The 56,461-nt window shown below is 57.4% G+C and carries 52 protein-coding genes, 1 other RNA gene, 1 pseudogene and 1 other annotated feature (2 of these 55 only partly in view); of the genes and pseudogenes, 23 read left to right on the top strand and 31 right to left on the bottom strand.

Translation table 11 applies throughout. The features are described from left to right. Nucleotides 1-491 carry the 5' portion of an iron efflux ABC transporter ATP-binding subunit FetA gene (gene fetA / locus USG84_RS15500; RefSeq protein ID WP_151413930.1) on the bottom strand. Its footprint begins 181 nt before the window's first position, so 491 of the gene's 672 nt are visible here — the first part of the coding sequence; the start codon lies at nt 489-491; its stop codon lies off the left edge, out of view. Between the two features lie 246 nt (nt 492-737). Here fetA and USG84_RS15495 point away from each other — a divergent pair, with 246 nt between their 5' ends. The 3 genes from USG84_RS15495 to USG84_RS15485 all read left to right on the top strand — a co-directional run bounded on the left by USG84_RS15495 (nt 738) and on the right by USG84_RS15485 (nt 3,069). Continuing rightward, nucleotides 738-1,595, top strand: a complete 858-nt coding sequence (locus USG84_RS15495) for a hypothetical protein (protein WP_061098999.1) — start codon at nt 738-740, stop codon at nt 1,593-1,595. Nucleotides 1,596-1,705: 110 nt separating this feature from the next. Then, nucleotides 1,706-2,620, top strand: coding sequence for an SPFH domain-containing protein (locus USG84_RS15490; RefSeq protein WP_061099000.1), 915 nt, complete (start codon nt 1,706-1,708; stop codon nt 2,618-2,620). Next, nucleotides 2,617-3,069: an NfeD family protein gene (locus USG84_RS15485; RefSeq protein WP_061099001.1), complete on the top strand. Its 453-nt coding sequence runs from the start codon at nt 2,617-2,619 to the stop codon at nt 3,067-3,069. Before USG84_RS15490 ends, USG84_RS15485 begins: the two co-directional genes overlap by 4 nt. On the opposite strand, the gene cueR is transcribed toward USG84_RS15485, so the two are convergent. Next, the gene (cueR, locus tag USG84_RS15480; protein WP_028012206.1) at nt 3,066-3,476 is read right to left on the bottom strand and encodes a Cu(I)-responsive transcriptional regulator; all 411 of its coding nucleotides are present in this window, start codon (nt 3,474-3,476) and stop codon (nt 3,066-3,068) included. The two genes, USG84_RS15485 and cueR, sit on opposite strands and share 4 nt — an antisense overlap. Nucleotides 3,477-3,584: 108 nt before the next feature. On the opposite strand from cueR, the gene copA reads away from it, so the two are divergent. The 3 genes from copA to ybaK all read left to right on the top strand — a co-directional run bounded on the left by copA (nt 3,585) and on the right by ybaK (nt 7,606). Then, on the top strand, nt 3,585-6,083 hold the full coding sequence (gene copA / locus USG84_RS15475; RefSeq protein ID WP_253540960.1) for a copper-exporting P-type ATPase CopA: 2,499 nt from the start codon (nt 3,585-3,587) through the stop codon (nt 6,081-6,083). A 50-nt stretch (nt 6,084-6,133) separates the two neighbouring features. Next, nucleotides 6,134-6,928: a TraB/GumN family protein gene (locus USG84_RS15470; RefSeq protein WP_253540959.1), complete on the top strand. Its 795-nt coding sequence runs from the start codon at nt 6,134-6,136 to the stop codon at nt 6,926-6,928. Nucleotides 6,929-7,126: 198 nt separating this feature from the next. Then, entirely contained in the window at nt 7,127-7,606 is a 480-nt protein-coding gene (ybaK, locus tag USG84_RS15465; RefSeq protein WP_021241623.1) for a Cys-tRNA(Pro)/Cys-tRNA(Cys) deacylase YbaK, read from the top strand. 121 nt (nt 7,607-7,727) lie between these two features. On the opposite strand, the gene ushA is transcribed toward ybaK, so the two are convergent. After that, nucleotides 7,728-9,380, bottom strand: a complete 1,653-nt coding sequence (ushA, locus tag USG84_RS15460) for a bifunctional UDP-sugar hydrolase/5'-nucleotidase UshA (RefSeq protein ID WP_253540958.1) — start codon at nt 9,378-9,380, stop codon at nt 7,728-7,730. Nucleotides 9,381-9,549: 169 nt separating this feature from the next. On the opposite strand from ushA, the gene USG84_RS15455 reads away from it, so the two are divergent. Beyond that, the gene (locus USG84_RS15455; protein ID WP_253540957.1) at nt 9,550-10,770 is read left to right on the top strand and encodes an MFS transporter; all 1,221 of its coding nucleotides are present in this window, start codon (nt 9,550-9,552) and stop codon (nt 10,768-10,770) included. Between the two features lie 231 nt (nt 10,771-11,001). Then, complete coding sequence (ybaL, locus tag USG84_RS15450) at nt 11,002-12,678, top strand: YbaL family putative K(+) efflux transporter (RefSeq protein WP_151413932.1); 1,677 nt, start codon at nt 11,002-11,004, stop codon at nt 12,676-12,678. A 106-nt stretch (nt 12,679-12,784) separates the two neighbouring features. Here the strand turns inward: ybaL and USG84_RS15445 are convergent, their stop codons facing one another. From USG84_RS15445 to USG84_RS15405, 9 genes are all read right to left on the bottom strand, one after another. Beyond that, complete coding sequence (locus USG84_RS15445) at nt 12,785-14,089, bottom strand: inosine/guanosine kinase (protein ID WP_061099007.1); 1,305 nt, start codon at nt 14,087-14,089, stop codon at nt 12,785-12,787. A 62-nt stretch (nt 14,090-14,151) separates the two neighbouring features. Then, the gene (hemH, locus tag USG84_RS15440; protein WP_061099008.1) at nt 14,152-15,114 is read right to left on the bottom strand and encodes a ferrochelatase; all 963 of its coding nucleotides are present in this window, start codon (nt 15,112-15,114) and stop codon (nt 14,152-14,154) included. A gap of 124 nt (nt 15,115-15,238) precedes the next feature. Next, nucleotides 15,239-15,883, bottom strand: coding sequence for an adenylate kinase (gene adk, locus USG84_RS15435; RefSeq protein ID WP_006809841.1), 645 nt, complete (start codon nt 15,881-15,883; stop codon nt 15,239-15,241). 195 nt (nt 15,884-16,078) lie between these two features. Beyond that, complete coding sequence (gene htpG, locus USG84_RS15430) at nt 16,079-17,953, bottom strand: molecular chaperone HtpG (RefSeq protein ID WP_151413933.1); 1,875 nt, start codon at nt 17,951-17,953, stop codon at nt 16,079-16,081. 110 nt (nt 17,954-18,063) lie between these two features. Then, complete coding sequence (recR, locus tag USG84_RS15425) at nt 18,064-18,669, bottom strand: recombination mediator RecR (RefSeq protein ID WP_006809843.1); 606 nt, start codon at nt 18,667-18,669, stop codon at nt 18,064-18,066. Next, nucleotides 18,669-19,001, bottom strand: coding sequence for a YbaB/EbfC family nucleoid-associated protein (locus USG84_RS15420; protein ID WP_003858972.1), 333 nt, complete (start codon nt 18,999-19,001; stop codon nt 18,669-18,671). Before USG84_RS15420 ends, recR begins: the two co-directional genes overlap by 1 nt. A 53-nt stretch (nt 19,002-19,054) precedes the next feature. Next, entirely contained in the window at nt 19,055-20,983 is a 1,929-nt protein-coding gene (dnaX, locus tag USG84_RS15415; protein WP_320738360.1) for a DNA polymerase III subunit gamma/tau, read from the bottom strand. Next, nucleotides 19,661-19,725: a sequence feature (DnaX frameshifting element), on the bottom strand. It overlaps the preceding gene by 65 nt. Nucleotides 20,984-21,071: 88 nt before the next feature. Next, nucleotides 21,072-21,623 carry an adenine phosphoribosyltransferase gene (gene apt, locus USG84_RS15410; protein WP_000127359.1) on the bottom strand — a complete coding sequence of 184 codons (552 nt, stop codon included), beginning with the start codon at nt 21,621-21,623 and terminating at the stop codon, nt 21,072-21,074. A 151-nt stretch (nt 21,624-21,774) separates the two neighbouring features. Next, entirely contained in the window at nt 21,775-22,152 is a 378-nt protein-coding gene (locus USG84_RS15405; RefSeq protein ID WP_061099011.1) for a DUF454 family protein, read from the bottom strand. A gap of 50 nt (nt 22,153-22,202) precedes the next feature. Here USG84_RS15405 and priC point away from each other — a divergent pair, with 50 nt between their 5' ends. Together priC and rsmS are read left to right on the top strand one after the other, a co-directional pair. Then, entirely contained in the window at nt 22,203-22,730 is a 528-nt protein-coding gene (gene priC, locus USG84_RS15400) for a primosomal replication protein N'' (RefSeq protein WP_151413934.1), read from the top strand. A gap of 14 nt (nt 22,731-22,744) precedes the next feature. Continuing rightward, nucleotides 22,745-22,915, top strand: coding sequence for a pleiotropic regulatory protein RsmS (rsmS, locus tag USG84_RS15395; RefSeq protein ID WP_253540951.1), 171 nt, complete (start codon nt 22,745-22,747; stop codon nt 22,913-22,915). Between the two features lie 51 nt (nt 22,916-22,966). Here the strand turns inward: rsmS and mscK are convergent, their stop codons facing one another. Both mscK and acrR read right to left on the bottom strand, forming a co-directional pair. After that, nucleotides 22,967-26,344, bottom strand: coding sequence for a mechanosensitive channel MscK (mscK, locus tag USG84_RS15390; protein ID WP_253540949.1), 3,378 nt, complete (start codon nt 26,342-26,344; stop codon nt 22,967-22,969). A gap of 113 nt (nt 26,345-26,457) precedes the next feature. Continuing rightward, complete coding sequence (gene acrR / locus USG84_RS15385; protein ID WP_151413935.1) at nt 26,458-27,111, bottom strand: multidrug efflux transporter transcriptional repressor AcrR; 654 nt, start codon at nt 27,109-27,111, stop codon at nt 26,458-26,460. A gap of 140 nt (nt 27,112-27,251) precedes the next feature. Here acrR and acrA point away from each other — a divergent pair, with 140 nt between their 5' ends. The 6 genes from acrA (at nt 27,252) to USG84_RS15355 (ending at nt 34,091) form a co-directional block, all read left to right on the top strand. After that, nucleotides 27,252-28,445 carry a multidrug efflux RND transporter periplasmic adaptor subunit AcrA gene (acrA, locus tag USG84_RS15380; protein ID WP_320738359.1) on the top strand — a complete coding sequence of 398 codons (1,194 nt, stop codon included), beginning with the start codon at nt 27,252-27,254 and terminating at the stop codon, nt 28,443-28,445. Nucleotides 28,446-28,467: 22 nt separating this feature from the next. After that, nucleotides 28,468-31,614 (top strand): multidrug efflux RND transporter permease subunit AcrB, encoded by a 3,147-nt coding sequence (acrB, locus tag USG84_RS15375; RefSeq protein ID WP_061099017.1) that lies wholly within the window; start codon nt 28,468-28,470, stop codon nt 31,612-31,614. Nucleotides 31,615-32,124: 510 nt separating this feature from the next. Continuing rightward, a complete protein-coding gene (tomB, locus tag USG84_RS15370; RefSeq protein ID WP_008499288.1) occupies nt 32,125-32,499 on the top strand; it encodes an Hha toxicity modulator TomB in 375 nt (124 codons plus the stop codon). 27 nt (nt 32,500-32,526) lie between these two features. Further along, complete coding sequence (locus USG84_RS15365) at nt 32,527-32,745, top strand: HHA domain-containing protein (protein ID WP_008499287.1); 219 nt, start codon at nt 32,527-32,529, stop codon at nt 32,743-32,745. Between the two features lie 209 nt (nt 32,746-32,954). After that, the gene (gene maa / locus USG84_RS15360) at nt 32,955-33,506 is read left to right on the top strand and encodes a maltose O-acetyltransferase (RefSeq protein ID WP_151413936.1); all 552 of its coding nucleotides are present in this window, start codon (nt 32,955-32,957) and stop codon (nt 33,504-33,506) included. 117 nt (nt 33,507-33,623) lie between these two features. Then, entirely contained in the window at nt 33,624-34,091 is a 468-nt protein-coding gene (locus USG84_RS15355) for a YlaC family protein (RefSeq protein WP_061099019.1), read from the top strand. On the opposite strand, the gene USG84_RS15350 is transcribed toward USG84_RS15355, so the two are convergent. Next, complete coding sequence (locus tag USG84_RS15350) at nt 34,063-35,523, bottom strand: PLP-dependent aminotransferase family protein (RefSeq protein ID WP_151413937.1); 1,461 nt, start codon at nt 35,521-35,523, stop codon at nt 34,063-34,065. The two genes, USG84_RS15355 and USG84_RS15350, sit on opposite strands and share 29 nt — an antisense overlap. Before the next feature lie 101 nt (nt 35,524-35,624). Here USG84_RS15350 and USG84_RS15345 point away from each other — a divergent pair, with 101 nt between their 5' ends. Further along, nucleotides 35,625-36,335 (top strand): GNAT family N-acetyltransferase, encoded by a 711-nt coding sequence (locus USG84_RS15345; RefSeq protein ID WP_253540944.1) that lies wholly within the window; start codon nt 35,625-35,627, stop codon nt 36,333-36,335. On the opposite strand, the gene ykgO is transcribed toward USG84_RS15345, so the two are convergent. Both ykgO and USG84_RS15335 read right to left on the bottom strand, forming a co-directional pair. Continuing rightward, nucleotides 36,332-36,472, bottom strand: coding sequence for a type B 50S ribosomal protein L36 (gene ykgO / locus USG84_RS15340; RefSeq protein ID WP_003859006.1), 141 nt, complete (start codon nt 36,470-36,472; stop codon nt 36,332-36,334). The genes USG84_RS15345 and ykgO overlap by 4 nt on opposite strands. Nucleotides 36,473-36,474: 2 nt before the next feature. Further along, on the bottom strand, nt 36,475-36,735 hold the full coding sequence (locus USG84_RS15335; protein ID WP_006176933.1) for a type B 50S ribosomal protein L31: 261 nt from the start codon (nt 36,733-36,735) through the stop codon (nt 36,475-36,477). 219 nt (nt 36,736-36,954) lie between these two features. Between USG84_RS15335 and USG84_RS15330 the strand changes: the two genes are divergently transcribed. After that, complete coding sequence (locus USG84_RS15330; protein ID WP_061099022.1) at nt 36,955-38,520, top strand: EAL domain-containing protein; 1,566 nt, start codon at nt 36,955-36,957, stop codon at nt 38,518-38,520. On the opposite strand, the gene USG84_RS15325 is transcribed toward USG84_RS15330, so the two are convergent. Beyond that, nucleotides 38,513-38,785 carry a metal-sensing transcriptional repressor gene (locus USG84_RS15325; protein ID WP_116341576.1) on the bottom strand — a complete coding sequence of 91 codons (273 nt, stop codon included), beginning with the start codon at nt 38,783-38,785 and terminating at the stop codon, nt 38,513-38,515. The genes USG84_RS15330 and USG84_RS15325 overlap by 8 nt on opposite strands. A gap of 133 nt (nt 38,786-38,918) precedes the next feature. On the opposite strand from USG84_RS15325, the gene USG84_RS15320 reads away from it, so the two are divergent. Continuing rightward, entirely contained in the window at nt 38,919-39,746 is an 828-nt protein-coding gene (locus USG84_RS15320) for a nickel/cobalt efflux protein RcnA (protein ID WP_151413938.1), read from the top strand. 33 nt (nt 39,747-39,779) lie between these two features. On the opposite strand, the gene USG84_RS15315 is transcribed toward USG84_RS15320, so the two are convergent. The 3 genes from USG84_RS15315 to USG84_RS15305 all read right to left on the bottom strand — a co-directional run bounded on the left by USG84_RS15315 (nt 39,780) and on the right by USG84_RS15305 (nt 44,733). Beyond that, nucleotides 39,780-42,872: a beta-galactosidase gene (locus USG84_RS15315; protein ID WP_320738358.1), complete on the bottom strand. Its 3,093-nt coding sequence runs from the start codon at nt 42,870-42,872 to the stop codon at nt 39,780-39,782. A 102-nt stretch (nt 42,873-42,974) separates the two neighbouring features. Beyond that, a complete protein-coding gene (locus tag USG84_RS15310; protein ID WP_253540937.1) occupies nt 42,975-44,045 on the bottom strand; it encodes a LacI family DNA-binding transcriptional regulator in 1,071 nt (356 codons plus the stop codon). Nucleotides 44,046-44,121: 76 nt separating this feature from the next. Next, entirely contained in the window at nt 44,122-44,733 is a 612-nt protein-coding gene (locus USG84_RS15305) for a YczE/YyaS/YitT family protein (protein WP_151413939.1), read from the bottom strand. 86 nt (nt 44,734-44,819) lie between these two features. Between USG84_RS15305 and USG84_RS15300 the strand changes: the two genes are divergently transcribed. Continuing rightward, on the top strand, nt 44,820-46,241 hold the full coding sequence (locus USG84_RS15300; protein WP_253540934.1) for a PLP-dependent aminotransferase family protein: 1,422 nt from the start codon (nt 44,820-44,822) through the stop codon (nt 46,239-46,241). A gap of 80 nt (nt 46,242-46,321) precedes the next feature. On the opposite strand, the gene USG84_RS15295 is transcribed toward USG84_RS15300, so the two are convergent. From USG84_RS15295 to ffs, 3 genes are all read right to left on the bottom strand, one after another. Further along, complete coding sequence (locus tag USG84_RS15295; RefSeq protein ID WP_028012176.1) at nt 46,322-46,537, bottom strand: hypothetical protein; 216 nt, start codon at nt 46,535-46,537, stop codon at nt 46,322-46,324. Then, entirely contained in the window at nt 46,534-46,785 is a 252-nt protein-coding gene (locus USG84_RS15290) for a hypothetical protein (protein WP_006176926.1), read from the bottom strand. The genes USG84_RS15295 and USG84_RS15290 overlap by 4 nt, the downstream gene beginning before the upstream one ends. Before the next feature lie 258 nt (nt 46,786-47,043). Beyond that, nucleotides 47,044-47,140: signal recognition particle sRNA small type (gene ffs / locus USG84_RS15285), an RNA gene on the bottom strand. 84 nt (nt 47,141-47,224) lie between these two features. On the opposite strand from ffs, the pseudogene USG84_RS15280 reads away from it, so the two are divergent. Next, a pseudogene (locus tag USG84_RS15280) lies at nt 47,225-47,621 on the top strand (MGMT family protein). Nucleotides 47,622-47,654: 33 nt separating this feature from the next. On the opposite strand, the gene USG84_RS15275 reads toward USG84_RS15280, so the two are convergent. Beyond that, the gene (locus USG84_RS15275) at nt 47,655-48,182 is read right to left on the bottom strand and encodes a YbaY family lipoprotein (protein ID WP_028012173.1); all 528 of its coding nucleotides are present in this window, start codon (nt 48,180-48,182) and stop codon (nt 47,655-47,657) included. 203 nt (nt 48,183-48,385) lie between these two features. Between USG84_RS15275 and tesB the strand changes: the two genes are divergently transcribed. Continuing rightward, entirely contained in the window at nt 48,386-49,246 is an 861-nt protein-coding gene (gene tesB, locus USG84_RS15270; protein ID WP_116341587.1) for an acyl-CoA thioesterase II, read from the top strand. An 84-nt stretch (nt 49,247-49,330) separates the two neighbouring features. On the opposite strand, the gene amtB is transcribed toward tesB, so the two are convergent. The 5 genes from amtB to USG84_RS15245 form a co-directional block, all read right to left on the bottom strand. Then, on the bottom strand, nt 49,331-50,617 hold the full coding sequence (amtB, locus tag USG84_RS15265) for an ammonium transporter AmtB (protein WP_221552311.1): 1,287 nt from the start codon (nt 50,615-50,617) through the stop codon (nt 49,331-49,333). Nucleotides 50,618-50,652: 35 nt separating this feature from the next. Continuing rightward, nucleotides 50,653-50,991 (bottom strand): P-II family nitrogen regulator, encoded by a 339-nt coding sequence (gene glnK, locus USG84_RS15260; protein ID WP_008503304.1) that lies wholly within the window; start codon nt 50,989-50,991, stop codon nt 50,653-50,655. A 220-nt stretch (nt 50,992-51,211) separates the two neighbouring features. Beyond that, entirely contained in the window at nt 51,212-52,993 is a 1,782-nt protein-coding gene (locus USG84_RS15255) for a SmdB family multidrug efflux ABC transporter permease/ATP-binding protein (protein ID WP_320738357.1), read from the bottom strand. Beyond that, a complete protein-coding gene (locus USG84_RS15250; RefSeq protein WP_151413940.1) occupies nt 52,986-54,758 on the bottom strand; it encodes a SmdA family multidrug ABC transporter permease/ATP-binding protein in 1,773 nt (590 codons plus the stop codon). Before USG84_RS15250 ends, USG84_RS15255 begins: the two co-directional genes overlap by 8 nt. 30 nt (nt 54,759-54,788) lie before the next feature. Continuing rightward, nucleotides 54,789-55,247, bottom strand: coding sequence for an Lrp/AsnC family transcriptional regulator (locus USG84_RS15245; protein ID WP_008503307.1), 459 nt, complete (start codon nt 55,245-55,247; stop codon nt 54,789-54,791). 115 nt (nt 55,248-55,362) lie between these two features. Between USG84_RS15245 and USG84_RS15240 the strand changes: the two genes are divergently transcribed. After that, the gene (locus tag USG84_RS15240; RefSeq protein WP_061099033.1) at nt 55,363-56,409 is read left to right on the top strand and encodes a PLP-dependent cysteine synthase family protein; all 1,047 of its coding nucleotides are present in this window, start codon (nt 55,363-55,365) and stop codon (nt 56,407-56,409) included. Between the two features lie 41 nt (nt 56,410-56,450). On the opposite strand, the gene cof is transcribed toward USG84_RS15240, so the two are convergent. Next, nucleotides 56,451-56,461: the 3' end of an HMP-PP phosphatase gene (gene cof / locus USG84_RS15235; protein WP_061099034.1), read on the bottom strand. 808 nt of this gene lie beyond the right edge of the window; the window shows 11 of its 819 coding nt (coding positions 809-819); its start codon lies beyond the right edge, outside the window — the gene reads right to left on this strand; its stop codon occupies nt 56,451-56,453.

Below are 56,461 nucleotides of genomic sequence, written 5' to 3'. Positions count from 1 at the left end.
ATCTCATCCAGCAGCAATACCTTCGGTAAGAACTGCAGATTACGGATCAGCGAGACGCGCTGCTTTTCTCCGCCCGAGAGCTCATGGATGGATTTGGTCAGCGTCTCCTTCGCCAGGCCAAAACGGAGCAGATCGTCGATGAATTTTTCCGGCTCCGGCGTTTTATTGCGGATTTGCCACGGAAAAATCAGGTTATCAAAAACCGTGTCGCCAAAAAGTACTGGCGTTTGTACGCAATAAGAGACCTGCTGGCGATAGCTTTCCGGGGAAAGGGCCGCAATATCCTGCCCTTCAAACAGAATGGTACCTTCCGTTGGGCTCAGCAGTGAGGCCACAATCTTCAGTAAGGTGCTTTTACCGCAGCCTGACGGCCCCGTTATCAGCTTGAACTCACCGGGAGAAAGGTTAAACCCGACGTGCTGAAGGATGGTGTTATTCGCAACACGAAAGCCAACGTCCTTTATCTGCAAAACTGCATTTTCGTTGTTCATATTTTTTCCAGTAACCCCTGAGCGCTATTAGCATAATCCGTGCCGCACGTTCGTCACAACGCGTTTTAGCGCCCCCCTTCGCCATAAAGACTTCCGATTGTGTTTACCGTGCATTCATTAGACATGCTTTACACTTTCGCTTTACAGTTTACGCCGTGACCTTAGCGACACTTCCGCATCCCTGGTTTAGAACATTCGTTAAAGTGGTGTTAAGCTCTGCCCGCAACACAATAAGGAAGTACAAGAATGTCTAATATTCACACTTTTTATGAGTTTTCTGAACTTGAACCCGGCGTGAAAACCATCGATCAGCTTCTTGCCGCCATCGCTTCAGAATCCGTTACGGCTTATGTGTTCGGGGGAGAACTTGTCCGCTTCGTTAAGGGCCTGCTGAAGATGAAGCCGGTCATTCAGCTGAAGAATTGCCGCTTTGCGTTTGACAACGGCACTCGCTTCGTTGAAATCGACGGCAGAGGGAATGTCAAAGAGTTCGAGCCGGGCAAGGTTCCGGCCTGGTTCCAGTCTCCCGGTGAGTTTGCCCGCGGCCAGTGGCTGGTCAACCATGATTTTGCTGACCTGATGACGCCGGAATTTATCCGCGCGTTTATCGAACGCTTCCCGGACGTAGGCAAACGACGCGAACACGCGAACCTGCTGTTCGATCTGCAGCTCAATAAGCTGGCGCCCGCGCAGCCCGCGGCTAAAAAGACAGGCAACGTTCAGGGCAAAACCACCAAACCCAAAGTCACCGATCTGCAGTCTTTCGAACTCTTCAGCCAGTTTTATGCGCGCATGAAAACGGCAGTCTGTGCGGACCAGTTCCCGACGCTGCAAATTCTGACGGGACACGACGCCGTCAACGACGCGCCTACCTCTCTGAAGGGCGCGGTACGCACCTGGTTCAAAGGGATCACCGGTCAGCTTCCGCCGAACAACAAGCGCGTGGGCGCGGGCAATGCGGAACTGTTCTGCGCGCCGATCCGCGAGCAGCTGCACCAGGTCGAAGAGATTGGGCTGGAGACCTTCTATCACGGCCTGTCGAAAGCCATCGCCGATGCGGGTGACGATGCGCTGATCGCTGACTTTACCTACAGCTACCACTAACGCTCTGCCCCGCCCGTCGGACGGGGCGAATTTTAGCCCATTAGCCGATATACTTACGACTAGCAAACACGCGCTTTTTCTCATCAAAGCATGCAAAACAGGAGGTTTTTATGCTCATCGTTGTTCCCGTCCTTATATTCGTCGCGCTGGTTATCGTGGGCGCAGGCGTCAAAATTGTCCCGCAGGGCTATCAGTGGACCGTAGAGCGCTTCGGCCGCTATACCAACACGCTGCAGCCCGGCTTAAGCCTGATTATCCCGTTCATGGACAGAATTGGTCGCAAGATCAACATGATGGAACAAGTGCTGGATATCCCCTCTCAGGAGGTGATCTCCAAAGATAACGCCAACGTTACCATTGATGCCGTCTGCTTTATTCAGGTGATTGATGCGCCGAAAGCGGCCTATGAGGTGAGCAACCTGGAGCTGGCGATCGTCAACCTGACGATGACCAACATCCGTACCGTACTCGGCTCGATGGAGCTGGACGAGATGCTCTCCCAGCGCGACAGCATCAATACCCGCCTGCTGCACATTGTTGACGAGGCAACGAACCCGTGGGGGATCAAAGTCACCCGTATCGAGATCCGCGACGTGCGCCCGCCGGCAGAGCTGATCGCCTCCATGAACGCGCAGATGAAGGCCGAGCGTACCAAGCGTGCCTATATTCTGGAAGCCGAAGGGGTCCGCCAGGCGGAGATCCTCAAAGCGGAAGGGGAAAAACAGTCGCAGATCCTGAAAGCCGAAGGCGACCGTCAGTCCGCGTTCTTACAGGCGGAAGCGCGTGAACGCTCTGCAGAAGCGGAAGCCCGCGCGACGCAGATGGTCTCCGAGGCGATTGCCGCCGGTGATATCCAGGCCGTGAACTACTTCGTGGCGCAAAAATATACCGATGCGCTGAAAGAGATCGGCTCCGCGAACAACAGCAAAGTGGTGATGATGCCGCTGGACGCCAGCAGCCTGATGGGCTCTATCGCAGGGATCGCCGAACTGATCAAAGACAGCGGAAACGAGCGTAAAAAATGATTGAGCTGATCGTTGCACATCCTCATGCCTTCTGGCTAAGCCTCGGTGGCTTGTTGCTGGCGGCGGAGATGCTTGGCGGCAACGGCTACCTGCTCTGGAGCGGTGTTGCCGCTGTCATTACGGGCCTGCTGGTCTGGATCCTTCCTCTGGACTGGGCGTGGCAGGGCGCGCTGTTTGCCGTGCTGACGCTGGTTGCCGCCTGGCTGTGGTGGCGCTGGCTTAACCGCCAGGTCAAAGAGCAGAAACCGCTGGACGCGCATCTCAACCAGCGCGGACAGCAGATTGTCGGCAAGCGCTTTACGCTCGACGCCGCGCTGGTGAACGGGCGCGGGCACATGCGCGTGGGCGACAGCTCGTGGCCGGTGGTGGCCGACGAAGACCTCAATGCCGGCACGCAGGTTGAGGTCATTGCGGTGGAAGGGATTACGCTGCGGGTAAAAGCCTGCTAGACGTGGGTTTTACGATGGCAGCAGCCGGCAAGATTATCAATAATCGGGCAGTCGGCGCTGTCATCACCCGGGCAGGATTCTGCCAGCTGCAGCAGCTGTTCGCGCATCGCCTGTAGCTCAATGATGTGGCGCTCGATCTCCGCCACTTTTTCCAGCGTGCGTTTTTTCACGTCGGCGCTGTGGCGCTTCGGATCGTTAAACAGGTTAACCAGCTCGCCGCACTCTTCCAGGTTAAACCCCACCTGTCTTGCCTGGCGCAGCAGCGTCAGCTCGTCGAGATGCAGCTGCGTGTAGCTGCGGTAGCCGTTTTCACTGCGCAGCGGCGGCGTCACCAGCCCCTTCTCTTCATAAAAGCGGATTGCCTTGCTGGTTAAGCCGGTTTTTTTGGCCACGTCACTGATATTCACATTACCCCCTTGACCTTCCCCTTGATGGAAGGTTTAACCTTCATAACAGTTAGCGAAAAGCGTTACTCCGGTCAACAACTGACCAATATATTATACGGGAGTTTTGTTATGTCTCACACTATCGACCTGACGCTGGACGGCCTCTCCTGCGGCCACTGCGTCAAACGCGTTAAAGAAAGCCTGGAACAGCGTCCTGATGTTGAAAGCGCTGAAGTGACTATCGACCATGCCGCCGTGACCGGCAGCGCCAGCGCGGACGCGCTGATTGATACCATTAAACAGGCCGGTTATGGGGCGGAGTTAAGCCACCCAAAGGCTAACCCGCTGGCAGAGTCATCATCCCCGTCGGAAGCGCTGACAGCGGCCACCCCTGAGCTTCCGGCAGCGGATGATATTGATGACAGCCAACAGCTGCTGATCAACGGCATGAGCTGCGCCAGCTGCGTCTCCCGCGTGCAGAACGCCCTGCAGGCGGTACCGGGCGTCGCACAGGCACGGGTCAACCTTGCGGAGCGTACTGCGCTGGTGATGGGCAGTGCCTCCGCCGCAGATTTAGTGCAGGCCGTGGAAAAAGCGGGCTACGGGGCGGAGGCCATCGAAGATGACGCCGAACGCCGCGAGCGCCAGCAGGAAACGGCTATTGCCACAATGAAGCGCTTCCGCTGGCAGGCGATTGTCGCCCTGCTGGTCGGTATTCCGGTGATGGTGTGGGGCATGATGGGTGACAACATGATGGTCACCGCAGACAACCGCACGCTGTGGCTGGTGATTGGTCTGATTACCCTTGCGGTCATGGTCTTTGCAGGCGGGCATTTTTATACCAGCGCCTGGAAGAGCCTGAAAAACCGCACGGCGACGATGGATACGCTGGTTGCGCTCGGTACCGGCGCGGCGTGGCTGTACTCCATGAGCGTGAACGTCTGGCCCCAGTGGTTCCCGATGGAAGCCCGCCATCTCTATTATGAAGCCAGCGCGATGATTATCGGCCTGATTAACCTGGGCCACATGCTGGAAGCGCGCGCCCGTCAGCGCTCCTCGAAAGCGCTGGAACGCTTGCTCGATTTAACCCCGCCGACGGCCCGCGTGGTCACGGACGACGGGGAGAAAAGCGTCCCGCTGGCGGAGGTGCAGCCGGGCATGACGCTGCGCCTGACCACCGGCGACCGGGTGCCCGTCGACGGTGAAATCACCCAGGGCGACGCCTGGCTGGATGAAGCGATGCTGACCGGGGAGCCGATCCCCCAGCAGAAATCCCAGGGCGACGCGGTGCATGCCGGTACGGTAGTGCAGGACGGCAGCGTGCTGTTTACTGCCAGCGCCGTCGGCAGCCATACCACGCTGTCGCGCATTATCCGCATGGTGCGCCAGGCCCAAAGCAGCAAGCCGGAGATTGGCCAGCTTGCTGACAAAATCTCGGCCATTTTTGTGCCGGTGGTGGTCGGCATTGCCCTGCTGAGCGCGGCGATCTGGTATTTCTTCGGCCCGGCACCGCAGATTGTCTACACACTGGTGATCGCCACCACGGTGCTGATCATCGCCTGTCCGTGCGCGCTTGGCCTGGCAACGCCGATGTCGATTATCTCCGGCGTGGGCCGCGCCGCCGAGTTTGGCGTGCTGGTCCGTGATGCGGATGCCCTGCAGCGAGCGAGCACGCTGGATACGATTGTCTTTGATAAAACCGGTACGCTGACCGAGGGCAAACCGCAGGTTGTGGCCGTGAGCACCGCTGGCATTGCGGAAGAGGACGCGCTGCGCCTTGCCGCCGCGCTGGAGCAGGGTTCCAGCCACCCGCTGGCCCGGGCCATTCTCGATAAAGCGGGCGATGCAGTCCTGCCGCAGGTCAGCAATTTCCGCACCCTGCGCGGGCTCGGCGTCAGCGGTGAAGCCGACGGCCACGCGCTGCTGCTGGGTAACCAGGCGCTGCTGAATGAAAACGGTGTTGATACGTCCGCGCTGGAAGATGAGCTGAAAGCACAGGCGTCTCAGGGCGCCACCCCGGTTCTGCTGGCGGTGGATGGCAAAGCCGCCGCGCTGCTGGCCGTGCGCGATCCGCTTCGCCAGGACAGCGTGGATGCCTTACAGCGCCTGCACCGCGCGGGCTATCGCCTGGTGATGCTGACCGGGGATAACCCGACCACCGCCAACGCCATCGCGAAAGAGGCCGGTATTGATGAGGTGATTGCGGGCGTGCTGCCGGACGGCAAAGCGGACGCCATCAGGAACCTGCAAAATGAAGGTCGCCAGGTGGCGATGGTAGGCGACGGCATCAACGACGCCCCGGCGCTGGCCCAGGCGGACGTGGGGATCGCCATGGGCGGCGGGAGCGATGTCGCCATTGAAACCGCCGCCATTACGCTGATGCGCCACAGCCTGATGGGCGTTGCCGACGCGCTGGCCATTTCTAAAGCCACGTTGCGCAACATGAAGCAGAACCTGCTGGGGGCGTTCGTCTATAACTCGCTCGGTATTCCGGTTGCTGCCGGCATTTTGTGGCCGCTGACCGGCACCCTGCTGAACCCGGTGGTTGCGGGTGCGGCGATGGCGCTCTCCTCCATTACCGTGGTGAGCAACGCCAACCGTCTGCTGCGGTTTAAACCGAAGGATTGAACCTTGTTCTCGTACGCGCTAGCATGACCCTTTCCGGTCATGGAGCGCGTATGAGTCTGTTTAATCGTATAAAAGCATCGTTTCGCGCCCTCTTCCCCCGCCGCTATGACTGGCCCGGCCTGGATATCTCCCTTCCCGGCGGGCAACATCTTCATCTGGTCGGCAGCATCCATATGGGCACACAGGGAATGTCTCCCCTGCCACCCGGCCTGATAAAACGCCTGAAGCGCGCCGACGCGCTGGTCGTCGAGGCGGACATTTCCGGCCACGAGTCGCCGTTTGCCGGGCTTGAAAGCGCTCTCCCTCTGGCGGAGCGCCTGAACGACGACCAGCTCGAGGAACTGACGCGCGTGGCGGCAGAAACCGGCGTGTCGCTCTCCATGATTGACACCCTGCCGCTGTGGCAAATTGCGATGGTGCTGCAGGCCACGCAGGCGCAGCGTCTGGGTTTGCGCGGTGACTACGGCATTGATTACCAGTTGCTGAACGTGGCGCGGGCGCGCCGTATGCCCATCATCGAGCTGGAAGGGACGGACAGCCAGATTGCGCTCCTGCGCCAGCTTCCTGACGACGGTCTGATGCTGCTGGATGATACCCTGACCCACTGGCACACCAACGCGCGTCTGCTGCAAACCATGATTGGCTGGTGGCTGGATGCGCCGCCCGCGGACGGTAAGCTGGCGCTACCGTCGACGTTCAGTGAATCGCTTTATGATGTGCTGATGAATGCGCGCAACAAAGCCTGGCGAGAGACGCTGCATGCTTTACCTGCGGGGGAGTATGTGGTCGCGGTCGGGGCGCTGCATTTGTACGGCGAAGGGAATTTGCCGTCGCTGTTGAAATAAAAAAATGGCCAATATCTCTATTGGCCCGTCAAAGAGGAATTTCATCGTTTTTATTATACCGAAGTGACCTTCGGCTGAGCCGATTGTCGCTCAAAGTGACCATCACTGCCAACACTATTGCGCAAAATGGTGCTATTTTTTAGACAAACGTCAGGCGTATGCTGGCTGCATGAATTGTCTGTCGTAAGAAGGATAGCTATGACTCCCGCCGTTAAATTACTCGAAAAAAACAACATTTCTTTCCGGATCCATACCTACGATCACGATCCGAACGAAACCAACTTTGGTGATGAAGTGGTGCGCAAGCTGGGGCTGAATGCCGACCAGGTCTATAAAACGCTGCTGGTCGCGGTGAATGGCGATATGAAGCATCTCGCCGTGGCGGTAACGCCCGTTGCCGGACAGCTCGATCTCAAAAAAGTCGCGAAAGCGCTGGGGGCGAAAAAGGTGGATATGGCGGACCCGATGGTTGCGCAACGAACCACGGGCTATCTGGTGGGCGGAATCAGCCCGCTCGGACAGAAAAAACGCCTGCCGACGCTGATCGATGCGCCTTCGCAGGAATTTGAGACGATCTATATTTCGGGCGGTAAACGCGGACTGGATATTGAACTGGCCGCGGGCGATCTGGCGAAAATGCTTGACGCGAAATTCGCGGATATTGCGCGCCGGGATTGAATAAAAAGCCGGGTGGCGGCTGCGAGGTAAAAGCAAAACGGTAACAGGCGTTACCGTTTTTTGTGTTCGCGCCCTCTCCCGGTGGGAGAGGGTTGGGGTGAGGGCATCAGGCCGCACAATACTACTGCCAGCTCACCTCGCCCTTCGGCTCATAGGCATTCACGTCGATCGGCGAGTTCTGCTCGATGTACTGCTTCAGCACTTCCGCATCGATAAAGCCGGTGTTTACGTAGCCCGGTTTATTATCGATGTGCGGATAGCCGTCGCCGCCGGTGGCGTTAAAGCTCAACGTCGCCAGACGGTAGGTTTTCGCCGGATCGACCGGTTCGCCTTTGATTTTCAGATCGTTCAGCTTGCCGTCCTTCGCCACAAAGCTGACGTTGGCAAACTGCGGATAGGCACCCGAGTCCGGCTTCATCTGCGCCACGGCGGTCAGGTAGTCAACGACCTCTTTCCCGCTCATATCCGCATACACCACCACGTTGCCGAACGGCTGCACCTTCAGCACGTCTTTGTAGGTGATGTTTCCGCCTTCGATGGAGTCACGAATGCCGCCGCCGCTCATCACGCCGAAGTCCGCATTCGTGCGCGCCATCTGCGCCGCCAGCGCCAGATGTCCCATGTTGGTCTGCACGAAGCGGACTTTACTGCGGTCCCCTTCCAGACGACCGTTCAGCGTGCCGATTTTCACGTCCAGCTGCGCCTTGCCTTTATTCTGGAACGGCGTCAGCAGGGAGAGCATCTGCTGGTTTTCAGCGATCTCTGGCGTGTAAAGTACGCGCTCGCTTTTCCCGTCCGGGTAGGTCACTTTCTTCTTCAGGTTGACCGGGATGAGCTGATAGTGCACCAGCTTCATCTCGCCGTTACGGAACTCGAAATCCGCGCGGCCCACGTATTTACCCCACTCGTGGGCCTGCACAATCCAGATCCCGTTCTGACGGTCTGGCGCGCACGGCGTGCCCGGCACGTAGTCCACCTGCTTTTTGTTTTCGGACGCCATACACACCGGGTCCTGTGAGTGACCGCCCACAATCATTGCCAGCGAACCTGCCGGCAGGCTGCGCGCCATCTCCACGTCGCCGGGCGCATTGGAGCCGTGCTCGCCGTTGTCGTAGTGCCCCATATGGGTAGTGGCGATAATCACGTCCGGCTTTTCGTTCTGCTGCAGCTCCTGAATTACCAGCTTCGCTTCGTCTGCCGGTTTGCGGAATTCGATATCGGTGAAGAACTCAGGGTTACCGATTTTTGCCGTATCGTCGGTGGTTAAACCAATGACCGCGATTTTGAGATCCTGACGCTTAAACAGCGCCCACGGTTTAAACAGACGTTCGCCGGTGCTTTTCTGGTAAATATTGGCGGAGAGGAACGGGAATTTGGACCATTTCTCCTGCTGGCGCAGCACGCTCAGCGGGTTATCAAACTCGTGGTTTCCAACGGCCATCGCGTCGTAACCGATTAAATTCATGCCGCGGAAATCGGGTTCAGCGTCCTGTAGATCGGATTCCGGCACGCCGGTATTAATATCTCCGCCGGACAGCAGCAGCACGCTGCCGCCCTGGGCCGCCACCTCTTTGCGAATGCCGTCCACCAGCGTTTTTTGCGCCGACAGGCCATATTCGCCGTATTCGCTGCGCCAGAAATGACCGTGGTGATCGTTGGTATGCAGGATGGTGATTTTATAGGTTTTATCTTTTTCATACGCCTGCGCGGGCAGGCTTGCCAGGCCCCATGCGGCAATAAGCGCCAGCGCGACGCCCCGCTTCATTAACTTCATCTTCTCTCTCCCTGACCAATAGACAAAGGCAAAAATTACAGTGACTAACAAGAATAGACAAATAAGTTTTCAGAATTGCGACTTTCTTCAAATGTCGCAGGCGGGTATGTTAGTCGGATAATAATTACACCCTGCATCTCTAATAACTAAAGACGTGGTAATTCTCTCTATGGCAATCAGTGAATCAACCCAGCCCGCTCCGGGCGCGCCGGCGTCGTCGCCGGCATCGCGCACCTCTTTTAAAGTTTTAGGCGCAATCAGCCTCTCGCACCTGCTCAACGACATGATCCAGTCGTTGATTCTGGCAATCTACCCGCTGCTGCAGTCCGAGTTTTCCTTAACCTTCGTACAGATCGGGATGATCACCCTGACCTTCCAGCTGGCCTCGTCGCTGCTGCAGCCGGTGGTGGGCTACTGGACGGATAAATACCCGATGCCGTGGTCGCTGCCGATAGGCATGTGCTTTACCTTAAGCGGGCTGGTGCTGCTGGCCATGGCAGGCAGTTTTGAAGCGGTTCTGCTCGCCGCCGCGCTGGTAGGGACCGGCTCGTCCGTCTTCCATCCGGAGTCCTCACGCGTGGCGCGTATGGCCTCCGGCGGCCGTCACGGGCTGGCGCAGTCGCTCTTCCAGGTAGGGGGCAACTTCGGTAGCTCCCTCGGCCCGCTGCTGGCGGCGGTGATCATCGCTCCGTACGGCAAAGGCAACGTGGCCTGGTTTGTGCTGGCCGCCCTGCTCGCCATTGTCGTGCTGGCACAGATCAGCCGCTGGTACGCCGCCCAGCATCGCGTGAACAAAGGAAAACCTAAAGCAAATGTTATCAATCCCCTGCCCCGTAATAAGGTCATTCTTGCGGTCTCCGTGCTGCTGGTGCTGATTTTCTCGAAATACTTCTACATGGCGAGCATCAGCAGCTATTACACCTTTTATCTGATGCAAAAATTCGGATTATCGGTACAAAACGCGCAGTTCCATCTGTTTGCCTTCCTGTTCGCGGTCGCTGCCGGAACGGTCATTGGCGGGCCGGTGGGGGATAAGATTGGCCGTAAATATGTTATTTGGGGCTCAATCCTCGGCGTGGCGCCGTTTACCCTTATTTTGCCGTACGCAAGCCTGGAATGGACCGGGATTTTAACCGTGATAATTGGTTTTATCCTCGCCTCCGCGTTTTCCGCTATTCTGGTCTATGCTCAGGAGCTGCTGCCGGGCCGTATCGGAATGGTTTCCGGGCTCTTTTTCGGTTTCGCCTTCGGCATGGGTGGCCTTGGCGCGGCCGTATTAGGGATGGTTGCGGATCACACCAGCATCTTCCTGGTTTACAAAATCTGCGCTTTCCTGCCGCTTCTTGGGATGTTGACCATATTCCTGCCTGATAATCGTCATAAAGCGTGATTTACGGGTAGCTAAAGTTATGCTTTGGCTACCCTTTCCCCTTATGCCATAAGGGATTCCTCTTCATCCCCGCTCTGAATTTATCAATATGCGCCTTTTAAGGCGCATGTTGCCGTTTTATTCAAACTTCAACAATTATTCATAAACATAAGGGCAAAAATTGTCATAAACTATTACTGGCTTTTTGGTATTCACGCCAAAAATGGAACACTCACCGCGAAAGGAGACGGAATGCACCACGCCACACCGCTTATTACCACCATTGTTGGTGGACTTGTGCTCGCTTTTATCCTTGGCATGATTGCCAATAAGCTGCGTATTTCTCCTCTTGTCGGCTATTTGTTAGCGGGTGTACTGGCGGGGCCTTTCACGCCAGGCTTCGTGGCGGATACCAAACTGGCGCCAGAGCTGGCGGAGCTGGGCGTGATCCTGCTGATGTTTGGCGTGGGTCTGCATTTTTCTCTGAAGGATCTGATGGCGGTAAAGTCGATCGCCATACCGGGAGCGATCGCCCAGATAGGGGTGGCGACGCTGCTGGGGATGGCGCTTTCGGCAGTGCTGGGCTGGTCGCTGATGACCGGCATCGTATTTGGGCTGTGCCTCTCAACCGCCAGTACCGTGGTGCTACTGCGCGCGCTTGAAGAGAGGCAGCTGATAGACAGCCAGCGCGGGCAGATCGCAATAGGCTGGCTGATTGTGGAAGATCTGGTGATGGTGCTGACGCTGGTGCTGCTGCCCGCCGTCGCCGGAATGATGGAAAAAGACAACATCGGCTTCGCCTCGCTGGCGCTGGATATGAGCATCACCATCGGTAAGGTGGTGGCCTTTATCGCCATTATGATGCTGGTGGGCCGCCGTCTGGTGCCGTGGATCATGTCCCGCAGCGCGGCGACCGGCTCCCGCGAGCTGTTTACGCTCTCCGTGCTTGCGCTGGCGCTGGGCATTGCCTTTGGCGCCGTCGAGCTGTTCGACGTCTCCTTCGCGCTGGGCGCGTTCTTCGCCGGGATGGTGCTGAACGAGTCCGAGCTGAGCCACCGCGCGGCGCACGATACCCTGCCGCTGCGCGACGCGTTCGCCGTGCTGTTCTTTGTCTCCGTCGGCATGCTGTTTGACCCGATGATTCTGGTTCAGCAGCCGCTGGCCGTGCTGGGCACGCTGGCGATTATCATCTTCGGTAAGTCGGTCGCCGCCTTTTTCCTGGTGCGGATGTTCGGCCACTCCCCGCGTACGGCGCTGACGATTGCCGCCAGCCTGGCGCAGATCGGTGAGTTCGCCTTTATTCTGGCCGGTCTGGGCATGGTATTGAACCTGCTGCCGCAGGCGGGGCAAAATCTGGTGCTGGCGGGCGCGATTCTGTCGATTATGCTGAACCCGGTGCTGTTTGCCCTGCTGGAAAAATACCTCGAGAAGACCGAAACCCTCGAAGAGCAGACGCTGGAAGAGGCAACGGAAGAAGAAAAGCAGATCCCGGTAGATATTTGTAATCACGCCCTCCTGGTAGGCTTTGGCCGCGTCGGCAGCCTGCTCGGTGAGAAGCTGATGGCGCAGGGGATCCCGCTGGTAGTGATAGAAACCTCACGTACCCGCGTCGACGAGCTGCGCGAGCGCGGCATTCGTGCGGTGCTGGGCAATGCGGCGAACGAAGAGATCATGGAGCTGGCGCATCTGGACTGTGCCCGCTGGCTGCTGCTGACGATTCCGAACGGCTATGAAGCGGGAGAGATTGTGGCCTCCGCGCGTGAGAAGTGCCCGAATATCGAGATTATCGCCCGGGCGCACTATGACGACGAGGTGGAGTACATTACCGAGCGCGGTGCGGATCAGGTAGTGATGGGCGAGCGCGAAATTGCGAATACGATGCTGACGCTGCTGGCGAAACCGCCGGTTGAAGAAGGAGTGACGGGCTAGCTTGTGCGGTCTGATCACCCCTCACCCTAACCCTCTCCCCATGGGGGAGAGGGAACTTAAACACCCTCTCCCCCATGGGGAGAGGGCCGGGGTGAGGGGCCTTCTCTTACCTGTCCCAGTACGCCTCTTCGAGGCTGTCTTCTCGTTCCGGCAGACCGCGCGTTAAGCGCGGAGAATGCTGGTTCAGCACCTGATAGCTCACGCGGTTCGCGTACTTACACACCTGCGCCAGCGAGGAATAGGTCAGCCAGCTGAACTTGTGCTTGCTGGAGTTCGGCACGTTGGTTTTATGGTAGGCGTTGGCGGTAATGTCGTGCAGCAGCGCGGCCAGCGCGCCGTCGCCCGCGCCGTTAGTGTTCATAATCTTCTCCGGCCCGCCCATATACGGTGCAATGTGGGAGTAAATACGCAGCGGATTCACGCAATCTTTGTGGCGCATGCCGCGGCTGAACTCGTACTGGTTGAACTCGGCAATCGCGCCCGGCAGCAGCGGGTGCTGGGTTTTGCGTTTGCTCTCTTCTTCCGTGAAGCCCGCCATATACAGCCCGACAGGGCCGGCGGTGCAGAGCACCAGGTCCACCCAGTCCAGCGCTTTATCAGACGCCAGCAGCGGATCGCTCTCGCCGGTCAGCGCTTCGGCCTCTTCTTCGTTCATCGCCAGAATCGAGACGTGCTCTTTCAGGAAGGCCTGCCACCACTCCGGGTTATCGGCAATCACGAATTTAGTGCCCAGGGTTAACACCACCGGCACATCGTACTTTTTGGCGTACTCAATCGCCTTCATGGTCGCTTCCGGCATCGGCTCGCCCGGCTTGCAGCGCACCAGGTAGGAGGTCAGCACCAGCGCAGAGGCGCCCGCGATCACCTCTTCAGGAATGCTTTCCGCACGCAGCTTGTTCATGTGGCCCGGGCTGATGGCAAAGGTACGCTCGCCGGATTCGCCGATCAGCGTAAAGCAGCGGCCAATCGGCCCGTCTACGCCCTGGAGATAGTTCAGATCCGTACGGCTGGAGGTGTTGCACAGGTAGCGGTAGGCGTAGCCACCGATTTCGATATTGCTGCACATCACGCCGAGCAGGACCGAGCGGTCGTCTGCCAGAACGGAGTAGTTGTGCATGGTGTTGCCGATGGTGCCCCCGGCGAACTGATGGGTAATCAGGTTTTCGCGCACCAGCTCCTGGTACAGCGCTTCGGCAACGTCGTCCTCAATCACCAGGGAGTGACCGGCGCTCAGACCGTAACGGGCGACAAACTCATCATCCACTTTCGCTTCAATGTCCACCAGCGTCTGGTCGATACCGACGACCCAGGCCGCGCTGGTTTCATTTTCAGGCTGGATTTGCTGCAGGAGCGGATCGCGGGCATCGACGGGAAAGTAGTGTTTGGATTTGCGTTTACCGGGAAATTTCATGGTCTGAACTGTACGAAGAATATGGGCCGGGAATGGTAGCACAAACCCGGCCCGGAGTGCGATCAGCGGCTGTTCGTCACCAGCGAGACCATCATGTCGATATGCTCAGGCGAGTCGTTAAGCGCCGGAATGTATTCGTACTTTTCGCCACCAGCCTCAAGGAAAAATTCCCGGTTTTGCACCGCGATCTCCTCCAGCGTTTCCAGACAGTCCGCCGAGAAGCCCGGCGACATCACCTGAATGTGCTTCACGCCCTTCTCACCGAGCATTTTGAGGGTTTCATCGGTGTACGGCGTCAGCCACGGCTCGCGACCAAAGCGCGACTGGAAGGTCATCATCACCTTCTCCGGCGGCAGGCCGAGGGCGGAGACCAGCTCGCGGGTGGTATCGCGGCAGCGCTGCGGGTAATCATCCCCTTCGTTGGCGAAACGCTGCGGGATCCCGTGATAGGAGAGCAGCAGCAGATCCGGCTCGCCGTGCTTTTCAAACGACGCTCGGGCGCTGTTGGCAAGCGCCTTGATGTAGAGATCGTTATCGGCGTAATCGCGGATAAAGGTCACGCCCGGAATGCGGCGGCGGGTTGCCAGAATGCGGGCCAGCTCGTCCCAGACGGCGGCCACCGTCGAGCAGGAGTACTGCGGATATAGTGCCAGCACGACGATATGGTCCACGCCCTGCGCCAGCAGGGAGTCCACCGCGCTTTTCAGGGACGGTTTTCCGTAACTCATACCGAGCGCGACGGGCATATCCGGCAGGCGGGCGGCCAGCGCTTTCTCCTGACGACGGCTGTAAACCATCAGCGGCGAACCCTCTTCCATCCAGACGGACTGATAGAGTTTGGCGACGCGCGGAGAGCGAATCGGCAGAATGACGCCACGCAGCAGCGGCCACCACAGCAGTCTCGGAAAATCCACGACGCGCGTGTCGCTTAAAAATTGTCGCAGGTAGCGTTTTACCGCGTCTGGAGTGGGTGCTTCTGGAGTGCCCAGATTGGCAAGCAGGATGCCGGTTTTCGCCTGACTCATTCACGCCTCTTAACCATTTGATAGGTTGTCAATTGTAGCGGAAATGCGTTTAAACGAAACCCATTGCTGTAATAGGTAAGATGAGAATATTTCTCACCCGGGACCCCGGGTGAGAGGCGTGCGATTAGCCGAGGATTTTTTCCAGCTCTGCACGTACGTCAGCCACGGCTTTGGTGCCGTCAACTTTGGCGTATTTGGTGTTACCCGCCTGCGCTTCTTTGGTGTAGTAGCCGATCAGCGGCGCGGTCATCTGATGGTATTCCACCAGGCGTTTACGCACGGTCTCTTCCTGATCGTCTTTACGGGTGGTCAGCTCTTCGCCGGTCACGTCGTCTTTGCCTTCAACCTTAGGCGGGTTGAATTTGATGTGGTAAACGCGGCCAGAGGCAGCGTGCACGCGACGGCCAACGATACGGTCAACGATCAGCTCGTCCGGTACGTCGAACTCCAGAACGTAGTCCACGTTGATGCCCGCTTCTTTCATGGCGTCAGCCTGAGGAATGGTGCGCGGGAAGCCGTCCAGCAGGAAACCGTTACGGCAGTCTTCCTGCGCAATGCGCTCTTTAACCAGCGCGATAACCAGCTCGTCGGTTACCAGCTTGCCTGCGTCCATGATGTCTTTCGCTTGTTTACCCAGCTCGGAGCCAGATTTAACAGCGGCGCGCAGCATGTCACCGGTGGAGATTTGCGGAATACCGTATTTCTCCATGATGAACTGAGCCTGAGTTCCTTTACCCGCGCCCGGAGCGCCAAGCAGAATAATACGCATTGCGAAAATCCCCTCAAATGTCGTTTCAATTTTTCAAAAGCGCTAAACAATACCACCAGAACGGGCGTGGCTCAAGGAAGGCGGGAAGGCTGAAACGGTTAATGGGGGGAGATAATTTGGCGTTGTGCGGTCTGGTGCCCTCACCCCGGCCCTCTCCCACGGGGAGAGGGAGAAGACCAGGGGAGACGTGGTCAGTTACGCCAGCAGCAGCGCATTCACACGTTTAATGAACAGGTTAGGATCTTCCAGCGTGCCGCGCTCGGCCAGCAGGGACTGATCCAGCAGCAGTTCAACCCACTCGGCGAAGCGGGCTTCATCCTGGGTATCCGCCGCGCGTTTCACCAGCGGATGATCCGGATTAAGCTCAAAGATATATTTCACTTCCGGCACCGCCTGGCCCGCCGCGGCGAACAGCTTCGCCATCTGGGTGCTCATTTCGTCAGCATCGGTGGTGACAATCGCCGGGGTGTCGGTCAGACGGTGCGTGAAGCGCACCTCTTTCACGCGGTCGCCCAGCAGAGTTTTCACGCGCTCAACGAACGGCTCCAGCGCCTTCTCGGCCTCTTTCGCGCTTTCGTCCACTTCATCCGCCAGCTTGTCGATGGACTCGTCGGCTTTAGCAACGGACTGGAACGCCTTACCGTAGAACTCGGTCAGGTAGTTCATCATCCACTCGTCGATGCGGTCAGAAAGCAGCAGCACTTCGATGCCTTTCTTACGCAGCAGCTCCAGGTGCGGGCTGCTCTTCGCCGCCGCGTAGCTGTCGGCGGTGATGTAGTAGATCTTCTCCTGCCCCTCTTTCATGCGGGAGACGTAGTCTTCCAGCGACACGGTCTGCGCGGAGGAGTCGGTGTGCGTGGAGGCGAAGCGCAGCAGTTTGGCGATCGTTTCGACGTTCGCAGCGTCTTCCGCCGGGCCTTCTTTCAGCACCAGGCCGAACTGTTTCCAGAAGGTCTGGTATTTTTCGGCATCGTCTTTCGCCAGTTTTTCCAGCATCTGCAGCGCGCGTTTGGTCAGCGCGTTACGCAGGTTGCGGGTAACGGTGCTGTCCTGCAGAATTTCGCGGGAGACATTCAGCGGCAGATCGTTGGAATCTATCAGGCCGCGGACGAAGCGCAGGTAGTTCGGCATGAACTGCTCGGCGTCGTCCATGATGAATACGCGCTGCACGTACAGCTTCAGGCCGTGCTTGTGATCGCGGTTCCACATGTCCCACGGCGCCTGCGCCGGGATATACAGCAGGCTGGTGTACTCCTGCTTACCTTCCACACGGTTGTGGCTCCAGGTCAGCGGGTCGGTAAAGTCGTGGGCGATGTGCTTGTAGAACTCGTTGTATTCGTCGTCTTTAATTTCAGACTTGTTGCGCGTCCACAGCGCCTGCGCCTTGTTGATCTTCTCCCAGGAAACCACGGTTTCACCGTCTTTCTCTTCCTGTTTTTCAATCTCTACCGGCAGGGCGATGTGGTCGGAATACTTGCTGATGATGGAGCGCACGCGCCAGTCGTTCAGGAAATCGTCTTCGCCTTCGCGCAGGTGCAGGGTGATTTCGGTCCCGCGATCCGCTTTGGTGATGTCATCAACGGTGTATTCGCCTTCCCCTTTGGACTCCCACAGCACGCCATTCCCGGCGCTGTCGCCCGCGGCACGGGTGCGCACGGTGACTTTGTCCGCCACGATGAACGCCGAGTAGAAGCCCACGCCGAACTGACCGATCAGCTGGCTGTCTTTCGCCTGGTCAGAGCCCATGGACTCGAGGAACGCTTTGGTGCCGGATTTGGCGATGGTCCCGAGGTGGTCGATCACCTCGTCGCGGTTCATCCCGATGCCGTTGTCGGCAATCGTCAGGGTGCGGTTCTCTTTGTTGAAAGAGACGCGCACGCGCAGCTCGCCGTCGCCTTCGTACAGATCCGGGTTGGACAGCGCGCGGAAGCGCAGCTTGTCCGCCGCATCAGAGGCGTTGGAAATCAGCTCACGCAGGAAAATTTCTTTGTTGGAATACAGGGAATGGATCATCAGGTGCAGAAGCTGTTTTACTTCTGACTGGAAACCGCGGGTTTCTTGTCCTTTCATCTAAGTCGACCTCAACAATGCCATTTAATGGGGTTGTAAAACGTTGAGGGAGAGATGGGGATAAGGGGGGAAATTTTCAAGCGGAGGCCGCGCGCGCAGCCTCCGTTTGGTCAGAAAATAATCTTGTGGCGTCCGGCCAGCGAGTGCGACAGCGTGGTGCCATCGACCATCTCCAGCTCGCCGCCCACCGGCACGCCGTGGGCGATGCGGCTGGCGTCAACGCCGTACTGCGCGCACAGCTCGGCGATGTAGTTGGCGGTTGCCTCCCCTTCCACCGTGGGGTTGGTGGCGAGGATCACCTCTTTGATCGTTTCGGACTCCAGGCGCTGTTCAAGGCGGTCGAGACCGATATCGTCCGGGCCAATGCCGTCCAGCGGGGAGAGATGCCCCATCAGCACGAAGTAGCGGCCGGAAAACTGCCCGGTTTGTTCGATCGCGTAGATGTCCGCCGGACTCTCCACCACGCAAATCTGACCGTTTTCCTGGCGACGCGGGTTCGTACAGATGTTACATACGTCCTGCTCGGTAAAGGTGCGGCAATCCGCACAGTGACCAATTTCTGACATGGCGCGGGTCAAAGCCTGCGCCAGGCGCATCCCGCCGCTGCGGTCGCGCTGCAATAGCGTAAACGCCATGCGCTGCGCTGACTTCGGGCCAACGCCCGGCAGGCAGCGCAGCGCTTCCATTAACTGCGTGAGCAGCGGACTGGTTTGCATCAGAACGGCATCTTAAAGCCCGGCGGCAGCTGCATACCGCTGGAAACAGAGGCCATTTTCTCTTTCTGGGTTTCGTCGATACGGCGAGCGGCATCGTTAAACGCGGCTGCAACCAGATCTTCCAGCATCTCTTTGTCGTCTTCGAGCAGGCTCGGGTCGATTTCCACGCGACGGCAGTTGTGCGCACCGTTGATGGTCACCTTGACCAGACCGGCACCGGATTCACCCGTGACTTCCAGCTGAGCGATCTCTTCCTGCATCTTCTGCATTTTTTCCTGCATCTGCTGAGCCTGCTTCATCAGGCCACCCAGACCGCCTTTTCCACCAAACATAGGCTTCTCTCTTCTTTCACGTTAAGGATTACAACCGTAAGTCAGACTCACGATCAAATGGGGCGAATACTCTCTTCATCCAGATCGGCGTCGAAGAACCGGCGCAGGGTCTGAATGTTGTTATCCGCAATTATCGCCTCGCGCGCCTGCGCGAGCTTCTCTTCATAAATGGCCTGGCGCCACTCGAGCGGCGTTTTCACTGCCGGATTATCATCTTCAATGATAGTCAATTCAACCGGTGAACCCTGTAAAGCAGCAAGCGCCTCGGCCAGCGCCTTTTGCGCGCCAGGGGAATTGAGGTGCCGCTGGCCCGGACGCAGGTGCAGACGCACCTGATTGCCGTCCTGCTCTTTCCAGGCGTTCAGCGCGACCTGCTCCACCAGCTTCGGCAGCTGGAGTTTGCTGACCTCAGCGGCCCAGGCGTCGCGCGCAATAGATTCTTCGGCAAGCTTCGCGGAAAGCTCCGGCGTCTTCTCATGCTCCAGCGCCTTTTTCAGCGCTTTTGGCGTGGCGACCTCTTCCTTCACCGTTTCGGTGATGGTGGTTGCCTTCCAGCGGTAAGCCTCTTCTTTCACCGGGGCTTTCTGCTCGAGCGCGGACGGTGCCGGACGCGACTGTACGCGCTCCGTTACCGAGGCCAGTCGTTCAAGCGCGGCGTTGTTCACCGGCCGCGCTCTTCCTGGCGCTGCCGGTTCACTCTTTTTTGGTTTGGTTACTCCCTGCGCACGCTGCAGCTGGCTGCGTGCGGCAAGCACCGAACTGGTGGCATCCGACAGCGGCACGTTTTGCTGTGGCGGCGGTGTCGGCTGCGGCGGCACCTGCTGCGGCGACATTACCGCCGTAGGGGCGACCGGGGCGAAAGACTGCCGCGGCACTTCCGGCTCCGGCAGCGGCATGCGCGGGTGGAAAGCCAGCGCGCGCAGCAGCGTCATTTCAACGCCCATACGCGGATCCGGTGCGTACGGCAGCTCTTTGCGGCCAATCAGCAGCGTCTGGTAATACAGCTGCACGTCGGCAGGCGGCACGGTGCGGGCAAGTTCGCGCATCCGCTGTTCAATGGCGGCCATGTCCGCACCGATGGCCGACGGAGACAGCTGCAGCATCGCCACGCGGTGCAGCAGGCTGAGCATCTCGACCAGCAGCGCTTCCCATTCAATGCCCCTACCCGCGGCGGCGTTGACCAGCGACATCACGCGCTCGCCGTTGGCGGCAATCATCGCTTCGATGAGCGACAGCGCCTGATCGTCATCCAGCGTGCCGAGCATGGTGCTGACCGCCTCGGTGGAGAGCTTGCCGTCACCGCTGGCAATCGCCTGGTCGGTCAGGCTCAGCGCATCACGCAGGCTGCCGTCCGCCGCGCGGGCCAGCAGCTGCAGGGCGCGCGGCTCGTGAACGATCTTCTCTTCATCAAGGATGTGCTCAAGCTGAGCGCGGATCTGCTCAACGTCCAGCGCCTTCAGGTGGAACTGCAGGCAGCGCGACAGGATGGTGACCGGCAGCTTTTGCGGATCGGTGGTCGCCAGCAGGAATTTAACGTGCGCGGGCGGCTCTTCCAGCGTTTTCAGCAGGGCGTTAAAGCTGTGGCGCGACAGCATGTGCACTTCATCGATCAGGTAGACCTTGAAGCGTCCGCGCGCCGGAGCGTACTGCACGTTATCGAGCAGATCGCGGGTGTCTTCCACTTTGGTACGCGAGGCGGCGTCGATCTCGATCAGATCGACAAAACGCCCCTGCTCGATCTCCCGGCAGTTATCGCACACGCCGCACGGGGTGGCGGTGACCCCGGTTTCGCAGTTGAGACCTTTCGCCAGCAGACGGGCAATAGAGGTCTTACCGACGCCGCGGGTGCCGGAAAAAAGATAGGCGTGATGGATGCGACCTAGCGACAAGCCGTTCGCCAGGGCCGTCAGCACATGTTCCTGACCGACAACGTCAGCAAAGGTTTGTGGTCGCCATTTACGGGCTAACACCTGATAACTCATGGGCAGGCTCTGCAACGCTGGAAGGTGAATTTATGGAGGGGAATGCTATCACAACCTCACCCATTGAGCGAGGTTGTGAAAACCGGGATTAATGACCCGGGAAAGGCACCAGGCTGTAGCTGGTAATGCCCTGTTTTTCCAGGCGCTGTTCACCGCCGAGATCGAACAGGTTGATGATGAAGGCCGCGTCGGTCACTTCCCCACCCAGACGACGGATCAGCTTCACGGTCGCTTCAATGGTGCCGCCGGTTGCCAGCAGATCGTCCACCACCAGCACTTTGTCGCCAGGCTTGATGGCATCAACGTGGATTTCCAGCTGATCGGTGCCGTACTCCAGCTCGTAGCTCTCCGCGATGGTTTCACGCGGCAGCTTGCGCGGCTTACGCACCGGCACAAAACCCACGCCCATCGCCAGCGCAACCGGTGCGCCGAACAGGAAGCCACGGGCTTCGGTACCTACTACTTTGGTGATCCCGGCGTTTTTATAACGCTCCACCAGCAGTTCAATGCTGAGCGCGTACGCTTTCGGGTCTTCCAGCAAGCTGGTGACATCACGGAAAAGAATGCCAGGCTTTGGATAGTCCTGGATGCTTTTGATGCTGTTTTTCAGATATTCAAGCTGCTGTGCAGTTGCGGTCATCGGTTTGTGCCTAAATGAAACAGTGTTACTCACGGCGCGCAACGAGTCGGTAAAGGTAACAATTGTTTAACCTTTAACCAAGCGCGCCTGTGCTCGAAAACGGTCGAATTTACTGGCTGTACGCAATAATTGCAACCGTCATGATAAGGCTTCAGTGCTTTTGTTGCTTTTCATCAACCACGGGGATCCGCCACATGAAGATAAGCAGGCAGGAGAGGATGAAAAGCAGCAGGATCCGTACCCACATCATTTTCACCAGCCATAATGAAATCGCGAAGGTGATGAGGATCACCGCGATCGCGCGCGGCTTGGCCCCAGGCGGCATGGCCCGATATTTTTGCCAGTGGCGCAGGTAGCCGCCAAACCACGAGCGATAGAGCAGCCAGTGGTGAAAGCGCGGCGACGAGCGGGCGAAGCACCAGGCCGCCAGCAGGATGAACGGCGTGGTCGGTAACAGGGGTAAAACAACGCCCAGCGTGCCCAGCACTACCGCGAGCCAGCCAATGATGATTAAAATAGTACGCTGCATAATGCGAATCGTTATCAAACTGAACGGCTACTTTACCACTGGAGAGCGCCTTGAAAACAGCCTTGCTTCTTGAGACGCTGCAAAATCAGCTGACAACACTGCGGACGCAGGCCACGCCGCTGCTGGGCCACGCCACGGTGAAGCCGCGCTTTGACCGGCAGCTGTTCCGCACCCGCAGCACCGTCATTCAGGATTATCTTGCAGAGGCGCAGACCAATCTCGACGAATTGCGCCACGCGGTTGAAAGCGGGCAGAAGGAGCAGGTAGCGTGGCTTGCGGAGCATCTCACCGAGCAGATCACCGCCCTGCACCGCGAAATCGCCGCCTGGCCGCTGCGCGCCTGGGACAGCGCTTCTCCGGGGCCTGGAAAATGGCAGCGCAAGCGGCTGGAGAACCAGGAGTTCGAGCGTCGTCTGTTTGAGATGAAGCGCGAGCGCGAGACGCGCCTGAACAACAGTGAAACGCTGGAAGAGCAGCAGCTATTGATGCGCGAGATTAGCGCCCTGGAAGGCCGCATCGTCCGCTGCCGTCAGGCGCTGGATGAGATTGAGCGCGTGATTGAACGCCTGACCCGTTAACAGGAGCCACATCTATGTCACTGGAAAATGCACCCGATGAGGTCAAGCTGGCCGTCGATTTGATTATGCTGCTGGAGAATCATGAGATCCCGGCGGAGACGGTGCTGAAGGCACTGGAGATTGTGCGGCGGGATTTTGAGGAAAAGGTGAAGGCCGGTTGCCCTCACACTAACCCTCTCCCTTGAGGGAGAGGGGACCGTTAGGTGCGGTTTGAAAGCTCTGCACTGATTCGCTTTTTACCCTCTCCCCTCTGGGGAGAGGGCAGGGTGAGGGGCAGGGTTTTCCTCACCCTTAATCTCGCGCTTCACTTCCGTGTGCTCGTCACCTTTCTCGTTATGCAGGTGAACCTCAAGCTGGTTGAAGGCGATATTAATGTTGTTTTCACGGCACAGGCGGTCGATTGCGCGGTTGAGTTCATCAACGGTGTAGCTGCGATCGCGCAGTTCACGCACGTATAAACGCAGCTCATGATCCAGCGTGCTTGGCCCGAAGGTGGTGAAGAACACGTCTGGCGCAGGATCGTGCATGACTTTTGGATGCGATTTAGCAGCTTTAAGCAATACCTCTTTCACTTTATCCAGATCGGAACCGTAGGCCACGCCGAGGCGAATCACCACGCGCGTGGTGGTATCCGAGAGCGACCAGTTGATCAGACGCTCGGTCACGAACGCTTTGTTCGGGATGATCACCTCTTTACGATCGAAATCGGTGATGGTGGTGGCACGTATTCGGATCTTACTGACCGTACCGGAGAACGTACCGATAGTGACGGTATCGCCGATACGCACCGGACGTTCGAACAGAATGATCAGGCCGGAGACAAAGTTACCGAAGATCTCCTGCAGGCCAAAACCAAGACCGACCGAGAGGGCCGCCGCCAGCCACTGCAGTTTATCCCACGAGACGCCCAGCGAGCCGAATACCGTCATCGCGCCAACGATAATGATGACGTAATTCAGGATGGTGGTGATGGCGTAAGACGCCCCCTGGCGCAGGTTCAGCCTGGAGAGCACCAGCACTTCCAGCAGACCCGGCAGGTTGCGAATCAGCGCCCAGGCCACCACCGACGACACCAGCGCAAACAGCAGGCTGCCCATGGTGACGCTTTTCATCACCGCCGCGCCGGCTTCGGTACCGTTGTACTGCCAGAGGGTAATACTGTCGAGATAGGCGAAGACGGTAATTAAATCAGACCAGATCGCCCAGAACATGACCGCAAACAGGGCGATCATCACCAGCATGGTGATACGCAGCGTCTGCTGGTTAACCTGCTCCAGCGCGATGGTCGGCTCTTCCTGCGGCTCCGCGCCTTCGGCGCCCTCTTTTACCTGATGCTGGCGACGCGCAATGGCACGGCGGTAAGCGATGCGGCGGGCCGCGACGCTTAAGCCGCGCAGCACGGTCTGATAGAGCAGGTTCCAGACGATCACCAGATAGACCGTCTCGATCCAGCGCCCGGACAGGCGCAGCGTGGTGTAGAAGTAGCCCGTTGCCGTAAGCACCATCAGCGCCAGCGGAATGATCGCCAGCACCGTCACGGTGGCCAGACGAAGATTGTGGGACTCTTTATCGCGCCAGCTGTCGCGGCACATCGGCCACATCAGGATAGCAATCAGCAGCAGGTTGAGCAGAATGACCAGCTGACCCAGCACGTCATCCATCAGATGCAGCGGGGAAAGCTCAGACACCACCGACCAGAAGTGCAGCGGCAGGAGCGCCAGGCTGACGCGCACAATTTGACGACGCCAGTGGCTGGTCAGCTGAGCAGGCATGTTGAAGTGACGCACCGCGACGCCGTCTTTTTCCAGCACCTTCCAGCACACGCCGAATACCAGCCAGAACAGCGCCAGTTTTTTACTGAACGCCCACAGCAGATCGCTGACGTTAAGCTGCATCGTGAGCAGGATCAGGCCCACGGCCAGAATAATCAGGCACACCGGCAGCGCGCGGATGAGATCGATCAGAATCGCTTTTGGCGTATGGAGCTGGCTGTCGTTACGCAGTTGCCCCACTTCCGACGCCAGCTTCGCCTGGTACTGTTTCAGCCATTTCAAACGCCAGCGGATCAGACCGGCAATCAGCAGCAGCGGTAAACCGGCCAGGAAAGCAATCATTACCGCAGGCCAGGCTTTCTCCCAGTTTACGGTGATTTTCATGCTCTTAATCTGCGTTTTCAGCGTCTCCGGGAAGGACTTAATCCAGTCCCAGTCCATCGGCTTGTTGCTGTTCACCCAGAAAATCTGCTGCGTCAAAATCTCCTGCAGGCTTTTTGATACGCTGACCAGCTGCTGCTGGTTGATCTGCAGGTTAATCGCCATCATCAGCTGGTTGCCCAGCTGTTTATTCAGCTGATCCAGCAGTTCACGGCGCATATCCACCACCTGGAGCAGCGCGTCATGCACCTCAGGGTTCACGTCGCTGGAATGGCCCTCTTCAATTTTGGCAACGAAGGCATCGCTCTGGAAAAGGGCATCGCGCTGCTGGTTGACGTCAAACTGTTCCAGACGTAAATCCGCAATGCGGTTGGTCATGTCCTCCAGCTCGTCGGCGGACGGCAGCGTCTGCTGCTGCTGGTAGAGAATACGCGACAGCAGGAGGCTGCCCTTCAGAACCGCGATCTGCTCTTTGATGTTGCGTTCCGCCTGCAGCGCGCGATCCAGCCAGTTTTTCACTTTAATATTTTGTTGAACCAGCGAGTTGCCGTTTTCCGTCGCCAGTATCAGGCGCTGGCTGAGCTGATGGTTAGCCTCAAGCTCCTGTTTCACCAGCGGGTTGGCCTGAATACGGGCGGTTTCGTCCGGCGATACGGCCTCCTGGGCGGTTTTTTCCGTCAGGGTCAGGCGTTTGCTGTTTACCGCCTCCTGCAACAGCTGAAGCTGGTGTTCAAGGCGATTAATATTCGCCGTCACGTAATCACGCTGTTTCTGGAGCGTGTCCTGCAGCACCGTGTTCCCTTCCAGGCTTTTACGCTGCTGTTCGATTTGCGCATTGAGCAAGGACTGCTGAACCAGCAGCAGGGTTTGCTGAGTCGGGCGCAGCGTGCCTTCCCCTACCGTCGTGCCGTTCAGGCGGTTGCGGATCTGCTGCAGCTGCTGAGACGCGGTGTACATCGCATTTTGCACGCGCTCGGGCTGGGTTTGCAGGGAGACAAGCTGGCTGTTGTAGGTCGCGAGGTCGGACTGTGCGGTTTGCAAATCGTCGAGCAACTGGGCGACGCGGGATTCCAGCTGGCGTAATGAGAGCGTGGCGAGCGTCTTGCGCGTTTCGTCGTCGTTATCGACGTCGCTCAGCGCGCTCAGCGCTTCCGTGGCCTTACGCATGTTCTCAGGCGCCTGCGCCACCTTCTGACGAAGCTGGGTGGTTTCAGCTTTAACGCGCTCAATTTTATCAATGTTTTCCAGCGTTTCAGTCAGATCCTGCTGGGTGAGCTTCTCTACAGGAGAGAGTTCTTTTTGTTTGTTCAGGGTGTCGAGCTGCGACTGAATTTCACTGCGCGAAGGGATATCAGTGCTGTTGTCTGCACGAGCCCAGGTCAGCGGTGCGGTGAAGAAGAAAAACAGCATAGCAAGAAGCAATGCAAATACAGGATGTTGCGAGCGATTGATGGGCAGCATAGTTGTGAATGATGTCAGCAGATGACCGAAAATAGTCCGGCGTGAAGAATATCACGCTCACCGGAAGCAGAATAGCGAGAACGTTAGCCTCTGAGATAAATCCTGGAAAGGGCTCAGGCCGTGAGCGAAGGCGCGTCGCTGCGCAGCGTCGGGCAGAGCTGTAGCATTTCCAGTAAAATCGCCACGTAGCTGCGGGCTTCCCCTTTGAGGTCAAAAGACTGCGGCGCAAACAGCCAGTTTTCCATTAGCCCTGAAATGTAGCTGCGCATCAGGATAGCCGCCCGGCGGGTCAACAGATTGGCGGGTAATAGTTTTGCCTGCATACACAGGTTCAGGTTCTGTTCAATCCGGTCATAGCTCTCCAGGCTGAGGCTGCGCTGCGCCTGTTGCACTACCGCCATTTCACCCACGAACTCGCATTTATGAAAAATAATTTCCATCATTAATCTGCGACGCTCTTCAACTACCGTTGCTTCAAGGATATATACTAATATTTCTCTCAATACTGAGAGTGGATCGTCAGGGAATTTTGCCCGATACTCACTCTCGAGATCGCTAATGCTGGACTCTGAAAGCTCCCAGATTTCACTGAACAGATCTGACTTGTCTTTAAAATGCCAGTAAATCGCTCCCCGCGTCACACCGGCGGCCTGAGCAATTTGCGCCAGCGAGGTTGAAGAAACACCCTGCTGAGAGAACAAACGTATCGCCACATCCAGAATGTGTTGTCGGGTTTCCAGCGCTTGTTGTTTAGTTTTTCGTGCCATAGGTGAGTGAATTTACAGGAGTTAGATTTACATACATTTGTGAATGTATGTACCATAGCATGACGATAATATAAACGCAGCAATGGGTTTTAGACTCAGGACCCTTGATCAATTTGAAATCGGACACTCGAGGTTTATATATGAACAAAAACAGAGGGTTAACGCCTCTGGCGGTCGTTCTGATGCTCTCAGGCAGCTTAGCGCTTACAGGATGTGACGACAAACCGGCTCAACAAGGAGCTCAGCAGGCGCCAGAAGTCGGCGTTGTAACACTCAAATCTGAACCTCTGCAGATCACCACCGAATTACCAGGCCGTACTAGCGCTTACCGCATTGCGGAAGTTCGTCCTCAGGTTAGCGGCATTATCCTGAAACGTAACTTTACCGAAGGCGGCGATGTGCAGGCCGGTGAGTCTCTGTATCAGATTGATCCCGCGACCTATCAGGCTTCTTATGAAAGCGCGAAAGGTGACCTGGCTAAAGCACAAGCCGCGGCAAAAATTGCTCAGCTGACGCTGAACCGCTATCAGAAACTGCTCGGCACGAAGTACATCAGCCAACAGGATTACGATACCGCTCTGGCAGATGCCCAGCAGGCTAACGCGGCCGTGGTCGCAGCCAAAGCGGCTGTCGAAACTGCTCGTATTAACCTGGCCTACACCAAAGTGACCTCCCCTATCAGCGGTCGTATTGGTAAATCTTCCGTGACGGAAGGGGCGCTGGTGCAGAACGGGCAGACCACTGCGCTGGCTACCGTGCAGCAGCTTGATCCGATCTACGTTGACGTGACGCAGTCCAGCAACGATTTCCTGCGCCTGAAACAGGAGCTGGCTAACGGCACCCTGACACAGGAAAACGGCAAAGCCAAAGTGGAGCTGGTTACCAACGACGGTATCAAGTTCCCGCAGGAAGGTACTCTGGAATTCTCTGATGTGACGGTCGACCAGACCACCGGTTCCATCACCTTACGTGCGATTTTCCCGAACCCTGACAAAAATCTTCTGCCAGGTATGTTCGTTCGCGCGCGTCTGGAAGAAGGAACGAATCCAACCGCACTTCTGGTTCCACAGCAGGGTGTGACCCGCACGCCGCGCGGCGATGCGAGCGCACTGGTTGTCGGGGCAGATAACAAAGTCGAAACGCGCAATATCACCGCCACGCAGGCGATTGGCGATAAATGGCTGGTGACGGAAGGTCTGAAAGATGGCGATCGCGTGATTGTTACTGGTTTGCAAAAAGTACGTCCTGGCGCGCAGGTAAAAGCACAGGAAGTGACATCTGACGATAAACAACAAGCTTCGGCCGCTGGCCAGTCAGAACAAACCAAGTCTTAACTTAAACAGGAGCCGTTAAGACATGCCTAATTTCTTTATCGATCGCCCCATATTTGCGTGGGTGATCGCCATTATCATCATGCTGGCCGGGGGACTTGCGATCCTGAAGCTGCCTGTCGCGCAATATCCAACGATTGCGCCACCGGCGGTGACGATCTCCGCAACCTACCCGGGGGCTGATGCGAAAACGGTGCAGGATACCGTAACTCAGGTTATCGAACAGAACATGAACGGTATCGATAACCTGATGTACATGTCCTCAAACAGTGACTCCACCGGTACGGTTCAGATCACCCTGACCTTTGAATCCGGTACGGATGCGGACATCGCGCAGGTTCAGGTGCAGAACAAACTGCAGCTGGCGATGCCTCTTCTGCCGCAGGAAGTGCAACAGCAGGGTGTGAGCGTCGAGAAATCGTCCAGCAGCTTCCTGATGGTTGTCGGCGTTATCAACACCAACGGCACCATGACGCAGGAGGATATTTCCGACTACGTGGGCGCCAACATGAAGGACGCCATCAGCCGTACGTCGGGCGTGGGTGACGTTCAGCTGTTCGGTTCCCAGTACGCGATGCGTATCTGGATGGATCCGAACAAACTGAACAACTTCCAGCTGACGCCGGTTGACGTGATTAACGCGATTAAAGCGCAGAACGCCCAGGTGGCAGCCGGTCAGTTAGGCGGTACGCCACCGGTGAAAGGCCAGCAGCTTAACGCGTCTATTATCGCGCAAACCCGTCTGACCTCCGCCGATGAGTTCAGCAAAATTTTGCTGAAGGTGAACCAGGACGGTTCGCAGGTTCGTCTGCGCGACGTGGCCAAGGTAGAGCTGGGTGGTGAGAACTACGACATCATCGCGAAGTTTAACGGTAAACCGGCGTCCGGTCTGGGTATCAAACTGGCGACGGGCGCGAACGCCCTGGACACCGCGACGGCGATCCGTGCGGAACTGAAGAAGATGGAACCGTTCTTCCCGTCAGGCCTGAAAATCGTTTATCCGTACGACACTACGCCGTTCGTAAAAATTTCGATTCACGAAGTGGTTAAAACGCTGGTAGAAGCGATCATCCTGGTGTTCCTGGTGATGTATCTGTTCCTGCAAAACTTCCGCGCGACGCTGATCCCAACCATCGCCGTGCCGGTCGTTCTGCTGGGGACCTTTGCCATCCTTGCAGCCTTTGGGTTCTCGATAAACACCCTGACGATGTTCGGGATGGTGCTCGCCATCGGCCTGCTGGTGGATGACGCCATCGTGGTGGTAGAGAACGTCGAGCGCGTGATGGCGGAAGAAGGTTTGCCGCCGAAGGAAGCCACCCGTAAATCCATGGGCCAGATCCAGGGCGCGCTGGTGGGTATTGCGATGGTGCTGTCCGCGGTATTTATCCCGATGGCCTTCTTCGGGGGCTCTACGGGTGCGATTTACCGCCAGTTCTCCATTACCATCGTCTCCGCGATGGCGCTGTCGGTACTGGTAGCGTTGATCCTGACGCCAGCGCTGTGTGCCACCATGCTGAAGCCGGTTCAGAAAGGCGGCCACGGCGAGCATAAAGGGTTCTTCGGCTGGTTTAACCGCATGTTTGATAAGAGCACGCACCACTACACCGACAGCGTGGGCAACATCCTGCGCAGCACCGGTCGTTACCTGCTGCTCTATATCATCATCGTAGTGGGGATGGCGTTCCTGTTCGTTCGTCTGCCAAGCTCGTTCCTGCCAGATGAAGACCAGGGCGTGTTCCTGACGATGGCGCAGCTTCCGGCGGGTGCTTCGCAAGAGCGTACTCAGAAAGTGCTGGATGAAGTGACGGACTACTATCTCACCAAAGAGAAAGCGAACGTTGAATCCGTGTTTGCGGTTAACGGCTTTGGCTTTGCGGGTCGTGGCCAGAACACCGGTATCGCCTTCGTTTCTCTGAAAGACTGGGCGGATCGTCCGGGCGATGAGAATAAAGTTGAAGCGATCACGGGCCGTGCCATGGGCACCTTCTCGCAGATTAAAGATGCGATGGTCTTCGCCTTTAACCTGCCAGCGATTGTCGAACTGGGTACGGCGACCGGCTTCGACTTCCAGCTGATCGACCAGGGCGGTCTGGGTCACGAGAAGCTGACGCAGGCGCGTAACCAGCTGTTCGGCGAAGTGGCTAAACACCCTGACCTGCTGGTTGGCGTACGTCCAAACGGCCTGGAAGATACGCCGCAGTACAAGATCGACATCGATCAGGAGAAAGCGCAGGCGCTGGGCGTGTCCATCAGCGACATCAATACCACGCTGGGCGCGGCCTGGGGCGGTAGCTACGTCAACGACTTCATCGACCGCGGTCGCGTGAAGAAAGTGTACGTGATGTCAGAAGCGCAGTACCGTATGTTGCCGAACGATATTAACAACTGGTACGTTCGCGGCAGCAATGGTCAGATGGTGCCGTTCTCAGCCTTCTCGACGTCGCGCTGGGAATACGGTTCACCGCGTCTGGAACGATACAACGGTCTGCCGTCGATGGAAATTCTGGGTCAGGCCGCGCCGGGCCGAAGCACCGGTGAAGCCATGAACCTGATGGAAGAACTGGCTAGCAAACTGCCTGCGGGTATCGGCTATGACTGGACCGGTATGTCCTATCAGGAACGTCTGTCCGGTAACCAGGCCCCTGCCCTGTACGCCATTTCACTGATTGTGGTCTTCCTGTGTCTGGCGGCGCTGTACGAGAGCTGGTCAATTCCGTTCTCCGTTATGCTGGTGGTTCCACTCGGGGTTATCGGTGCGCTGCTTGCGGCAACGTTCCGTGGATTGACCAACGACGTATACTTCCAGGTAGGCCTGCTGACAACCATTGGCTTGTCGGCGAAGAACGCGATACTTATCGTTGAATTCGCCAAAGATCTGATGGAGAAAGAGGGTAAAGGCCTTATTGAGGCGACGCTGGAAGCGGTGCGTATGCGTCTGCGTCCAATCCTGATGACCTCTCTGGCGTTCATCCTCGGCGTAATGCCGCTGGTTATCAGCTCCGGTGCGGGCTCCGGTGCGCAGAACGCGGTAGGTACAGGCGTAATGGGCGGTATGATCACCGCAACCGTACTGGCTATCTTCTTCGTCCCGGTGTTCTTCGTGGTGGTGCGCCGCCGCTTCAGCCGTAAGAATGAAGATGTGGAGCACAGTCATTCGGTAGAACCTCACTGATACCGGTTTCATATAATAAAAAGGCCGCATTTGCGGCCTTTTTCATTTCTGGAAAAAATCATAAAATAAGCTTATTGAGGTCCTATTTATTTTCTGCCATCTTAAACAGACATATCATAATTAACTGATAACTTAATCGGTGAATTCAGGATTTTTTTAAATCTATTTCCCTGCTTAAGTTGTTAGGAATATTCCTAATTAAAAGTTAAGACAAACAGAACTCCGGATGTGAACTTTTCTTATGGCTGTAAGCTAAGCCGATGAAACGTAAGGAAGCGAAAAAAACAATCGTTAATCCTGATAAAAAAGTTCAGTTTCGGATGAACATTTGCGTAGACGCTCGCAGCCTGCGGTTTTATTTGTAATTTTTCGTAATAGCGCGGTGAAATCCAGGAAGGAGTGGCTTATAGTTAGGTTATCAGGAACACAGCACTCATGTAGCTAAGTCAGATGTATCCATCCCGACAATGATGTTCGGTGAGTAAGAAATCACTCAGAAGGGGATGCGCTATGGACGAGTACTCGCCAAAAAGGCATGATATCGCGCAGTTGAAATTTCTCTGCGAATCCTTGTACCATGACTGCCTTGCCAATCTTGATGAAAGCAACCATGGCTGGGTAAACGACCCAACGTCTGCCATCAATTTACAGTTGAACGAGCTGATAGAGCATATAGCTACCTTCGCACTTAATTATAAAATTAAGTACAATGAAGATAATAAGCTCATTGAGCAAATTGATGAATACCTGGACGACACCTTTATGTTGTTCAGCAGTTACGGCATTAACGCTCAGGATTTGCAAAAATGGCGTAAATCGGGAAACCGGCTATTCCGCTGTTTCGTCAACGTGAGCAGAGCTAACCCGGTTAGTCTTTCCTGTTAAAATTATTACAATTACTAAGGTGAAATTATGTCTGATAAACCACTCACAAAGATCGATTATTTGATGCGCTTACGACGTTGTCAGTCAATTGACACTCTTGAACGCGTCATTGAAAAGAATAAATACGAGCTTTCTGATAATGAACTGGCGGTATTTTATTCAGCCGCTGACCATCGCCTTGCAGAGCTAACGATGAATAAGCTGTATGACAAAATCCCTACTTCTGTATGGAAATTTGTCCGTTAATCTTCGAAGTGTGTCTGTAGAGGTTCTACGCCACGTAATAAGCTGTATTCACCTGTCCCGTTATGCTCCCTGCGCGAAAGCCAGGTCTCCGTGTTAAACGCGCTCGTCAGCAACAATGTTGTGACTCTTGTCACATCGGCCTTCCGGGAACGTTCCCCTTAAAGCCTGTTGCGATTACCCTTCAGGAATAACATCCAGAGAGGTTTCCGATGAGCATAGAAAAACAGAAGATGATTTCAGGTGAACATTACCGCCCTGGTGATGAGACGTTACGCGCCGACCGGCTGCGGGCGCGCCATCTGCTTCACCGCTATAACCACTCCGCGCCTGACGATAAAACAGAACGCCAGAACATTCTGGCGGAACTGCTGGGGCAAAGCGAAGGGGCATATATTGAGCCGAGCTTCCGCTGTGACTATGGATATAACATTTATCTGGGCAAAGACTTTTACGCCAACTTCGATTGCGTCATGCTGGATGTCTGTCCCGTTCATATTGGCGACAACTGCATGCTCGCGCCGGGCGTTCATATTTATACGGCAACCCATCCGCTGGATGCGCAAGAACGTAACAGCGGCGTGGAGTTTGGTAAGCCCGTCACCATTGGCAATAATGTCTGGATTGGCGGCCGCGCGGTGATTAACCCAGGCGTCACCATCGGGGATAATGTGGTTGTGGCTTCCGGTGCCGTAGTGACGAAAGACGTGCCGGCTAACGTGGTCGTGGGCGGCAACCCGGCGAAAATCATCAAAACGCTGTAATGTTCCGGGGAGCCAACTGTTATGGTCTTTTAGCGCCCGACTGTTACTTTTTTCAGCCTGATGGCTCCCCTAAAATTGGCAGACACCCTGTATTGTCAACTCTCATAAAGGCAAAAAATGACCGAGATACAGCGCCTGCTTACCGCCACCATCGACGATCTTAACCACCGCGAAAAGCGCGACAATCGCCCGCGCTTTAGCATTAGCTTTATCCGCAAACATCCCGGGCTGTTTGTTGCCATGTATGCCGCCTGGCTGGCGACGCTGATTGTCATGCTGAAATCCGAAACGCTGGTGGACTCCGTCTGGCTGCTGGTTGTGCTGTTTATCGTGTTTAACGCCTTTTTCTTTTTTGACGTGAATCCCCGCTACCGTTACGAAGATATCGACGTCCTCGATTTCCGGGTCTGCTACAACGGCGAATGGTACAACACGCGTTTCGTGCCGAATGAGCTTATCGACAGCATCCTGCACTCTCCGGCTGTCGAAACCGTGCAAAAAGAGAAGCTGCAGAAAATGGTCGCGACGAAAGGCCAGCTCTCTTTTTATGATGTTTTTACCCTTTCCCGCTCTGCTGCTGCGTAATTAACGCCTGCAGGCGTCGGATACCCGGCGCAAACTGCGAAGCAGAGGTGTTGCCGTAACCTAAAACCAGGCCGGTTTGCCCCTGCTTCGTCTCCAGGTAATAGCCGCTCAGCGCAGCGGGTGCCAGCTGAAACGCCCTCGCCTTCTCCACCAGCCGCTGGTCGTCGATACCGTCAATCGCCAATGTCAGGTGCATCCCCCCTTCCCCGGCAAGAACACGGTGCGGAGTATGAAGCTCTGCGCTCAGTACCTCCCGCAGCTGGCGGTAACGCTTACGATACAGGCGACGCATGGCGGCAAGATGACGGGCATAATGCCCCTCCTCGATAAACAGCGCCAGGGTGCGCTGTTCTGCGCGATGCCCGCCGCGCAGCAGCGAGCCGATGGCCGGACGCGCCGCTTTCGCCAGCGCTGGCGGCAACACCATAAATCCCATTCGCAGAGACGGAAACAGCGTTTTACTGAACGTCCCCAGATACACAACGGGCGCGTTGTTGACCATGCCCAGCATCGCCGGTACGGGCTCGCCGACATACCGGAACTCGCTGTCGTAATCGTCCTCAATGATCCACGCCTTGTGCTGGCGGGCCAGTTCCAGCAGCGCCAGACGCCGCCGCGCGCTGAGCACGCTCCCGTAAGGAAACTGATGCGATGGCGAGGTGAAAACGAGCGCAGGCGAAGGCGCATGCTGCCCTTCCCAGCACATTCCCTCGTCATCCACCGGTATGCCGGTCATCGCCAGGCCGGTTTTGACAAAGGCGCTTTTGGCCCCGCCGTAGCCGGGATTTTCCACCCAGGCGACATCCCCCGGCTCGCTTAACAGCATCGTGCACAGATTGACGCCCTCCAGCGCCCCTTCGGTTATCACAATCTGGCTGGCGTCGCAGTCAATGCCGCGAGAGAGCGCAAGGTGGCGGGCGATGGCTGCCCGCAGCGACGGCTCCCCGGCCGGGTCGCCATAGCCCAGCAGAGCGCTCCCCTCTTCCCGCAGGACGCGATCGTACAATCGTCGCCACAGCGGCAAGGGAAAATAGTTGATGGCGGGCGTTCCCGGCGTAAAGGCCATTACCGGTGTGTCGCGCGGCACAGGCGCAGGCAGCCGGGCGACGCGTTTTGCAAGCCGGACGTCAGGATCGGGCAGAACCCGCGGGCTGGCACGATGGGCGAACTGCGCTACCCGCGTTCCCTGACGGTTACGCAGCAAATAGCCTTCGAGCGTGAGCTGGTCCAGCGCCGCGTTGACGGTGTTCCGTGAAACGGAAAGCTGCTGCGCCAGCGTTCGCGAGCCGGGCAAATGGCTGCCGGACCGAAGCCTTCCGCCCAGTATGGCCTCCCGCAAAGCGAGATAGAGCGCGCGCTGGAGCGTCTCTTCCCCACGCGTTTTAAGCTCAGCATGGAGCAAGGTATAAAGTTCATCGCCCGGTATGTTCATCTCATCTCCTTGTGGTACTACCAAAACATAGCCGAGTGGCTCTTTTTAAGGAACCAGTAATTTTCTAATCTGGAACTCTTCTCAACGTCACGGAAATAAAGATGGAGACATTCAATGAGTTTGGACAACCCGTGGGCGAAGCCCTTACCGACTGGCAGCCTCGCCCTCATCCGTCCCGGGTGGTACTGCAGGGGCATTACTGTCGGCTTGAACCGCTGCGCGTGGAGCATGCCGGAGCGCTGTTCTCCGCCTATGCTCTGGCCGGAGACACCCGCAGCTGGACGTGGCTACTGCGCGAACCCGATGCCACGGCCGCGGAGTTTGCCGAATGGGTGGCAAGCGTGAGTGAGTTATCTGACCCGATGCACTTTACCGTTATAGATAATCAGACCCAGGCCCCGGTCGGGACGCTGGCCCTGATGCGGATCGACCCTAAAAACGGCGTGGTGGAAGTGGGACACGTTCACTTCTCCGTGCTGCTAAGCCGTACGCCCATGTCAACAGAAGCGCAATATCTGCTGATGCGGTACGTGTTCGATACCCTTGGCTACCGGCGATACGAATGGAAGTGCAACAGCCTGAACGAGCCTTCACGCAAAGCGGCACTGCGTCTGGGCTTTCAGTTTGAAGGGCGTTTTCGCCAGGCGCTGGTCATAAAAGGCCGTAACCGGGATACCGACTGGTTTTCGATTCTCGACAAAGAGTGGCCGGCGCTGGCGAGCGCCTTTGAAGGCTGGCTTGCCACCGACAATTTTACTGCCGATGGCAAACAGAAAAGATCCCTGGAAAGCTGGCGAGAAACGCGCGTTTAGCGTCTTTTTTTACGTCCCTGCACCGCCTTAAAGCGCGGATTGGATTTGCAAATCACGTATAAGCGTCCCTTGCGTTTGACTATCTGGCAATCCGGGTGACGCTGTTTTGCGCTGCGCAATGAGTTAAGCACCTGCATGGTTAGCCCCGCTTCGCATTAAGAAAACCGCCAAAACGCTTGCGGAAGCGCGCTGCGCTGCCGTCCGTGGAGAACGTTTTTTGCTTACCGGTATAAAACGGGTGCGATTTTGAAGAAACCTCGATAGTGATGTACGGATAGGTTTCACCGTCGAGCTCTATTTCGCGGTCGGTTTTAATGGTTGAACCAACTTTAAAGTATTCATTGGCGCTGGTGTCGTGGAATACCACGGTGCGATACGCTGGATGGATGTTGGGTTTCATCATAAATCCTTTGTGTTTTGTTATAACATAACAAAATAGTATCCAGGCCGGGTTGAAAAAACAACCCCCTCTCTCCTGAGGATATTTTCTAATTTGCTTTAGATAACATGAAAACCCCGCCCCCACGTGCTATAACTATCTCATTTCGCGGTAAAATCTTTCTCTTCAGGCAGGGAACTCAGCGTCCGGATTCGGGCATATGAGAAAGGAAACGACAGCATGAAAACCCGACATCTGGTCAGTCTGGTGACTGGCGTACTTATCTTTTCCGTGCTGGTTCCCATTTGCCTCAGCATCTGGCTTGCCCATCGCCAGGCGGAAGAGAAATTTGTCGATGCGCTGGATAGCTATGCTTCTCGCGTGCTGATGCGCACCGACAGGGTCGTGGATCAAGCTAAAGAAGCGTTAAATCTTCTGCAGGAATTTAAAGGGGTCCCCTGTAGTCCGCTGCACCTGAGGGAGATACGTCGTGTCGCGTTCTCATGGCGTTATATCCAGGAGGTGATCTACATCGACAATCTCCGCCCCCTCTGCTCTTCGCTTGAGCAGGCCAGCAAAGCGGCCTCTTACCCTCCCCCCATGCGTATCACCGAAGATGGCTACAGCGCGTGGCTTACCGCACAAAACGATCTTGGTTTTCACCGCTACATGGCCGTCCTGGGGAAAGGTCATTACCTTGTTCTGATCGATCCTGCCTCGCTAGTGGATGTGATCCCCTTCGGGGCGATTGCCATTGATGCCGCCCTGGTGGGAAGCGCAACGCATCTGATTTTCGCCAGCAGCAACACGCTTGACCCGCATATCCGCGATCGGGTTAACGATGGGGGAATCTCCAGCATTCAGTACAACGGTTCAATGTATGTGATGAAACCCGTACCTGAGCTGGGGTTTACCGTCGTCGCGTGGGCTACGCTCAAGCCCCTGGCTGAAACCTGGCACCGGCAGCTTCTTTTCTGGTTACCCTTCGGCATGTTGATAAGCCTGCTCGCCGCGCTCTTTGTCCTGCGGATCCTGCGACGTATCCAGTCGCCGCGCAATCGCCTGCTGGACGCCATTAACAGCCGCGATTTTGTGGTTCACTATCAGCCCATAGTGGCGCTGTGTAGCGGCAGAATTGTCGGCGCAGAGGCGCTGGCGCGCTGGCCCCAGCCAGACGGAAGCAGCCTCTCGCCTGATATTTTTGTCCCGCTTGCCGAGCAAACCGGCCTCATCTCGCAGCTGACGCAGTTAGTTATGGAAAAAGTGTTTGAAGATATGGGCCACTGGCTGCAGCTTCACCCCGATCAGCATATCTCCATCAATCTCGCCCCGGCCGATTTGATCTCCGGTAATCTGCCGCCTCTACTGAGTCAACTCCTGAATAAGTGGCAGATTCACCCCAGACAAATCGCCCTTGAGTTAACCGAGCGTGGCTTTGCCGACCCCAAAATCAGCGCGCCGGCCATCGCCGCGTTTCGCCGTTCGGGCCACCCTGTCTACATTGATGATTTTGGCACAGGCTATTCCAGCCTCAGCTATCTGCAGGATCTGGATGTCGACACGCTAAAAATTGATAAATCGTTCGTGGATGCGCTGGAGTACAAAAACGTAACGCCGCACATTATCGAAATGGCGAAGTCGCTGCAGCTGGCGATGGTGGCGGAAGGCGTGGAGACCGAAGGGCAGCTCACCTGGCTGCACCGCCACGGCGTGCAGTATGGGCAGGGGTGGTTCTACAGTAGGGCGCTGCCAAAGACAGAATTTATCCTTTGGGCAGAAAACAACCTCGCCACGCGATCTACTTAAGATAGGATTTGATCACCTGCAGCACGACGCCAAGATCGGCTTCACGCTGCGCCTCTTCAGGCTCTTTCACGACATGATCGGTAAGATGCCCTTCAATCACCTGCATCATCATGCCATTGACCGCGCCACGGATCGCCGCCAGCTGCTGTAGCACGTCGGCACATTCGTGATCGCTGTTAAGCATTTTTTCCAGCGCGGTGCTCTGCCCCTGAATTTTCTTCAGGCGAGTCAATAACATCTTCTTATCGCGAACGGTATGTGACATCTCTGCCTCCCTCAGTTTTGGCTTTTAAAGCATATCACGCTCTACTCCCCCTGAGTATTTTTCTACTGGGGGGTAGTATTAACCTACTGGGGGGGAGTACTATTTGCGCACGCTTTCCACACCGGAAATTTCAATGAACGATTTTGCTTCACTCCTGCAGCAGGGTAATGCCTGGCTGTTTGTTCCCAGCGCTATCCTGCTCGGTGCGCTGCATGGCCTGGAGCCGGGCCACTCAAAAACAATGATGGCTGCCTTTATCGTGGCGATCCGCGGCACGCTGAAGCAGGCGGTGCTGCTCGGGCTGGCGGCCACGCTTTCCCATACGGCGGTGGTCTGGATCATTGCCATGGCGGGATTATGGTTTGGCCGCGGCTGGGACGCACATACGTCCGAACCCTGGTTCCAGCTGATCTCCGGGGTGTTGATCGTTCTGATCGCCCTGTGGATGGCGTGGCGAACCTGGAAAGAGAGCCGGCCGCACGATCGTTATCATCATGGCCATGATCACCACCATGACCATGACCATGACCACCATCACGATCATCACCATCACCACGAACACCCGCTGGTTGAAGAGGAGTGGCAGGACGCCCATCAGCGCGCGCACGCGCAGGATATTAACCGGCGCTTTAACGGACAAAACGTGACGACAGGACAGATCGCGATGTTTGGCCTGACCGGCGGGCTTATCCCCTGCCCGGCGTCCATTACCGTTCTGCTGATCTGCCTGCAGCTGAAGCATTTTGCGCTCGGCGCGACGCTGGTATTCAGCTTCAGTATCGGTCTGGCGTTAACGCTGGTCGCTTCCGGCGCGATTGCCGCCTTAAGCCTTAAGCACGCGACAAAACGCTGGCCCGGATTTAGCGAACTTTCCCGCAAAGCGCCGTGGATATCCGCTGCTCTGATCGTCGTGGTAGGGATTTACATGAGCCTGCATGGCCTGAACGGCATTCTGGCGTAAGCAGGCGGCCACGCCCGGTGGCCGCCCCTCTGGTCAGGTCAGATTCTGCTGCCAGCTGAAGGTATAACGCAGCCGGTGCGTCTGCAGGATAAATTCCGGCGAAACGCTGGGGCTCCAGGAGTCATCGCCGCCCACCCCCATATGAAACGCATCGAGGTTGAGCCAGCACCCCGGCTCTTCCCGCAGCAGATGATGATGGGTTGTCTCACGCAGCTGTTGCTGGCTATAGCGGCTCACCGAAAAATGGAACCGGCCGTTCAGCCGATGTGGCCCCAGCAGAAGCTTCTGGGTATCACAGCGCAAACCATTTTCCGTCGGGAAGATATACGGCGTGTGCATGGCTGCCAGGGGCAGCGTCCAGCGCCCCTGCTGCGCCGCCAGCTTTCTGTCCGGGTAGTTTTCATGCGGCCCCAGCCCCAGCCAGTCAACCTTTTCCGGCGCGTCAGCGAGATGAACGCTCAGGCCAATGCGCGCGGGCTCCGGGATATCAGACGCAATGTCGACCTGAATATCGCCGTGCAGAACCCCCTGCTCGTCCACCCGCCAGATTTTACGGCTCAGGAACAGCGCCCTGCCGCGATGCTCCAGGACATGAAGCGTGGTAACCACCACCTCACGCGCGTGCTGCTCTGCCTCACAGTGCAGCACTCGCGAGGTGAGATCGTACATGCCCGCCGCTTTCCAGCGTTCCACCCACGCGTTTGGATCGATGCGCGTCGCTTCGCTCACGCCAATGTCGTTGTCCAGCGGCGCGCGGCTGACGTTATCCGTCACGGGTGAAAGCAGCGTTTCAACGCCATTTCGCCACCATTGAGTCAGGTATCCGGATGCGCGATCGAACTGCCAGCGCTGTTGACCATGCGTGACCTCAAGGATGCGATCGTGTTGCGTTAAAACCGGCGGCTCGCCCGTAGAGACTGGTGGTGCGATAAAGAGTGGAGCGGGAAGCGGCCACTGCTCCCACGCGCAGCGATGGCCTGCCGGTGACCACGGCGTTGCTAGCGGCTGGCGAACCTCAACGTTCAGCCAGATTTCACCCGGCCCGGCCTTCAGCTCCGGCAGGTCGAGCTCCAGACGCTGGGTGCCTTCAGGCGTTATCGCGAGCGTCACCTCGCCTGCGGCCAGCACGTCTCCGTCCCGGGCAACCGTCCAGCTCAGCACTTCGTTATCGTTAGGACGGAACAGGTAGCCGCTTTGCACCTCAATCACCAGCGGAGAGGTGCTGACCAGCGTAAAGGTAAAGAACTGCTGGGCGCGCTGCGCCTCGTACAGCGCCGGATGCGGCGTGCGATCGGGGAATACCAGTCCGTTAAGGCAGAACTGCCGATCGTTCGGCTTATCGCCAAAATCCCCGCCGTAGGCCCAGAACGCGTTGCCCTTTTCATCTTTCTTCGTCAGGGCCTGATCGACCCAGTCCCAGACAAACCCACCCTGCAGGCGAGGATGGCTGCGAAACGCCTGCCAGTATTTCGCAAAGCCGCCAAAGCTGTTTCCCATCGCGTGGGCGTATTCACAGAGGATCAGCGGACGCGTTTCGTCCGGCATGCCGATCCATTTTTTGATTGACCATTTAGGCACCGCCGGGAAGGGCTGATCCCGATCGACCCGGGCGTACATCGGGCAGACAATATCGGTCGCCGCCGTATTCGCCCCGCCGCCTTCGTACTGCACCGGGCGCGTAGAATCGGTGGTCTTAAGCCAGCGGTACAGCGCATCGTGATTCGCGCCGTGGCCGGACTCGTTGCCCAGGGACCAGATGATAATGGAGGGGTGATTGCGATCGCGCTGCACCATGCGGGTCACGCGCTCGCTCATGGCGGGCAGCCAGCGCGGATCGTCTGCGAGGCGGCTCATCGGCACCATGCCGTGGGTTTCGATATTGGCTTCGTCAACGACGTACAGCCCGTAGCGATCGCAAAGGCGGTACCACAGCGGATGGTTCGGGTAGTGCGAGCAGCGCACGGCGTTGAAGTTATGCTGCTTCATGATTTCGATATCGCGGCGCATGGTCGCCTCGTCCATCACCTGGCCGTTTTCCGGGTGATGCTCGTGACGGTTAACGCCGCGGATCAGCAGCGGCTTACCGTTAAGCTTCAGCAGGCCGTTGCTGATGTCAACGCGGCGGAAGCCCACATCGCACGCCTCAACCTCCAGCACCCCACCCTGCGGGCTGAGAAGCGCGATCGTCAGGCGATACAGGTCCGGCGTTTCAGCACTCCAGAGCGCGGGGCGGTCAACGGGGATCGCCACCGTCAGGCGTTCGTCCCAGCGGCCGCGCTCGTCCACAATGGCGGACCCCGGACGTCGGGAAACGCTGGCGCATTTTTCACCCTTTCGCCACAGGGTAAAGACCACCTCGCAGTCCGCAAAATCCGCCCCTGCCAGCGTGACATCAGCCTTCAGCACCGCGCGATCCAGCTCCGCATTCAGGTCCGTCACCACGTGATAATCGGCAATCTGCGTTTCGGGTTTATGCAGCAGCGTCACGTCGCGGAAAATGCCGCTCATGCGCCACATGTCCTGATCTTCCAGATAGCTGCCGTCGCACCAGCGCAACACCATAACCGCCAGGCGGTTTTCACCGGGCCGCAGGACCGCCGAGAGATCGAATTCGGCGGGCAACCGGCTGTCCTGGGAATAGCCCATCCACCTCCCGTTGCACCACAGATGAAACGCAGAGTTCACGCCGTCAAAGATGATGCGGGTCTGCCCGCTCTGAAGCCACGCGTCATCCACATCGAATGTGAGCGAGTAACAGCCGGTTGGGTTTTCTTGCGGCACAAAAGGCGGATTAACGGGGATGGGATAGGTGACGTTGGTGTAGACGGGCGTGTCAAACCCCTGCATCTGCCAGTTCGACGGCACGGGCATCGCAACGGCGTCCGCACAGTCTTCGGTTACCCACGCCTCCGGGATTTGCTCAGGTGCAGGGAAGTAGTTAAATCGCCACATCCCATTGAGGGAGCGTCTGCTGGCGGATGCAGCATCATCCAGGGCAGGCCGTTCAAGACGCCAGCTGTGTAACGGCGCATGTGCCTCCAGACGGTTCCACTGGGTGACGCCCGGGTTTTCCCAGTCCCGTCGGGCCAGAATGGCGCTGAGAGTCAGCGATAAAGTGTTGGGCATAGTAACCTCTTTGCGAAGCGCTCACAATTTTGGTTAACATGCCCTGGCACCCGGTGACGGTAAAGCACACAATCGCGGGGTAGCGAGTCCGATCACAAAGTTTTATTTGCGGGCAAGCTGCCCGGCAAGGAGGGCCAGGCTTCTGAGCTGCTGCGCCAGATCCTCGCATTCGGCCTGCTGCGGGGTGCGGCGCGCGCTGGAGTGGCGGGTCACCAGCGTCACCGGCAGCTGAACCTGCCAGCATTCCTCCTCCCCGGAGGGGGCCAGAAGCCACTCCACGCTGCGCTCGCCCGCCTCGCGAAACGCCTGACGAATGGTCGTCAGCGGCGGAGAAAACCAGGCGCTGTCGGCCGTATCGTCAAACCCGACCACCGATATCTGGCCAGGAACAGCGATCCCTTTTTCCGCACAGGCGCGCATCACCCCAAGCGCCATCTGATCGTTCGCCACCAGAATGGCATCCGGTAATACCGCCCCCGAGAGCAGCACATGTCCCTTCTCATAGCCGCTGGCCGCGCTCCAGTCGCCGTAGGCCACCGCAGCCGCGTCAAGACCCGCCTGCGCCAGCGTCGCTTTCCATCCCGCCAGACGCGCGCGCGCAGAGACCGAGCTTTCCGGCCCGCTCAGCAGGGCAATATGCTGATGCCCCAGCGAAAGCAGATGCTCAACGCCCAGGCGCGCGCCCTCCCCGGCGTTAAACACGAGGCTATTGACCCGCGCTGACGGTGATACGTCGAGGAACAGCACCGGGACGGGCGTCGCCAGCGCCCTCAGCGCTTCGGCGTGCGGATCGTCTAGCGGCACATTTACCAGCAGCGCGTCTACCCGCTGCGCCAGCAGCGCCTGAAGCGCCGCCTGACACTGTTGCGGCTGCTCCACCATGGAAATCAGGACGCTCGCCCCCTGCCCTGCAGCCCGGGATTTTACCGCTGACGCAATTTGCGAGGGCGCATGCAGCGCCAGATCGGTGGTGATGAGGCCCAGCGTACGGGTGCGTTTCCCCGCCAGCTGCTGCGCCCGCAGGTTGGGGACGTAATGCAGCTCCGCCATTGCCTGCTGCACCTTTTCCCGCGTACGGGCAGAGACGTGCTCCGCGTCGTTAATCACGCGGGAAACGGTCTGATAAGAAACCCCCGCAAGGAGGGCGACATCATAAAGAGTGATTGCTTTCATGCGTTCTGGCATCGCGATTGTCGAAGCGTCTATTCTGGCACAGCGACGCCGTTAAAACATGTGAGCGCTTCGCAAATTAAACAACCCGCTCCGGCTGCGGCATTTTCTCACCGCGCGGCTTCTGGCGGAACCAGGGCAAACAGAGCTGAATAAGCGGGCCAATGGTCAGAGCGTACACCACGGTGCCCACCCCAAACGAGCCGCCCAGCACGCACCCAATCAGCAGGACGGACACTTCGATGGAAGTACGCACGCTGCGAATGGACCACCCCAGCCGGGCGTGAATGCCGGTCATCAGGCCGTCGCGCGGACCAGGCCCGAAACCGGCGCCGATGTACATGCTGGTGGCGATCGCGTTCATCACGATACCCGACGCCAGGAAAGCGATGCGTACGGGCAACGAACTCAGTTCGGGGATAAGCGCCATGCTGGCGTCCGCCGCCAGACCAATGCAAATCACGTTGCTGATCGTGCCAAGACCGGGCATTTGACGCAGTGGGATCCACAGTAAGAGTACCGCGGCACCGGTCAAAATGATCGCCGTCCCGATGCTCATCCCCAACTGTATTCCCACGCCAAGGTGAAACACATCCCACGGATCGACCCCCAGATCCGCGCGAATAAACATCGCGGTGGAAAGCCCATACAGCCCTAAACCGACATAAAGTTGCAGCAGACGACGTACCATTTTTATTTTCTCCAGTGAACCCGGCTTTCATCCTGACCTAAAATGGCACTAAGATTAATGTCCAGTTTTTAAATAGTGGACTGCATATGTCATCACGCCGCTTCGGAAGCCAGTCTTTGGTACGCCTCTTAGGGCACTGGCAGCAAACCTCATCCCGCACTCCGCTCTGGCGCCAGCTGGCCGACGCGCTGCGCCTGTTAATCCTTGATGGCCGGCTGGCGCTGCATACGCGCCTGCCGGGTGAGCGTGAGCTGGCGACGGCGCTGGACGTGAGCCGAACCACCGTCAGTAGCGCCCTCGCCCACCTGCGTGAAGAGGGATATCTTGAAAGCCGCCACGGCAGCGGGTCGCGCGTCATCCTCCCGGATGCACGCGCCGTTCCCACCCTTTCCGCAGCGAGCGTCGCCCTGGATCTCTCCACTGCCGCCCTCAATGCCGGGCCAGAGATCCACCAGGCTTACACCCATGCGCTTACGGCTATTACTCAGCACCTCTCCCTGACGGGGTACGATCAGCTTGGGCTGCCGGCGCTGCGGGAGGCCATCGCTGCGCGCTATACCGCACGAGGTCTTCCCACCCGGGCAGACGAGGTGATGGTGGTCAACGGTGCCGTCAGCGGGTTTGCGCTGGTGCTGCGGATGATGGCCGGACCGGGGGATCGCGTGGTGGTCGATCACCCCACCTATCCGCTGGCGATTGCCGCTATTCAGGGGGCGCAGTGTCGGCCTGTAGGAGTGTCGCTGCCGGAAACGGGCTGGGATACGGATGGATTCGCGGCCACGCTTGCCCAGACCGCGCCGCGCCTGGCCTACCTGATGCCAGATTTTCACAACCCAACCGGACGATGTATGGATATCGCCACCCGTCAGGCAATCGCAGATATTGCAGCCCAGACCCGCACGGCGCTGGTCGTTGATGAAACGATGGTCGATCTCTGGTTTGATTCGCCTCCACCGCCGCCGCTGGCATCGTTTAACCCGCAGGCCAGCGTGATAACGTTAGGCTCTGCCGGAAAAAGCTTCTGGGGCGGGCTGCGTCTCGGCTGGATCCGCGCCTCCTCGCGTACTATCGCCACGCTCGCCCAGACGCGCGATACGCTGGATTTAGGCTCGCCGCTGCTGGAGCAGCTGGCAACGCTGTGGCTTATCGACAATAGCGAGCGTTTTCTGCCCGCTCGCCGCAAGATGCTGGCGCAACGGCGCGATCGATGCAGTGACCTGCTGCGAGAACATTTCCCGGAGTGGACGTTTCATGAGGCGGAAGGTGGGCTCTCTTACTGGATCGAGCTTCCCGGCATGCTGGCGACACAGCTTGCCGCACGGGCAGAAATCATCGGGATTAACCTGGGAACCGGGACGCGGTTTGGCTTATCGGGAGCGTTTGACCGCTTTTTACGTATGCCCTTTTCGCTGGAGCCAGCGGAGCTGGAAGCGGCGTTGCTGCGGATTAAACCGTTATGGCTCGCGCTAAATTCAAATACGCCAGCAGTCAAACGCAGCCTGGTTTAATATTAAAATTTTGAACTGGATCATAAAATAAAAACTGCTGACTGTAATATATGCAGTCAGCAGTTTTCACTGGTCAGGATTTAGTGCTGAGGAGGAATGGGGAAACCTTTCAATGAAATAACGAAGTTATCACCGTCTTTCTTTATTTTTGCACCGGTATCACACCAGTCAGACGCAATACGAAAGAACTCATCGCTTCCAACATTCCAGCCAAGACGTACATGCTTCACGTAGCCTGAACGCAACAGAGCGCAGGCCTCGTTGTAGTCACTGGCAGTTGACAGTTGTTGTTTCATTTTCTCTTCTTCAGAAGTTTACGTAGAGCCTTGATTTCTTTAGGAGTAAAAGGAGAAACACTCTCTTCTTCCGTATGCTGATTATCAATATCCTCTTCCGATACTCCCGCCTCTTCTACTGCTTCAAACGCCAGCAGCAGCAGTTTCTCTGTGGTCACGCTTAAATTTTCGTTATTTACTTCCGCATAGTGGCGGAGTCTTTCTTTTAGCGCTTCGTCAATTTTAACATTTAAAACTGCAGTAGCCATGTTTGTCACTTCCCTTCGGAATAAGTGCTTTATTTAATACACGAAGTTATCACTGTTATCCAGATCTATATTTTTTTGAATTTTGACGAAAATAGACGTCCAATTATAAAATGCCAGTCTATTATTACAGGTTTATGACAATAATATTTCATAGCGATGAAATATATATTACACGGTATAGGCATTGTATTATTGTGGATAAAGGCTAAAAAGGGAGAGAAACAGGAAAGATGGGATGAGGCCACAAATGGGTGGGGGCCCTGCCAGCTACATCCCGGCACCCACGTCGTCTGCCCTGGCTGCTTCCTTCCGGACCTGACCTGGTGAACAGAGTAGCGTTGCGGGAGAACCAACAGAGCCCCCATTGAGAGCGTTGATAACCAACGCGCTGGCGCATTATCCCTGTGCGAAGAGCCAATTGCAAGCGACCAGGAACCGGATGCTGGTTTCTTGCGCAAACAGGCGCAGCAATCAGGACGAACTTCGTTTACCATGACGTTCCAAACATCCCCACAGGTGAAGGTATGGACGAACAGGACTCCTTTCCCCAGCGCGTATGGCAAATCGTGGCCTCGATTCCGGAAGGCTACGTCACTACCTATGGTGATGTAGCACGGCTGGCCGGTTCCCCGCGCGCGGCGCGACAGGTTGGTGGCGTCCTCAAACGCCTGCCGGAAGGGAGTACGCTGCCCTGGCACAGGGTGGTAAACCGTCATGGCGCCATCTCGTTAACCGGGCCGGATCTCCAGCGTCAGCGTCAGGCATTGCTTTCAGAGGGTGTGCAGGTGTCGGGAGCAGGACAGATTGATCTGCAGAAATACCGCTGGGTGTACTAAACCCTCCCCCGAAGGAGAGGGTAATAGCAACAGTTACATCTGAGTCGGTGGGGTTGGCAGGGACGGCTGGTTGGTCTGTGGAGCAACCGGGACTTCGGTTTGCTGCACCGGCACCAGATTCAGGTCGATTTTGGTTCCACCGTGGTTAATCGCTTCCTGGACCGTATCGGTGATAAAGACCAGCTTGCCGTTGATGGTTACCGCTGCGCTCAGCAGAATACGGGCATTCGGCTGCACGTCTGACGGGTTATATGGCAACACGAAGCTAAACGGAGCCTGCTTACCTTCAGTACGGACCGCGCGCTGGGCCAGCACTTTCGACGGTGCGTCAGCCAGGGAAGCATCAGACAGCGTTACCGTTAATACCGCATCCGGCGGCAGCGCGACTCTCTGTTTAATCCAGATTGTACCAGAAACGTTAGGCTGCTGAATGGATTGCTGTGAAAGGGTATTAATCCCGTTCGGATCTGCAGCTGGTACCGGCACCTGGGCGCTCTTACCGGCACAGGCGGACAACGCCACCGCAATAGCTACACCACTTAGCATGGGCACGAGTTTCATTGAAGTCTCCTTATCATCAATGCACCAGCGGGATCGATCCCATCCGATGTCGTTTCAATCACATAACGTTTTTAAGTGTGGCACAGATCACCGATTAATGCCTAAAAACGTGCCGACATTCAGATTATTCTACCCATCGGACCACTTTCATTTCTGCGTTATACTCAGCCTATCTTTCGCTACGGCGTATATTGAGGACAACTATGAGTCAGGCACTGAACAATCTGCTGACATTACTGAATCTGGAAAAAATTGAGGAAGGACTCTTTCGCGGACAGAGCGAAGACCTGGGCTTACGTCAGGTCTTCGGCGGGCAAGTCGTTGGACAAGCGCTGTACGCTGCAAAGGAGACCGTCCCTGCAGACCGTCTGGTGCACTCATTCCACAGCTATTTCTTACGCCCTGGCGACAGCGCTAAACCGATCGTATATGACGTTGAAGTTCTGCGAGACGGCAACAGCTTCAGCGCACGCCGCGTGGCGGCCGTTCAGAACGGTAAGCCTATCTTTTATATGACCGCCTCATTCCAGGCGCCGGAGCCGGGGTATGAGCATCAGAAAGTGATGCCGCCAGCACCGTCGCCGGACGAGCTAAAATCAGAGACCGATATCGCCCGCGCGCTGGCGCATCTGCTTCCGCCGCAGGTCAAAGAGAAGTTTCTCTGCGATAAACCGCTGGAGATCCGCCCGGTTGAGTTCCACAACCCGATGAAAGGCCATACCGCCGAGCCGAAACGCCAGGTCTGGATCCGCGCCAACGGCACAGTGCCGGAAGATTTCCGCGTGCATCAGTATCTGCTGGGCTACGCGTCAGACTTTAACTTCCTGCCGGTTGCGCTACAGCCGCACGGCGTTGGCTTCCTTGAAAAAGGGATGCAGGTCGCAACCATCGATCACTCCATGTGGTTCCACCGTCCGTTCAATATGAATGAGTGGCTGCTTTACAGCGTGGAGAGTACCTCAGCGTCGAGCGCTCGCGGATTTGTGCGTGGAGAGTTTTATACCCAGGACGGCGTGCTGGTCGCTTCTACGGTGCAGGAAGGGGTGATGCGTAATCGCGGGTGATTTTGCCTTCACCCTGACCCTCTCCCACGGGGAGAGGGAAGAAATACTAAAAACGGCAATCGGAGATTGCCGTTTTGCTTTTTATTATGCGTTATACGCATTCTCGCCGTGGCTGTTGACGTCGAGACCTTCGCGCTCCTGCTCTTCCGGTACGCGCAGACCCACCGTCATATCCGCCAGCTTATAGCCGATGAAGGCGACAACGGCAGACCACACAACGGTAATGGCGATACTTTCCAGCTGTACCAGCACCTGGTGAACCATGGTGACACCTTCTGCGTAACCCACGCCACCCAGCGATTTCGCGGCGAAGATACCGGTCATGATACAGCCGACGATGCCGCAGACGCCGTGGACGCCGAACACATCGCAAGGGTCGTCAACGCGCAGCACGCGCTTCAGGGCGGTGACGCCCCACAGACCCGCAAGGCCTGCGACCAGACCAACCAGCAGCGCACCGCCCACACCCACATAGCCGCACGCCGGGGTGATACCGACCAGACCGGCAATGGCCCCCGAACAGGCACCCAGCAGAGAAGGTTTACCGCGTACCGCCCACTCGCCGAATACCCAGGAAAGAATTGCACCAGCCGTGGCCACAACGGTGTTCACGAAGGCCAGCGCGGCGATTTCGTTCGCGGCACTTGCGGAACCGGCGTTGAAGCCAAACCAGCCAAAGTAGAGGATAGCCGTACCGGTAAACACCATCGGCAGGTTGTGCGGTTTGAACGCTTCTTTACCGAAGCCCACGCGTTTGCCAATCAGGTATGCTCCCACCAGACCCGCTACCGCGGCGTTGATGTGCACAACGGTACCGCCCGCGAAGTCCAGCGCACCATGGCTCGCCAGCAGACCACCGCCCCAGACCATGTGCGCAATCGGCACATAGGAGAGCGTCAGCCAGACCACCACAAAGATCAAAACGGCAGAGAAACGAATGCGCTCAGCAAGCGCGCCCACGATCAGCCCGACGGTGATGCAGGCGAACGAGCCCTGGAAAGCAACGTGGATGTACTGGTAGAAGCTGCCCATCAGCGCGGTCAGCTCAATATTTTTCAGCATCACCCAGTCGAAGTTGCCAAAGAAGGCGTTGCCGGTACCGAAGGCCAGCGAGTAGCCGTAAACCACCCACAGCACGCAGACCAGCGCGAACGTCACGGCAACCTGCGTCAGCATGGAGAGAACGTTTTTACCGCGGATCAGGCCGCCGTAGAACAGCGCAATGCCCGGGATAGACATGAACAGCACCAGCGCGGTGCTGATCATCATAAAGGCGTTATCGGCTTTGTCTGCCACGGCTGGGGCAGCCAGCGCCAGGCCCGGCAGCAGTGCCAGCGAACCCAGACCCGTTTTAAGTGTTGCTATCTTCATTTTCTCGATCCCTATCACTGTGTGCCAGGCGTTATTTACAGTGCCGCTTCGTCAGATTCGCCGGTACGAATGCGAATGACGCGCTGCAGTTCGGCAACGAAAATTTTGCCGTCGCCAATTTTGCCGGTGTAGGCCGCTTTGCTAATGACATCAATCACTTCATCAAGCTGATCGTCAGCAATCGCGACATCAATTTTTACTTTTGGCAGAAAGTTAACGCTGTATTCCGCCCCGCGGTAAAGCTCGGCATGACCCTTCTGACGACCAAAGCCTTTCACTTCGGTGACAGTCAGTCCCTGAATACCCATTGAAGACAACGCTTCACGCACGTCTTCGAGTTTGAATGGTTTGATTACCACCGTAACCAGCTTCATAGATCCCCTCCAGTCAGAATTCGGTAATGGCCGCAGCTCACGGAGAAGGTATTGCAAGGGGTGTGCCAGAAATGAAAACGAGGGAGAAAAGCGGTGCAACGAGCGTTACGCCGTCTTCATTAACGAACCGGCGAAAAAAAACGCACCATGTCGGTGCACGGTGCGTTTCAGTATTGCACCAACAGGAATGGCTGTTAGCGCGTTGCTTTGTTTTGGTGCATCAGGCGCTGAGCGACTCTTCCTCGCGCACGCTGGCGGCCAGCTCTTCGCCCGCCAGCTGAAGCTGGTACATCTGCCAGTAGCGCCCTTGAGCTTCCAGCAGTTCGCGGTGCGTGCCGCGCTCCACCGCTTGTCCTCGATGCAGCACCAGAATGGTATCGGCATCGACAATGGTGGAAAGGCGATGAGCAATCACCACCAGCGTCGTATGGTCGCGTACCGCGGCCAGCGCCTGCTGGATGGCCTGCTCGGTGCCGGAGTCAATGCTGGCCGTCGCTTCATCCAGAATCAGCACCTGCGGGGTTTCGATCAGCACCCGCGCCAGCGCGAGAAGCTGCTTTTGCCCAACGGAGAGGTTGTTCCCCTGCTCCCCCAGCTTCGTATTGATCCCGTCGCTAAACCCGCGCGCCAGTTCCGCCAGCTGCACTTTTTCCAGCACCTCCCAGACCTGCTCCTGGGTGTAGTCTCGCCCCAGGGTCACGTTGGCGTAGAAGGTATCGGCCAGGACGACTGGATCCTGCTGCACCATCGCGACGCCTTTACGCAACACGTTGTGGCTGAGAGACGCGAGCGGGCGCCCGTCGAGGCGGATTTCGCCCTGCGTGACCGGGTAGTAGCCCATCAACAGGCTGGCGAGCGTGCTCTTGCCGCTGCCCGTATGCCCTACCAGCGCCACAAAACCGCGCGACGGAACGTCCAGCGTAATGTCCTGCAACACCAGCCGGTCTTCGCGATAGGCAAACGAGACGTTATCAAAGGCAATTGCGCCGCTTTGCAGAGGTCGCTCATCTGTGCCGTAGGCCTGGCGCGGCCTGTCCATCAGCTCAAAAACGCGCTCGCCGGCGACGACCGCCTGCTGCAGCATCGATTGCTGGGTGGTGAGCTCGATCAGCGGCTCGTTGAGGCGCCCCAGATAGCTAATAAAGGCGTACAGCACGCCGACTTCAATCGTACCGCTTGAGCTCAGGCCAAAGAGCATCAGTAAACCGCAAAGCACCAGCGCAGAGAAAAGGCTGAGCAGCGGACGCAGCAGGAAGCCGTCGAGGCGCAGCGTCTGCATACGCGCCATGTAGTGCGAACGGCTGGCTTCGCCCATCCGCTCGCCAAAGCGCGCCTGCTGGCGGAACTGCTGAATGACGCTCATGCCGTTGATCACTTCGTTGAAGCCATCGTTGATGTCGGCCAGATAGACACGCACCCGGCGCACGATTGGCGTGCTGTAGCGCTGGTAGATGATCATCACGATCAGCACCGCCGGGAAGATGGTAATTGCCACCAGCGCCATGCGCCAGTCGAGGCTGAACATCGCCACCAGCATCGCGCCGATCAGCGCCGCGCTGCGTAACACCGTTGCGACCACGGTGACGTACAGATCGCGGATCACCTCGGTATCGTTGGTCACCCGCGAAATCACCTGCCCGACCGGCTGGATATCAAACTCGCTGAGCGGCTGGCGAAGCGCCGCGTCCATTACATCCGTGCGCAGCTGCTGAACCACGCCCACGGCGGCACGGTTAAACAGCAGCGACTGCGCATAGTGCAGCCCTGCCGCCGCCAGCTGCAGGCCAACGTAGGCCACGCCTAAGCCCGCCACCAGCCCCAGAGGCAGGTAGCTTTTGGCGACCATATTGTCGATGAAGTAGCTGATGAGCAACGGCCCGCTCACTTCAGCAATCGCCGCTATCCAGAGTAAAAGCACGGCCACAGAGAGCGGCTTGCGCCACGGCGAGCCGTAGGCCAGCAGACGTTTGAGCGTCGGCCACATCGTTCCGAGCTTACGCATTGGCGGCCTCCCGATCCTGTTCCGGCGCATCGTCCAGCGCCGCCTCAAGCTGTTGATAGCGGTACATATCGCGATACCAGCCCGGCTGCTCGGCAAGCGTTTCATGCTGCCCGCGCTGGGCAATGTGCCCGTGCTGTAAGACCAGAATTTCGCTGGCCTCGGTGAGCGCTGACAAACGGTGGGCGCTGATAATCACCGTGCGTCCGTCGCCCCACTGGCGCAGGTTATGCAGAATTTGATGCTCGGTACGGCCATCTACGGCGGAAAGGGCATCATCCAGAATGAGGATTTCAGCATTCAGCAGCAGCGCGCGGGCAATCGAGATTCGCTGTTTCTGCCCGCCGGACAGCATGACGCCACGTTCACCGACTTCCGTTTCGTAGCCCTGCGGCAGACGCAAAATATCGTCATGCACGCTGGCTAAGCGCGCCACGTGCTCGATCTCCTCCTGCGTCGCCGACGGGTGACCAAGCGCAATGTTATTCGCCACGGTATCTGAAAATAAAAACGGCGTCTGGCTGACCACCGCCAGACGGCCACGCCACTCGTCCAGCAGCAGGTTCGGCAGGGGGATATCATGGAAACGAATATCGCCCTCGGTGACGTCAAAGTGGCGCTGAAGCAGAGAAAGCACGGTACTTTTTCCGGAGCCCGTCGGGCCGCAGATGCCCAGCATCTGGCCCGGCTGCAGCGTAAAGCTAACGTTCTCCAGCACCGGATGTTCCGTTTGCGGATAGACAAATTTGCGAACGTCGACGTTCATAACGCCGCGCCCTTCCGGCACCGCTTCGCTGCCGTCATTGACCACAGGCGCTTCGGCCAGCATGGCGCGAATGCGGCTGTAGGCGGCGCTGCCGCGCTCCACGATATTAAACATCCAGGCCAGCGCCAGCATCGGCCAAATCATCAGCCCCAGATACATCGCAAAGCTGGTCAATTGCCCCAGGGTCAGCGTGCCCTGCACCACCATCCAGCTTCCGCCGCCAATGGCAAGCAGGTTTGCCATGCCGATTGCGACATAAATCGTTGGATCAAATCGCGCATCAATACGCGCGACGCGCATGTTTTTCGCCCCCGTGTCTGCCGCATCGGCGGCAAACAGCGCGGACTGCCGATCTTCCAGGCCAAACGCTTTGATCATGCGGATGCTGGTCATGCTCTCCTGGGTGCGATCGTTCAGAGATGAAAACGCCGCCTGCGCCAGCTTGAAGCGTTCGTGCAGCTGTTCGCCGTAGCGATTGATCGCCAGCGCCATGATCGGCATCGGCAGCAGCGCCAGCAGGGTCAGCTGCCAGCTGATCTGCGTGGACATGACGATCAGCACCGCGCAGCCCATCACCAGCGAGTCCACCAGCGTTAATACCCCTTCCCCGGCGGCAAAGACCACGCGATCGACGTCGTTCGTCGCGCGGGCGATGAGGTCCCCGGTGCGGTGGCGGAGATAAAACTCAGGATGCTGTCGGCTCAGCTGGCGGTAAAAATCTTCACGCAGCTCAACGGCCAGCTGATAGGACGCGCCAAACAGCAGCACGCGCCAGACGTAGCGCAGGAGATAAACAATGACCGCCGTCAGCACCAGCGTGCCGACCCACATCAACACCCGTGCGGTGGTGTAATGCTGTTCAGTGACGCCATCCACGACGTAGCCCACCACCTTCGGCGGGATCAGCTGCAAAATGGCAATGATAATAAGCAGGGCGACTGCACCGAGGTAGCGTTGCCACTCCCGACGAAAGTACCAGCTTAATTGGGCAAATAATCGCACGCGGTTTGTTCCTGAAGGTATTTTACGAAGTTATTCAATGGGTAATGCTGTGGTGTACTTAATCTGTTCCATGGCGAAGCTTGAGGTGACGTCCGACAAGCCCGGGACGCTGTTCACCAGCCGCTTGTAGAAGTCATCATAGCGCTTCATGTCAGCCACCTGGACGCGCATCAGATAGTCGTACTCGCCGGCCATACGCCAGAAGCCGAGCACCTCGGGCATCTCAGACACCTGGGTGACGAAGCGGCAATACCACTCGCTGCTGTGATGCTGGGTTTTTATCAGCACAAATGCCGTCAGCCCAAGCCCCAGTTTTTCGGGATCGAGCAACGCGACGCGGCCCAGAAGAATGCCGTCATCTTCCAGCTTTTTTAGGCGCTTCCAGCACGGTGTGGTGGTCAGATTAACGGCATCTGCCAGCGCCTGCAAAGAGAGGGTACAGTCACTTTGCAGCAATGAAAGGAGCTTGCGGTCAATTTTATCTAGCATACCCACCTCACAGAGAAAATTTTTCTCCCTTCATTCTATTTTAAAGGCCAGATAGCAACAATTTTTTCTGTGCTTTTCGCTATGCTGGGCACAAAATGACAAACGGATAACTACGATGAATAGCACCTGGGTTAAACATGCCATCAGCGAAATCAATGCCGACTACCAGCGCTCGGCGGATACCCACCTGATTCGCCTCTCCCTGCCGGGATTTGACGGTATTCAGCTCTACCTGAAGGATGAAAGTACTCATCCAACCGGTAGCCTGAAGCACCGCCTGGCTCGCTCGCTGTTTTTATACGGTTTGTGCAACGGCTGGATTAAAGAAGGCACCACCATTATTGAATCCTCATCCGGTTCAACGGCGGTGTCTGAAGCCTATTTCGCTCGCCTGCTGGGCCTGCCGTTTATCGCGGTGATGCCCTCCTGCACCGCAAAACGCAAAATCGAGCAGATCGAATTTTACGGAGGACGCTGCCACTTTGTGGAAAGCGCCTGCGAAATCTACGCCGCCTCTGAAATGCTGGCCCGCGAGCTAAACGGCCACTATATGGACCAGTTCACCTTCGCCGAGCGCGCGACGGACTGGCGCGGCAATAACAACATTGCCGACAGTATTTTCCGCCAGATGACCCACGAGCCGCATCCGGTTCCGTCGTACATTGTGATGAGCGCCGGTACCGGCGGCACGTCAGCCACAATCGGACGCTACATCCGCTGTCAGGGCTACGATACCCAGCTGATGGTGGTTGACCCGCAGAACTCCGTGTTCCTCGACTACTGGCAAAGCCGCGATGCCGGCCTGCGCAGCCCGGTGGGCAGTAAAATTGAAGGAATTGGCCGCCCGCGCGTGGAACCGTCGTTCATTCCTGACGTTGTGGATGAAATGCTTCGCGTGCCGGACGCCGCCAGCGTCGCCACCGCGCACTGGCTGGAGACGCAGCTCGGCCGCAAGGTCGGCGCATCAACGGGCACCAACATGTGGGGCGCGCTGCAGCTTGCGGCACGCATGCGCGAGGAAGGCCGTACCGGCTCCATCGTCACGCTGCTGTGCGACAGCGGAGAGCGCTACCTTGAGACCTACTACAATGCGGAGTGGGTACAGGCCAACGTCGGCGACATCACCCCGTGGAAAGCGCAGATTGCGCAGTTGCTGAAATAAAAAAAAGCCAGACCGAAGTCTGGCTTGCTGGAAGGGTCTCACTATTCGGGGG

Origin of the sequence: Enterobacter sp. 168J2 (assembly GCF_034107265.1) — a bacterium.
In the GTDB taxonomy this organism is placed as follows: Bacteria; Pseudomonadota; Gammaproteobacteria; order Enterobacterales; family Enterobacteriaceae; genus Enterobacter; species Enterobacter nematophilus.
This window is presented reverse-complemented; position numbering and strand designations above follow the sequence as displayed.

What these genes read in the sequence shown, in the direction of transcription:
- USG84_RS15345 (WP_253540944.1), top strand. Translation starts at nt 35,625, where the DNA reads ATGGAGACATTCAATGAGTTTGGACAACCCGTGGGCGAAGCCCTTACC.
- tesB (WP_116341587.1), top strand. Translation starts at nt 48,386, where the DNA reads ATGAGTCAGGCACTGAACAATCTGCTGACATTACTGAATCTGGAAAAA.
- USG84_RS15255 (WP_320738357.1), bottom strand. Translation starts at nt 52,993, where the DNA reads ATGCGTAAGCTCGGAACGATGTGGCCGACGCTCAAACGTCTGCTGGCC.
- USG84_RS15245 (WP_008503307.1), bottom strand. Translation starts at nt 55,247, where the DNA reads ATGCTAGATAAAATTGACCGCAAGCTCCTTTCATTGCTGCAAAGTGAC.
- USG84_RS15490 (WP_061099000.1), top strand. Translation starts at nt 1,706, where the DNA reads ATGCTCATCGTTGTTCCCGTCCTTATATTCGTCGCGCTGGTTATCGTG.
- USG84_RS15275 (WP_028012173.1), bottom strand. Translation starts at nt 48,182, where the DNA reads ATGAAACTCGTGCCCATGCTAAGTGGTGTAGCTATTGCGGTGGCGTTG.
- ybaL (WP_151413932.1), top strand. Translation starts at nt 11,002, where the DNA reads ATGCACCACGCCACACCGCTTATTACCACCATTGTTGGTGGACTTGTG.
- USG84_RS15310 (WP_253540937.1), bottom strand. Translation starts at nt 44,045, where the DNA reads ATGAAAGCAATCACTCTTTATGATGTCGCCCTCCTTGCGGGGGTTTCT.
- acrR (WP_151413935.1), bottom strand. Translation starts at nt 27,111, where the DNA reads ATGGCACGAAAAACTAAACAACAAGCGCTGGAAACCCGACAACACATT.
- USG84_RS15495 (WP_061098999.1), top strand. Translation starts at nt 738, where the DNA reads ATGTCTAATATTCACACTTTTTATGAGTTTTCTGAACTTGAACCCGGC.
- USG84_RS15445 (WP_061099007.1), bottom strand. Translation starts at nt 14,089, where the DNA reads ATGAAATTTCCCGGTAAACGCAAATCCAAACACTACTTTCCCGTCGAT.
- ybaK (WP_021241623.1), top strand. Translation starts at nt 7,127, where the DNA reads ATGACTCCCGCCGTTAAATTACTCGAAAAAAACAACATTTCTTTCCGG.
- amtB (WP_221552311.1), bottom strand. Translation starts at nt 50,617, where the DNA reads ATGAAGATAGCAACACTTAAAACGGGTCTGGGTTCGCTGGCACTGCTG.
- recR (WP_006809843.1), bottom strand. Translation starts at nt 18,669, where the DNA reads ATGCAAACCAGTCCGCTGCTCACGCAGTTAATGGAAGCGCTGCGCTGC.
- USG84_RS15330 (WP_061099022.1), top strand. Translation starts at nt 36,955, where the DNA reads ATGAAAACCCGACATCTGGTCAGTCTGGTGACTGGCGTACTTATCTTT.
- copA (WP_253540960.1), top strand. Translation starts at nt 3,585, where the DNA reads ATGTCTCACACTATCGACCTGACGCTGGACGGCCTCTCCTGCGGCCAC.
- USG84_RS15325 (WP_116341576.1), bottom strand. Translation starts at nt 38,785, where the DNA reads ATGTCACATACCGTTCGCGATAAGAAGATGTTATTGACTCGCCTGAAG.
- hemH (WP_061099008.1), bottom strand. Translation starts at nt 15,114, where the DNA reads ATGAGTCAGGCGAAAACCGGCATCCTGCTTGCCAATCTGGGCACTCCA.
- USG84_RS15420 (WP_003858972.1), bottom strand. Translation starts at nt 19,001, where the DNA reads ATGTTTGGTGGAAAAGGCGGTCTGGGTGGCCTGATGAAGCAGGCTCAG.
- USG84_RS15405 (WP_061099011.1), bottom strand. Translation starts at nt 22,152, where the DNA reads ATGCAGCGTACTATTTTAATCATCATTGGCTGGCTCGCGGTAGTGCTG.
- USG84_RS15470 (WP_253540959.1), top strand. Translation starts at nt 6,134, where the DNA reads ATGAGTCTGTTTAATCGTATAAAAGCATCGTTTCGCGCCCTCTTCCCC.
- USG84_RS15300 (WP_253540934.1), top strand. Translation starts at nt 44,820, where the DNA reads ATGTCATCACGCCGCTTCGGAAGCCAGTCTTTGGTACGCCTCTTAGGG.
- USG84_RS15290 (WP_006176926.1), bottom strand. Translation starts at nt 46,785, where the DNA reads ATGGCTACTGCAGTTTTAAATGTTAAAATTGACGAAGCGCTAAAAGAA.
- dnaX (WP_320738360.1), bottom strand. Translation starts at nt 20,983, where the DNA reads ATGAGTTATCAGGTGTTAGCCCGTAAATGGCGACCACAAACCTTTGCT.
- acrB (WP_061099017.1), top strand. Translation starts at nt 28,468, where the DNA reads ATGCCTAATTTCTTTATCGATCGCCCCATATTTGCGTGGGTGATCGCC.
- USG84_RS15455 (WP_253540957.1), top strand. Translation starts at nt 9,550, where the DNA reads ATGGCAATCAGTGAATCAACCCAGCCCGCTCCGGGCGCGCCGGCGTCG.
- apt (WP_000127359.1), bottom strand. Translation starts at nt 21,623, where the DNA reads ATGACCGCAACTGCACAGCAGCTTGAATATCTGAAAAACAGCATCAAA.
- USG84_RS15365 (WP_008499287.1), top strand. Translation starts at nt 32,527, where the DNA reads ATGTCTGATAAACCACTCACAAAGATCGATTATTTGATGCGCTTACGA.
- ushA (WP_253540958.1), bottom strand. Translation starts at nt 9,380, where the DNA reads ATGAAGTTAATGAAGCGGGGCGTCGCGCTGGCGCTTATTGCCGCATGG.
- mscK (WP_253540949.1), bottom strand. Translation starts at nt 26,344, where the DNA reads ATGCTGCCCATCAATCGCTCGCAACATCCTGTATTTGCATTGCTTCTT.
- ykgO (WP_003859006.1), bottom strand. Translation starts at nt 36,472, where the DNA reads ATGCAGGTGCTTAACTCATTGCGCAGCGCAAAACAGCGTCACCCGGAT.
- rsmS (WP_253540951.1), top strand. Translation starts at nt 22,745, where the DNA reads ATGTCACTGGAAAATGCACCCGATGAGGTCAAGCTGGCCGTCGATTTG.
- USG84_RS15350 (WP_151413937.1), bottom strand. Translation starts at nt 35,523, where the DNA reads ATGAACATACCGGGCGATGAACTTTATACCTTGCTCCATGCTGAGCTT.
- maa (WP_151413936.1), top strand. Translation starts at nt 32,955, where the DNA reads ATGAGCATAGAAAAACAGAAGATGATTTCAGGTGAACATTACCGCCCT.
- tomB (WP_008499288.1), top strand. Translation starts at nt 32,125, where the DNA reads ATGGACGAGTACTCGCCAAAAAGGCATGATATCGCGCAGTTGAAATTT.
- USG84_RS15485 (WP_061099001.1), top strand. Translation starts at nt 2,617, where the DNA reads ATGATTGAGCTGATCGTTGCACATCCTCATGCCTTCTGGCTAAGCCTC.
- USG84_RS15335 (WP_006176933.1), bottom strand. Translation starts at nt 36,735, where the DNA reads ATGAAACCCAACATCCATCCAGCGTATCGCACCGTGGTATTCCACGAC.
- USG84_RS15320 (WP_151413938.1), top strand. Translation starts at nt 38,919, where the DNA reads ATGAACGATTTTGCTTCACTCCTGCAGCAGGGTAATGCCTGGCTGTTT.
- USG84_RS15305 (WP_151413939.1), bottom strand. Translation starts at nt 44,733, where the DNA reads ATGGTACGTCGTCTGCTGCAACTTTATGTCGGTTTAGGGCTGTATGGG.
- adk (WP_006809841.1), bottom strand. Translation starts at nt 15,883, where the DNA reads ATGCGTATTATTCTGCTTGGCGCTCCGGGCGCGGGTAAAGGAACTCAG.
- htpG (WP_151413933.1), bottom strand. Translation starts at nt 17,953, where the DNA reads ATGAAAGGACAAGAAACCCGCGGTTTCCAGTCAGAAGTAAAACAGCTT.
- USG84_RS15295 (WP_028012176.1), bottom strand. Translation starts at nt 46,537, where the DNA reads ATGAAACAACAACTGTCAACTGCCAGTGACTACAACGAGGCCTGCGCT.
- acrA (WP_320738359.1), top strand. Translation starts at nt 27,252, where the DNA reads ATGAACAAAAACAGAGGGTTAACGCCTCTGGCGGTCGTTCTGATGCTC.
- USG84_RS15355 (WP_061099019.1), top strand. Translation starts at nt 33,624, where the DNA reads ATGACCGAGATACAGCGCCTGCTTACCGCCACCATCGACGATCTTAAC.
- USG84_RS15240 (WP_061099033.1), top strand. Translation starts at nt 55,363, where the DNA reads ATGAATAGCACCTGGGTTAAACATGCCATCAGCGAAATCAATGCCGAC.
- USG84_RS15315 (WP_320738358.1), bottom strand. Translation starts at nt 42,872, where the DNA reads ATGCCCAACACTTTATCGCTGACTCTCAGCGCCATTCTGGCCCGACGG.
- glnK (WP_008503304.1), bottom strand. Translation starts at nt 50,991, where the DNA reads ATGAAGCTGGTTACGGTGGTAATCAAACCATTCAAACTCGAAGACGTG.